This is a genomic window from Arcobacter sp. YIC-80 (assembly GCF_044841725.1).
GTDB lineage: Bacteria > Campylobacterota > Campylobacteria > Campylobacterales > Arcobacteraceae > Arcobacter_B.
Genome location: NZ_JBJBSI010000003.1, coordinates 115344 through 173014, shown reverse-complemented (window position 1 = coordinate 173014; position 57671 = coordinate 115344). Strand labels below are relative to the sequence as shown.

Below are 57671 nucleotides of genomic sequence, written 5' to 3'. Positions count from 1 at the left end.
ATGATTTTAGATTACAAAGATGTAAATGATTTAAATAGATACAAAATAATGTCAGGAACTGTTGTTCCAAGACCTATTGCTTGGATAGTTACAGAAGATGAAAATGGTATTTTAAATTGTGCTCCATTTTCTTATTTTATTCCTATTTCTTCAAATCCAGCCTTAGTTTTAGTTGCTATTGGTCAAAAAGATGATGGAACACCAAAAGATTCCCTTGCCAATATTAATGAAACTAAAAAAGCTACGATATGTTTTGCTAAAAAAGAGCATGCAGAACTTGTACAAAAGTGTGCAACTCCACTTGATAAAGGACAGAGTGAAATAGAAGAGTTTGAAATTGAAGTTCAAAATATAAAGGAAAATTTCCCTCCTATGATTGCTTCTTGTGAAAGTGCTTTATTTTGTGAATATTATGATACTTATAAAATTCCAAGTAAAACTACTCCTGTTATCTTAGAAGTAAAATATCAGTTTATAGAAGATGATAAAATAAATGAACGAAATCATGTAAATATTGATAATCTTGCTAGATGTGGAGTTAAATTTAAAGCTTTAGTTGATTTATAAAAACAAAAAAGAGTTTCCTCTTTTTTGTAAATTTCCTCTTTTGTGTTATATTCTTCATTACAAAAAATAATTAAAATTTTTTCTAAATAATAAATAACTCACTAATAATATGTAGATTACAATACGGTTACACTCTAACTTTTGTTCAATATCTATTGATACTTTTTATACTATAGTATTTTAAATTTATCTTGGAGTACTAATGAATAATTTAAAATTAAAAAATAAAATTTTATTAATTTTGCTTTTTCCTATACTAAGTATTGTAATTTTATCAGTAAGTATTTTACAAAAAGAGTTTAGCTTAAAAGATTCTATGTATAAATCAAAACTATATGTAAACTTTAGTATAAAAGCTAGTTCTTTATTGAATGAGCTTCAAAAAGAAAGATATTATTCTTCAATTTATATTTCTACTTATGGAAATAGTTTTAAGAATAAACTAGAAGAACAAAAACACAATACTCAAGAGAAAATAGAAGACTTTTATAAATTCTTAGATAGTTTTGATTCTTCTTTATATGGTAAAAAAGTACATGAAAACCTTGTGAAGCTACGAAAAGAGTTTAAAAAATTATCAAAAATTAGAGCAGAAATTAAAAACAATCAAATTGATGAATTTAAAGCAAATAGATACTATTCCTCTTTAAGTACTTATCTTTTATCTTTTTTTGATGAATTAGTTTCATTTTCTACTCAAGCTGAGCTTTCAAAGTATTCACAAGCTTTGCTTTCCTTATTAAATATAAAAGAAAAAGCCTATAAAGAGTCTTTAGTTTTAAGAGAGATATTTGAAGTAGCTAGAATTACAACTAAAAAAGGCTTTGAATTTGGCTCATTAGTATCTTCCCAAGACACATATTTAGATAATTTCAAAAAGGTTTCATCTTTAAAAGAATTAGAGATGTTAAAACAATTTTTAGATTCTAAAGAAAATAAAGAAGTAGAAAAGTTTAGGCAATTAATATCTATAAAAAATAGTAAAGATAGTCTATTAACTCAAATAAAAGAGCTTGCTGGTTATGGTGGTTTAATCCATAGTTTTAAAAACTATGTTTTAGAAGGAAATGAAAAAAGTTATCAAAAATTTCAGCAACAACACGTATCAATAATAAGAAAATTAAAAGCATATAAAAGAATAAAAGGTGTAACAAAAGAAGAAAAAAAGTTAATCAAAAAAATTCAAAGAGTTTTTGATACATATTTATTAATGGCATCACAAATACAAGAATTAAGAGACAATGGAAATAGTATTGAGGAAATTAATGAATATATTCAAGTAGATGATACTAAAGCTTTCAAATCTTTATCTAGCTTATCAAAAAATATCTATGGTGCAAATTTAAAACAATGGGAGCTTGTATCTTTAAACAGAATTGAAAAATTAAGAGTATTAGAGTTATATGTTACAAATAAACTTCTAAATACAATAGAGAATAAAATCTCAAATGTAAATGAAAACTTTTTAATGATTACCATTTTAATTTTAACAGTATTAATTTTTGTATTTTTATCAGTTTTTATTATGACAAAAAAAATTGTCACATCTTTAGATACCTTTAAACAAGGTTTAGAATCTTTCTTTTTATATGTTATAAGAAAAAAAGATAATTTAAGTTCTATTGAGGTTAAAGGCTCAGATGAGTTTGCACTAATGACAAAAGAGATGAATAAGCAGATTGTAAAAATAAAAGAGATTATAGAACAAGATAGAAAAGTAGTAAGTGAACTCTCCGATATAGCACAAAAAACATCAAATGGATTTTTACAATATCAAATTAAAGAACATGGTGCAACTGCTGAGGTTGAGTCTTTAAGACTTAGTATTAATGATATGATTTTAAATACAAGCTCAAAAGTTGCGAATATAAATAAAATTTTAGATGGCTATGCAAAAGGTGCTTATGATACAAGATTAAAAGAAAATGAAAAAGATGGTTTATATGGTGATTTTGGGACATTATTTGCTGGTTCAGTTTTACTGGGACAATCTATTTCACAATTAATCGCAATGATTACAAATGCAGGAAGAGAGTTAGAGTTAAATACAATTACTTTAAGTAAGTCTTCTCAAAATCTTTCAACTAGTGCAAATGAACAAGCTACATCTTTAGAAGAAACAGCAGCTTCAATTGAGCAAATAACAAGTAATATGAAAGCTAGTAGTAAAGATGTAGAAAAAATGCTTGATATCTCAGATGAATTAAATCACACAGCTAAAACGGGAAATGATTTAGCTAGTAAAACATCAAATTCTATGGATGAAATAAATGATAAGGTTACAGCTATAAGTGAAGCAATTAGTGTGATTGATAAAATTGCATTTCAAACAAATATATTATCTTTAAATGCAGCAGTAGAAGCTGCAACAGCAGGAGAAGCTGGAAAAGGTTTTGCAGTAGTTGCACAAGAAGTAAGAAACTTAGCAAGTAGAAGTGCACAAGCAGCAAATGAGATTAAATCTTTGGTTCAAGAAGCTACACTAAAATCCAATGAAGGTAAAGATATAGCAAATAATATGATAAAAGGTTATGATGAATTATCTTTAAGAATTATTGATACAAAAAATATTATTGATAATGTAAGTGCAGCTATAAAAGAGCAGGAAATAGGAATGATACAAGTAAATGATGCTGTATCAAATCTGGATAAAATGACTCAAGAAAATGCAGCAACTTCGGCTAATATTGGTGAGTTATCAAATCAAGTAGCACAACTATCATCAAGACTTTTAGGGATTACTAAAAAAACAAAGATCAATAAAAAATATTATGATATGGTTGATGATATAGATTTGATTCAGCAAATATCAAAATATAAAAATAATAATATTAATCTAAAAAAAGAGTACTACAAACAACTAAATACATATAGTCATATAAATATTGTTAAAAATGAAGAGACTGAACTAGGCCGATGGATTATTGATAGTGAAAGAAAAAAATCACCTTATACTTTATCCTTAGAATGGAAAAACTTGAAAAATAAGAAAGAAACTTTCCATATTTTAATGCAAGAGTTTATGACTTTAAATGCCTCTTGTGCAAGTAATGATGAATTAAAACAAAAAGCAAAAGAAATTGAAGATATAACTGGCGAGTTATTTGGGTGTTTAAATAGTATTGCAGTTGTAAATACTAAAGTTTTAAGAAAATAAGTATAAAAGGAAATACCTTTTATACTTTATTGAACTATTTGATGAAGTTTAGAACACTTACTTAAAAAAGTATCCATACCACACATATCATTATACATATCATCAAATGAGTGGAAGTGTGCATCATATACATAAACAAAAATTTCATCACCTTTTTGTAAGAAGTTTTTCTTTCCAAAATCAGCATAAGCAGTAGCCCCTGCTGCTATTAATATACCTTTTGCCTCATTAGCATTTGTCATGAATTGTGTTAACTCTTCAAGTGGTCCACAATCTTCTTGAGTGTTTAGTTTATCAATCATCCAATCTTTTAATTGTTTAAAGAAATAGCTATATGATTTTACTGCACTTGTAGTTCCATAATCATGTACAATACCATCTCTTTTTATAAATGAAGCAATATGGTATCTATTTAGTATTCCATCTTCTGTGAAGTTATCTATTTTAATAATATCTTGCGAAATACCTTTTGTATTCTCTCCCCAGTTCTTTTTTGTACTTAGTTTATTTCCATCTTGGATTCTAATAGAACAATCATTAAAAGCAGAAAAATATTTAGGAACAATATCTTTTACTTTCCCATTTTCATAAATAAAGTCACAAATAAGTGCAACTTCCGCTTCTACTTGTAGGTTATCATTTTCTCTTCCATGGGTATAAATAACTTCATCACAAATAGGATATGTTCCCAAAAATGAATCATGGCCTTTAATATAAAAAGGAAACATTCCTTTTGGTGCATCTTTTTCTTCTGTTTTAATAACTGAAAATTCATCAGCTTCCCCAGCTTCTCCTAAGTGGTTGGCAAAATTTCCAGCAACAGCAAATCCTAAATAATCTTTTAAATCGTCTAATAACATATTGAGTTTTCCTATAAAATATATCAATCTTTTTGTTGAATAAGAATATAGCATAAATCTATCTTCTTAAAGTCAAAGTTATAACTTAGTTTTTTTGTATAAGGATTATTTTAGGAGGGAGTATTATTTCAAATAAGGTTAAAAAAAGAAGTATTAATTACAAAGGCAAAAGCCTTTGTAATTAAATAGTTCTCCATTTTGCAGGACCTGTAGTGTGAATAGATACACCCTCAGTGTCGACCGCAACAGTAACTGGCATGTCTTTTACTTCAAATTCGTAAATTGCTTCCATACCAAGTTCTTCAAATGCTACAATTTTAGCATCTTTAATTGATTGAGAAATTAAGTAAGCTGCACCACCAGTTGCGATTAAATAAGTAGATTTGTACTCTTTAATTAAGTCAATAGTTGGTTGTTTTCTTTCAGCTTTACCAATCATACCCATGATACCAATTTCCATCATGTCTTTAGTAAATTTATCCATTCTTGTAGATGTAGTTGGTCCTGCTGGTCCTACTTTTTCATCTCTTACAGGATCCACAGGACCTACGTAGTAGATAAATCTATCTTTTAATTCAACACCATTTGGAAGTGGTTTACCAGCATTTTTGTACTCAACGATTTTTTTGTGAGCAGCATCTCTTGCTGTTAAAATTTTTCCAGATAATAATAAAGTATCACCTGATTTAAATTGAGATAAGTTCTCTTTTGTTAAATCTTCAATGTTAACTTTTTTTACTGTATCCATTGGAATTTCTAAATCAGGCCAGATATCTAAATCAGGCTTTTCAAATTTAGCAGCACCATTACCATCCAATTCAAAGTGAATATGTCTAGTAGCAGCACAGTTTGGAATCATAGCAACTGGTAAAGAAGCAGCGTGACATGGATAGTCTAAGATTTTAACATCTAAAACAGTAGTAACCCCACCTAAACCTTGTGCTCCAATACCAACTTTGTTAATATCTTCATAAAGTTTAAGTCTTAACTCTTCAAGAGCATTTTGAGGACCTCTTGCTTTTAATTCATGAATATCAACGTGATCCATTAAAGATTCTTTTGCTAATAACATAGATTTCTCTGGGTTACCACCAATTCCAATTCCTAAGATACCAGGAGGACACCATCCTGCACCCATTTGTCTTACATTATCCATAACCCAATCATAAATTGAATCAGATGGATTTAATACTGCAAATTTAGATTTATTTTCACTTCCTCCACCTTTAGCAGCTACTGTAATATCAATCTTATCAGAGTTATCAACACTCATGTGAATAACCGCTGGAGTATTGTTTTTAGTGTTTTTTCTCTCTCCCGCTGGGTCAGATACAACTGAGAATCTTAAAGTATTATCTGGGTCAGTATAACCTTTAGCTACACCATCATTTAAAATATCTTCTAATTCTCTTGAAATATCAAGTTTAGCATTTAAACCAACTTTTACAAAAATGTTGATTGATCCAGTATCTTGACATAAAGGTCTGTGACCCATTGCACACATTTTTGAGTTAATTAAAATTTGCCCAATAGCATTTTTTGCTGATTCTGATTGTTCCTTCTCATACGCCTCAACCATTCCTTCTACGAAATCAGTTGGGTGGTAGTATGAGATGTATTGACAGGCTCCTGCAACACTATCAATAATATCTTGTTCTGTAATAACGCTCATTTGTTCCCTTTTCTTTAGAAATTGTAATTATTATACCTATGTAATTATGAAAAAAATCTTTTTTTATTAGAACTTAACATTTTTATTTTAAAAAAGTGTTAACTCTTAACAGCTATGTAAATAATAGGTATTTTAACTAGAAATTATTAAGGAAAAAAAGGCTTTGTTATATAAGAAAAAAAATTAAGTAATTTATAAGAAGTTAATCTAAGGCAAGGCCTTAGATTAATAGTTTTAAGCGAAGAATCTTGTGTTAACTTCATCCATTAGTTTAGCACCAGAGAAGTGAGCTCTTTGTACTAATTCCCAGAAGTATCTGTAAGTTGCTCTATCGTGTAACTCACCATCATACTGGATTGGTCCCCATTCAGCATCTTGTGCAGCTAAAAGAATATTTTGTGCAGCTTCAAGTTCAGTGAAGTCTGGTTTCATAGCATCAACGATTGCTTGTACTTGTGTTGGGTAAATTGACCACATTCTCATGAATCCAAACTCGTTTCTAGCTCTCTCAGCATCTTTGTAAGTTTGGTATGGATTTTTAAGGTCAAGTGTTACATTATGACAAGGAATAACATGATTTTGAATAGCAGCTTGTGCAACTTTTGCTTTTGCAGCTCCAATTAATCTATGATCAAATTGACCTGGACTTCTCATATTAATAGCTGGAATTGCACCTTGATATCCTGATACAAAGTCCATTAAACCAAAGTCTAATACTTGTAGCCATGGTAATGTAGCGATTTTTTCTACATCTTGTAATGCACCATGAGTTTCAATTAAAATATGAATTGGAATCTCTCTTTTGATACCAGCTTTTGCAGCTACTTCTTGGATGTACTCAATTTGAGTTTTTACATCTTCATAAGAAGTTGATTTTGGTAATGTAATATATGCTAATTTTTCACCAGCACCAGGAACTAAAATATCAACATCTTGTCTCCAATCTGGATGAGAAAAATCGTGAATTCTTGTACCAGCCATTGCATAAGGATTTGCATCAGAGTTAACAACTCTAACGATCATCTGCGCATGTTCAACTTCTTTACCAGTTTCTGCTCCATCTTCACAATCACAAGTGATATCAAAAACAGGTCCTAGTTTTTTTTGCATTTCAAAACCTTTTAGGATTAGCTTTTCGCTTCCTGCAAAGTGCTCACAAGTTGGAATAATTGGTAATGATTTACCAGATTCAAATAGTGCTTCGTTTGGGTGTGTCATAATAATTTCCTTCCTTTTATTAAGTTAAATTTATTTTTTTGTTTTTTTCTTTGGGATTACAACTGTGTAATCTAAATCAAGTACAACATTTTTTAAGTACTTACCATCTTCACCTTTTGGTGACTCAATCTCATCAGGTTTTTGATTTTTAAGGGCAATTGTTCTTAATCTCAATAATCCAATATCGTCTCTTTTGTGATCAATAGTATCTATTACTTCTGTGTAAGCATAAATAGTATCTCCTGCATAAGTAGGGTTTGCATGAGCACCACTATTAATAGCATACATCCATTGAGCGTTTTGTAAACCATTAAATGAAATAGCTCTAGCCATTGATATTACAATTCCCCCATAAATTAATCTCTCACCCATAGCAGTTGTTTTCATCATGTGATCATTGAAGTGAACTTTTGCATTGTTTTGGTATAACTTAGTTGCTAAAGTATGGTCACTATTATCAATAGTAATACCTTCTGGGTGATTTAATCTTTCACCTTTTTCGTAATCTTCAAAAAAGTATTTACCACCCGTTGCATCAGTATTTACACATTTAATTTCTGGGATATTAATCTCTTCACATATAGGAGTTGATTGGGCAAAAGTTGGTATTTCTTTAATACCCGTTAAAGTTTCCTTATCTTTTTTATGAACCATAACCCATCTTTTGAAGTTTAATACTTCTTCATCTCTTTGATTAACTCCAATAGAGTGAACATAAACAACTCCACTTTTTCCATTTGAGTTTTCTTTTAAACCAATAACTGTTGAAGTCATACTTACAGTATCACCAACATAAACTGGATTAGGAAATGAAATCTCAGCATAACCTAAATTAGCAATTGCATTTAATGAAATATCTTGCACTGACTTACCAAAAGTCAAGTGGAAGTTTAATGTATCATCAATAGGTCTTTTTTCATATCCCATTTCATTTGCTACTACATCAGATGAATGTAAAGCAAATCTAGAACCAGTAAAAGCGATGTATAAAGATACATCACCTTGGCTTACTGTTCTTGGAAGTGGGTGTACTATTTTTTGACCAATTGAGAAATCTTCAAAAAAGTTTCCAATATTAATTTTAGACACTATAAGCTCCTTATTTACCAAATAGGTTTTGACCTAATGATTTATATGTTTCATATAAGGCAATCATTTTTCTAGCCCATTTAATTCTTGAACCATCAACAAGTTTATTGTTATGCATAATTACTTCTTTACCTTGTTTTTTAGCTTCTTCGTATTCATTAATCATTGCTTCATAATCTTCAACTTCTTTTTGTTTAGGAGTAAAGATATCATTAATATACTCAACTTGAATTGGGTGAATAAGTGATTTACCATCAAATCCTAAGTTAAAGGCATCTTTTGTTGAATCTTCACAAGCAAATTCATCATGAACATCAAAATGTGGTCCATCAATTACGATTTTTCCGTAAGCTTTTGCTGCTAAGGCTACTTGTGATAAGTAGTTAAACATAGCTTTTGAACCTTTTTTAATATCAATTTGAAGTCTATTAGCTAATTTATTTGAACCTGCAACTACAACAGCAACTCTTGGACTTACTGCACAAATTTCTTGAATATTTAAAACAGATAATGGCGTTTCAATCATAATCATTAAAGTTAAACTTGGATTAATTTCATCAATTAATCTAACTGCTTCTAATACATCTTCTTTTGATTCAATTTTTGAGAATAGTAAAGCGTCTAGTTCAATTTCTTTTGCAAGTTCTAAATCTTTTGCTAACTCTTCACTTCCAAGATTATTGATTCTAAGAACTCTTTCTGATTCACCAAATTTACAACCTTGTTCTTTATAAACTTGTCTTACAGTCTCTCTACCTGCTTCTCTTTGTTCTGGTAAAATTGCTTCTAAATCAAAGATTACTGAATCTGCTAAGATTGTTTTTGCTTTTTCAACATTGTGTTTATTATATGAAGGTACAAATAACATAGATCTTCTAGCTTTGTATTCAACAATCTCTTCACCTGATTCTTTTGCATGGTATAAATCATGTAAATTTTTAACTAATTGTTTTCTTAAAACTTTTCCATTTTTTGTTCTTGGATAATCACTCATTCCAAAAATCATTTTAGGAGCTTTGTATTTAGCTAAGTTATCTTGAGAGAATTTTAAAATCTCTTGCTCTTTTTCTTCACTTAATTCTTCATGTCCAATTACAGCAATAGCAACAATTACTTTATCTTTTCCAATTTCTAAACCAAAGGCAACACAATCAGCTACATCATTATGAGTTTTTACAACTCTTTCTATTTCATGTGGTGAAACTCTAAATCCAAATGTATTGATAATATCATCTTTTCTACCAATAAACCAGATGTATCCATCTTTATCTTTTTTAGCATAATCACCTGTAAAGAAGTATCCATTATGTCTAGCTTTTCTTGTTTCTTCTTCTAATTGCCAATACTCTAAGAATAATCCTGGATCATCTTCACCAATACAAATCATACCTTCTTCTTCTAATCCAACCTCTTCTAAGGTATCAGGATTTAAAAGTTTTACTGTATGTCCTGGTTGTACAAAACCTGCACTTCCTGGTCTAATAGGGTTATTTTTTGAGTGCGAAATATAGTAAGAACATTCACTCATACCAATTGCTTCATAAATGTCTTGTTTAAATCTATCTCTCCATAAACCAATCATTTCATCAGATAAATGCTCCCCCGCACTCATACAATATCTTAGTGATGGACAATCCTCTGCTGTAAATTCAGTTTTCTGAATAATTTGTCTATAAATTGTAGGTACTCCAATAAAGATAGTACATTTATGTTTTTTAATTAAATCAACCCATGTAGAAGCGTCATTTGCACCTTCATAAGCAATAACTGTATGACCATTATATAAAGGATCCATTAAAGCTGAACCTAGTACATAAGTCCAGTTAAATTTACCAGAATGCATGATTCTGTCATTTTCTTTAAAATCAAACCAATATTCAGTTGCAGGAGTTCTACCTACAAGTGATCTATGAGAGTGTAAAACACCTTTTGGATAACCTGTAGTACCTGATGTATATACTAAGTATGCAGGCTCTCCAGATTTTGATTTATAGTGATTAGGAGTTGTATCTGTTTGCTCTAAAATTTCATTTAAAGCATAAACATTCATTCCTTTTGGCACCTTTAATTCAGTAACACTATCAATACCTGCAACAATAATTGTTTTTAGGTTATCTAAGTTTTCAAGGTATGGTGTTAAATTCTCAAACATAGTTGCACTCATTACAATTGCTCTTGCTTGAGAATCTTCTGCTAAATATTTAACTTCTGAACCTGATAAAAGTGTTGAGGTAGGAACTGCAATAATTCCTGCTTTAATAGCACCAAAAAATGAAATAGGGTAAGCAAGTGAGTTTTTTAAACAAACTAATACTCTATCTCTAGCTTCAAAACCTAAACCTTGTAAGAAGTTACACACTTGGTCAGATTTTTGTGCTAAATCTTTATATGAAATTTCATCAGTACCTAATTTATCATCTTCAATAATCATAGCTGTGCTGTTTTCTTTTGCTGTTCCTACGTGAGCAGATGTACAAGCAACACCGATATTTAAGAATTCAGGTATTTCAATCTTAATATTTGAACTCATATTATAACTCCTTATTAAATTTGACCATAAGGCCAGTTTTCTTTAAATGTATGAATTGGCATTTTATTTAATACTGTTAATGCAAATAATTCATCCTCTTTTGGTAATGCTCTTAAGGCATAAGCTCTTAATAGGTTTTGTAATGACTTACCAAACATTGGTGGATCTAACATTTCACCTTCATATCTAATTGCTCCACTTAGTAGCGCATCTGCATCAATAGCTGCTTTTAAGATAGATACATCTTTTGCTATTTCTTTTGGAGATGGTGTAAATGCTACTTTACATACATTGATATGATTAGGAGTAATTACTTGTTTTCCTGTAAGACCCATAGCATACTCTTTTTTCGCGTGAGCATAAACTTGTCTTGATGCTTCATCCCCATGTAAGTCTAACCATCTTCTAATATCTTTTTTCTCTAAACAGTTATCAGGTAAAGAGTGTGGTGTTAACATTACTTCAACCCCTCCAATTACACCTGTACCTTTTACTCTTGCTTCCATAGTTAACATATTGAAGAAAGTTTCTAACTCATTAATCCATCCTGTTGGAGTGATTTTATAAGCCATTGCTTTTGAGAAGTCATGAATACCAAATACAACGTGTTTTACAGTTGAATGCTCCATTAATCTATCAGCAATTTGAAGAGATTTTGGGTGTTCAATAATTGGTTGAATAGTTAAGTTACTTCCAATAGATACTAACCAAGAAGATAAATCTCTAATCTCAGCTGAACCATAAACCTCTCCAGCTTTTGCTAAAACAATTACATCAACATATTTGTGAATTTGTTTTAACATTTTTAAATCTTCTTCATACTCATCTGTTCTAAATGGGTTGATTCTAACTGCTATTTGAAAGTTTCTTTCAGGGAACTTTGGAAGTTCTTGAATTAATAACTCTCTTGACATAGCTTTTTGTCTACAGCCATCTTCTAAGTCAAAAAGTACAGTATGTGCTTTTGTTTTATAAGCATGTTTTTGTAATCTAAGTTTTGCTTGTTCCATACTCTCGTATGTTCCATCTAATGGATTAAACTTAATTGGTGGGTAGTAAATTTGTATACCTGGCCAATATCCACCAAGTACTGGTGTTAAGTCATCATTTGCCGTTAATTTAGATAAATCTATTGCAGAAGTCATCTTACTTTACCTTTCTTTATTGTTTTGTGCTTTTATATTTGCTTCTTGTTTTTAAGCTCACTGATTATAGTTTATTAAAAACGAACGAGAAAGTTATACAGCATTTAAAATGAATTGTTTTCATATTATTTAAAATAGCAATTTTATTTAAGATTAAATTTATTTTTATAATAAAAGTAGGTATTTATGGTGCTTTCAAAGGGTAAAAATGTATAAAAAGTGTAAAAAAAGGCTAGGTTTTAACACTAAATTAAAGTGTGAAAAAAAATGAAATTTTACAAATTTTGAAATTTATTGTAAAAAAATCAGTTTTTTTCAAAATTGCATATAATAGTTTATATGTCATTTAAATAGTGAATTTCTCCAAAATATTCTTTCAAAAATGGAAGTGAAACTTCTTTGAAACTATCTTTATCTTCATATAAATTTATAAAAAAATCAAAATCAATATTTCTAGTTTCTAAGGCTTGGATAGAAAGTAAAGTATCATTTATACATCCTAGTTTTGATGGAGTAATTAAAAAAGCTTTAGCTTTAAACTCTTTTATTAAATCAATAATAAATATATCTTTTTCTATTGGAACCATAAGACCTCCAGCTCCTTCAATAATCAAAACATCACACATTTTTTGTAGCTGTTTTTGTTTTTGTTTTAAAAACTCTATATCTATAATAGTATTTTCTTTTGCCACATAAGGTGCTGCTGGAAGTTTAAACTGATAAGGAACTATATCATTTATAGTTACATCAAATTTAGGATTTAACTCTTTGACTAGTTTTAACATTTTACTTCCATCAAGTGGAGTATCAATTACTCCTGTTTCACATGGTTTAAAGTATCCTACTTTTAATCCTAAACTTGAAAAATATCTTAAAAATTTTTCACTTGCATAAGTTTTTCCTACATCTGTATTTGTAGCACTCACAAATATTGTTTTGTTTTTATAATAATCTTTTTCTTTTATCATATAATTTTCTTTTTGGTATAATTTATGTATTTTAAAAATTAAATTATATTTTATCACATAAAAGGTTTGAAGTGAGTAACGAAATAGAAATAGAATTAGATGATGAATTAGAACTAGAAGAACCAAAAAAGTTTAATGTTTTACTTTTAAATGATGATTATTCAACGATGGACTTTGTTATAGATGTATTAGTAAAAGTTTTCAGAAAGTCTGTTGATGAGGCTTCATCTATTATGATGAATATTCATAATAAAGGTAAAGAAGTTTGTGGTGTTTATACCCATGAAATAGCTGCAACAAAAGTTGCACAAGTAAAAACAATGGCAAGAGAGCAAGGCTTTCCTTTAAAAGCTATTATGGAAGAAGAGTAAAAAATGATAAGTAATGAATTAAGAAATATTTTTGCACAAGCAGTGAGCTATGCAAAAAGTAGTAAACATGAATATTTAACAAGTGAACATATTTTTTTAATGTTGCTACATGCTGAAACCATAGAAAATTTATTTATTGATTTAGGCGTTGATTCAAATAAAATCTTTGATGATACAAAAAAGTATATAGATGAGAACACACCTGTTTTACCAGAAGGGATTGAAGATGAGCCAATTGAGACTGTATCTTTAACTTCAACTATTGAGTATATGGTAGCACATACTCAAACAAGTGGTAAACAAAAAGCAAATGTAGAAGATATGTTTGTGGCACTTTTAAGAGATGAAAAATCTTATGCTTCTTATTTATTAAAAAAATTAGGAATTCAAAAAGTAGATATTCTTGAAGAAATTTCCCATAAAGATTTAGATGAAGAGGGTGAAGAATCTTCATCAAATGATGAAAGTCAAGAAAATAAAGTATTAGATAAAAACTCTACTGAATTAGTAGCTCTTGCAAAAAAAGGTGAAATTGATCCTGTAATTGGAAGGGAAAAAGAAATTTCAAGAGTAATTGAAATACTTTCAAGAAGAAAAAAGAATAATCCTATTTTAGTAGGTGAACCTGGTGTTGGTAAAACAGCAATAGCTGAGGGTTTAGCTTTAGAAATAGCAAATGAGAAAGTACCAGAATTTTTAAATAATGCAAAAGTATTTTCTCTTGATATGGGATCTATGATTGCTGGGACTAAATATAGAGGGGATTTTGAAAAGAAATTAAAATCACTTTTAAAAGAAGTAGTAAAAGTTCCTAATGCAATTTTATTTATTGATGAAATTCATACTATTGTTGGGGCAGGTTCTGTTGGTGGAAGTGCTATGGATGCCTCAAATATCTTAAAACCAATGTTAGCTAATGGTAAGTTAAGATGTATAGGAGCTACTACCTTTGCAGAGTTTAGAAATGACTTTTCTAAAGATAAAGCTTTAAGTAGAAGGTTTGCTAAAGTTGATGTTGAAGAGCCTTCAATAGAAGATTCAGTTACTATTTTAGAAGGACTTAAATCTAAATATGAAGAGTTCCATGGTATTAAGTATTCAAAAGATGCAATACACAGTGCAGTTGAACTTAGTAAGAAATATATAACTGATAGGTTTTTACCTGATTGTGCTATTGATGTTATTGATGAGGTTGGGGCTTCAAAAAAAATAGGGCTTGCTACTAATAAGACTAAAACTAAAAACAATATAAATGTTTCATCAAAAGATATAGAATTAACTATTTCTAAGATGGCACATATTCCAGCAAAAAGTGCAACAAAATCTGATCTTACTCTACTTAGAACGCTAGAGAAGAATATGCAAAAAAGAGTATTTGGTCAAGATGATGCTATTTCAGCTATTGTTCAATCTATTAAAAGAAATAAAGCAGGACTTGGACTTGATAAAAAACCAATTGGATCTTTTCTTTTTACTGGGCCTACTGGTGTTGGTAAAACAGAAGTTGCTAAAGAGTTATCAAACCAATTAGGTGTTCATTTTGAAAGATTTGATATGAGTGAATATATGGAAGCTCATACAATTTCAAGACTTATTGGAGCTCCTGCTGGGTATGTTGGGTTTGAACAAGGTGGACTTTTAACAGAAGCTATTAGAAAACATCCTCATACAGTATTATTACTTGATGAGATTGAAAAAGCACATCCTGATTTAATGTCTATTTTACTTCAAGTTATGGACAATGCTGAACTTACTGATAATAGTGGAAATAAAGCAGATTTTCAAAATGTAATTTTAATTATGACATCAAATTTAGGTGCTACAGAAGCAAATGTAATGGGATTTGCTAAAGATGATGGCTTAAATGAGAATAAAGCTATCAACAAATTCTTTGCTCCTGAGTTTAGAAATAGACTTGATAATATCGTATCTTTTGCAGCACTTAGTTCAGATGTAGTTGCTAAAGTTGCAGGTAAGTTTATAGAAGACTTGGAAGAAGCATTGGTTGATAAAAATATTAAGATTTCTATCACTGCTAAAGCTAAAAAAGAGTTAGCACTATTAGGTTATGATAAAGCTATGGGAGCTAGACCTCTTAATAGAGTAATTTCTGAAAAAATTAAAAATGTTCTTACAGATGAAATTTTATTTGGAAAGCTTAAAAAAGGCGGTCAAGTTAAGATTGATTATAAAGAAGATTTTACTTTCGAATATAAGCCACTTTAAAAAGTGGCTTTTTTTAAACTCTATATTTATTTTAAACTAGATTTAAGAATTGTTTAAAATAAAAAATGAGATAATTAGAATACACTTTGTATAACTTGTGATTTTAATGATTTTATGAAAGGAGTTTACTTTGAGATTAAATACTAATATTTCAGCTTTTATAGCTTACGAAAATTACAATACTAATAGTAGACTTTATCAAAAATCATTAGAACGAATAACAACCGGACTTAGAATAAATAGTGCAAGTGATGATCCCTCAGGTTTAGCAATAGCTGACAAATTAAGAACTCAAGCAAATTCAGTAAAACAAAGTATAGAAAATGCAAATTCTGCAATAGCTCTAACTCAAATAGCTGATAAAGCGATGGCTGAACAATCCAATATAATAGATATTATAAAAAGTAAATTAATACAAGCACGAACAGCAACAACTTCTGATGAGGGAAGAGAAGCTATACGAAAAGATATACTAAAGTATATAGAGCAACTTGATAATATCGCTACACAAACAAACTATAATGGTATTTCGCTTTTACAACAAGGAAGAGGAGATGATACTTTATCTAATGATTTATCTTTTCAAATAGGTGAAACTTCAAGTGATACTATAACTATGAAAGGTGTTAGGTCAAATAGTGCAGGACTAAATCTAAGTGCTTTAAAAAGTTTAGGAGAAGGTGCTTTAACAGCAGATATAGCAGCAACAAATATGAGTGTTGTAGATGATGCTTTGACAACTCTAAATACTTATCGTGCAGAGTATGGTTCAACTCAAAATCAATTAGAATCTTCTATAAGATATATGATGACTATGGAAACAAATTTAAGAGCTAGTGAATCTACAATAAGAGATGTGGATTATGCAAAAGAAGTTATGAATCTAAATAGACTTAAAATTGCAATGGAAGCTGGAATGTATGCAATTGCACAAGCAAATAGAATACAAGAAATTATGATTAAATACCTTTTTAGATAAATAAAGTTATTTATCTTTTATCACAATTAATATACAATAACTTTCTAAAATCTCAAAAAATTGTCACTAATTTAGTGAAATTGAAGTAAAATAAAAATTATTAATCAAGGGGTTAAATATGAAAAAAGTTTTATTAAGTTCAGCTGTTGCTTTATTATTATTTACTGGATGTACTGAAGATAAAAAAGAAGAAACAACTGCGAGTGTTGAAGTAAAGCAAGAAGTACAAGCTAAAGTTGAACCAAAAGCTGAAGAAGTTAAAAAAGCTGAGCCAACAACAAAAGAAGTTGTAGAGAAAGCTGCTGATGAAGTAAAAGCTACTGTTACAAAAGCAGCAGAAGATATCTCTAAATCAGTATCAAATGTTGCTTCTAAAGTAGCAGACGAAACTCCAAAAGTTGTAGAAGATACAGTTGCTAAAACAAAAGAAGTTGTAAATGACACTATGGAAAAAACAAAAGAAGTAGTTAAAGATGTAAGTAAAGAAGCTGCTGCTATGGTTGATTCTATGACAGAGAAAAAAGAAGAAACAAAATCATCTGTAAATGGTCAAGCTTTATTTGCTTCATGTGCTACATGTCATGGTCAAAATGGTGAAAAAGCTGCACTTGGTAAATCTCAAATTATAAAAGGTTGGGATAAGCAAAAAGTTCTTGATGCTTTAAATGGATATAAAAATGGAACTTATGGTGGAGCTATGAAAGGTGTAATGACTGGACAAGTTGCTACTAAAACTGATGCAGAAATTGACGCATTAGCTACTTATATTTCAAATTTATAAAATAAATAAAGTAGGGTTTCCTACTTTATTTTACTTCTCTAACTTATTTGTTATAATCTTCAAAAATGAAGGTTACTTTTGAATTTAAATATATTTCCTTTAGATAAATACTCTTTTAACTTTCCTAATCCTTTATATGCTAATGATGAAGGTCTTATTGCCTATGGTGGGGATTTAAATCCAAATAGAATAATAACTGCATATACAAAAGGAATTTTTCCTTGGTATAATCAAAATGATCCAATACTTTGGTGGTCTCCAAATCCTCGAATGGTATTAAAATTAGAAGATTTTAAAATTTCAAAAAGTCTTGGAAAAATCATAAATAAACAAATATATGAAATACGATTTGATACAAATTTTGAGGGAACTATTTTAGAGTGTGCAAATGCAAGGAAAGATAAAGAAGGTACTTGGATATTGGATGAAGTGATTGAAGCTTATGTAAAGTTACATAAAATGGGTTTTGCTCACTCTTTTGAAGCATATCTAGATAATAAGTTAGTAGGTGGTGGTTATGGTATTAATATAGGTGATATTTTTTGTGGAGAGTCAATGTTTTCAAAAGAAAATAACGCTTCAAAAGTGGCTTTATATTATCTAGTTAAAAGGTTAAAAACTAAAGGCTTTAAACTTATAGATTGTCAAGTACCAAGTACACATCTTCAATCTCTTGGGGCTATAAATATTTCAAGAAAAGAGTTTTTGAACTATATAGAAAACTCTATATCTAATCCTTTAGATTTTTAAATCATAAGTTCAAGTTGATTATCAAAAAATTCTCTACTTGTTGAAAGAATTTTTTTTGCTAAAGATTTTGGTTGTATTACTAAAAGGTATGGTTGCCACTTTTTAAGCTCAAATAAAATCTCATTTTCACTTGTGATATTTAAAGAAAGCTCAATGGAGCTATCATTATATTTTTTAGTGATAAGCTGAGAAGAGTTTAAAGGTCTTCTTTCAAAGTATTTTGAAACCTCTTTTTTAGCTAAAAGTTTTACTTCAAAGAAATCTTTATTGGGTTCAAACCAGACATTTATAGCCAGTCGTAGTTTTTCTATAGCTTTTGGGTTTTCTTTAAATATCTTATTTGTAGTGTTTAGAGAGTCAATATCTTTTATATAAAAAGTTTTTAGTTTATTTGATAAAATATCATTTCCATAAAGATACCAGTACCCATCAAAAGTAGTTATTTTATAAGGTTCAATGAATCTATATTTATCTTTATATTGGAACTCAACTTGGGTTTTATTTTTGATACTTTCTTGTATATTTTTTATAATATTTGTTTTATTACTTATATCTTCTATTTCAATTTTAGAAAAAATAGGAGTTTCATGTCTATTTTGTATCTTTGAAAATAATTTATTTGTGCTAGTGCTAAAAGTACTTCCCATAGATAAAGATAATTCTTTTAATATATCTAAAACCAAGTCTTCTTCAAAGCTAAGAGTTTTATCAATACTATGACCTTCTTTGACTTTCCATTTATGTCCACTTTTTTCAATAGGTAGCTTTGAGGCTAAACGTTCATTGAAATCACGTTGTATTGTTTTTGTGGATACATTGTATTCAATTGCTAAGTCTTTTACACTTAAAATTTCCCCTTCTCTTAGGCGTTGCCAAATGGAAGTTAGTCTAAAAAGTATCTTATCATAATCATGTTTTTTCATAAGTTTTTCCTAGTATAAAAACGGACATTATATTGTCTAGTAAGTATAGTAAACTTTTTATAAATATTCAAAAAGGATAAGAAATGGAACTTTTTATTTTTGTGGGGATTTTATATATGATGTATGATACATTTTTTGAAGAGGATGAGAAGTTTGTATGAAACTGTTATTTTAATATGTATTTAATTTTTTTAAAATAATAAAGTGATAAAATGATAATGCAACAAATGGAGTTAAAATGAAATACTTTGAATTAATATGCACAGCATTTATAAAAGAAGACATAGAGTTTATAAATAGTTTTGATGTAATCTCAAAATTTATAAACTTTTCTATGTTAAAAAATGAAAAACTAAAACAATTACATGAACAAAAAGGCTTTAAGGCTTATAGTTTTGGTGGGTTTTATCCCCTTGAAAAAGATAAACTATATAAGAAAGGAAAAATTTATAAGTTTATCCTTCGTTCACTTGATGAAGAATTTATAGACTTATTGTCTAGTCTTCTTCGTGAAAATATAAATAATCACTTCTTACAAATATTTGAAACAAATAAAAAAGTCGTAAAACAGTTTTTTATAACAGAATTGTATAGTGTAACACCTGTAATAGTATCACTTCCAAGACAAAAAGGTAAGAAACAGATGTTTTGGAGTATCAAAGATGATATTTTTGTCTTGCAAAAGCAACTTCAAGATAACTTACTAAAAAAATATAAGTTATTTTATGATGAAGATTTAGAAGCCACTTCGAACTTTATACAACTTTTTGAAATAAAAAACCAAAAACCTCAATCAATTTACTTTACTAAAAAAATAAATGATAACAAAGAACAAAAAGTAAGACTTTTTGGAAATAAGTTTAAAATAATAGTAAATGAAGATGAAATAAGTCAAAAACTTGCATTTGTAGCACTTGCTTGTGGCTTAGGTGAGCGCCAAAGTTATGGTGGAGGGTTTGTTCTTGGGAAGGGGATTGTATGATTTATGACTTATTAGATGTATTTAAAAAAGAGTATGAAAAGAACAAAGATAAATTAATACTTGATAATTATGTTTTAAAAGATGGATTATATGTAAAAATAAATAAAGATAATACTTTGGATTTTTATGAAGCAAAAACTATCAAGAAAGAAAAAGTTTTTACTGATTTAAATGGAATTGTGAATAGTGAAATGGAAGATTGGTTTAAAATTAGAGATTATTGTAGTAATGTAATTGAAACATCTAAATCTTATGATGCTCCTATAAAATCTATACACAACAATAATTATTTAAGTTTATTTATGAAGTCTGAAAGTCTACTCAAAGTTGATAAAAAACACTTAAGGAATAAATTATTTTTAACAGTATTAAATTTTGAAAAATTTTCTAATAAAAAAGATAAAGAAATATTAAATCAATATAAAAATGAGATAAAAAAGTTATCAAGACAAAAAGATATTGTAAGAAAGTATAATGTTTTAGATTTTAAATTAAATGAGATTATAGAAAAAGTGAAAGAATTAGAAATTAAGAATTATGTAAAGATTTTTTTTGATGAAGATATGGAGGTATATAAAAAAGAGAGTGAAATATATTTAGCATTAAAAGTTTTTAATAAAAATGATTTTAATCAAAAAATAGAAGATGAAATATTTGGACTTTCAAATGCAAATATGGGCTTAAACTCTAAAAAACCATACCTTGAAAATAAAACAAAAAAATTAAATATTCCTTTTTTGATAAAAAATAGTGATGCTTTAATGCTTAAAAAGTTTTTTGATTGGTTAAAAATACAAAACTATAGGGATGAAAAGAACATTCAAAAAGATAGATTTTTAGATGAGGAACATTTTTTCATGCAAAAACAATCAAAAAATGATGAAGCTGAAATTATTGATTTTGATTATATACCTTTAAAAAGTGATGATATAAAGAAATATTTTAAACCAATTTATGTAAAAAATTATCTTAAAGTAGAAAAAGATAAGGAACTTATATCAGATTATGAAATAAAAGAACTTTTTGTTTTAGAAAAAATAGTTGATGAACTCTTTTATAAAAAGCAATTAATTAGTAACTATTATAAAGATAGTAAAGATATAAAGGTATCTGAGTATTTATCAAAAAATTTGCAAAATATAGTTTTAACAACTAGATATGAAATGAATAACTTTTTTAGAAAATATTATAAAGATGAAAAGAGTCTTTATAAGCATATAGAAAAATATGGAAGGGATTTTATCTTTGAGTATTTAAAAGAAACAGATGAGAAAAAGATTTACTTTGCAAAACAAAAGGCAAAAGAAGCTTTAAATTTGAAATTATCATTAAAAAAATATTATAAAGGAATTGAGATGGATATAGAAAGGGAATTAGAAAATATAAGAACACTTTTAACACAAGATTCTTATCCTGCATTGAGTAAAAATGAGTTTTTATTTTTAAGTGCTCAATGGGCGTATTATTTACTTTCATTAAGTAAGGCAGATATTAAAAATAAAACTTTTTCTTTTGCAGAAAGGTATTTTAAGGCAAAAGATATAAAAAAAATACAAGATGTTTTGACTGTAGATTTAGAAAAATATAAACATGCAATTGGTCTAAATAATACAAAAGCAAAAAAAGCAATAGCTTTAATAAAATCTTATGAATCAAATGAAAAATTATTATCAGATGATAAAGATAGGTTTTTAGTAGGTTTTACAGTTGAAAATGTTTTTTATGATAAGAAAAAAGAAGAGGAGAAGTAAAATGAAAAGAGTATATGGAATAATAGGTGTAAAAGCAAAAATGGCAAATTGGAATGCAGATTTTACAGGTAGACCAAAAAGCATTAGTAATGGGGATATTTTTGGAAGTGATAAAGCTTTGAAATATCCAATGAAAAAAATGTGGTTAAATGAAAACAAAAAAGTAATGTACATAAAATCTTGGAAAGATGATGTTACTCCTAATAAATTAGGTGAAAGATATGAGTTATTATTTGAAAAAATTGATAAGAAAAAAACACTTACAAAAGATGTAATGAAAAATCTTTTTGATTGTGTTGATGTGAAAAACTTTGGAGCTACTTTTGCAGAAGAGGGACAAAATATTTCAATTACAGGTGCAGTGCAATTTGGACAGGGCTTTAATAAATTTGATGATACAAATGTAGAAGTACAAGATATTCTTTCACCTTTTGCTGATTCTACAAAAGAAGGTGCAAAACAATCTACTTTAGGTACAAAAACAACTGTAGATGAAGCACACTATTTTTATGGTTTTTCTATTAATCCAAAAGCTTATGCTGAATATAAAAGTATAGTTGAAAATAGTGAATATAAAAATGAAGATTACGAAGAGTTTAAAAAAGTAGCTTTACATAGTGCTACTGCGTATAGTACAAACTCAAAATTTGGTTGTGAAAATGAATTTGCATTATTTGTTGAATGTAAAGATGAAGATTGTTATTTACCTGATTTAAGCGATTATATTGAATTTAATAGTGATGAAAGAAGTATAAATTTAACTAATATAGAAGATATGATAAAAGATAAATATGAAAATGTAGAAGTTTATTATAATCCTTATAAGCTAAAAGTAAGTACATCTTTAAACTCATATAACATTTTCACACAAGAAAAGCTATAAAATGAAAGCTATAAGTTTTGAAATAGGTGGCAAAAGTGCCATGTTTAAAAAACCTGATGTAAATTCGTATGCCTATTTTACTTATAATAATATTCACAAACCAGCACTTTTAGGAATCCTTGGAGCAATTATTGGGCTAAAGGGTTATACTAATTTACATGATAAGAAAGCTGAACTTGCTTTAAAAATAAAAGAGTTAAAGGGAAAAGAAAAAAAACAATTACAAGATGAAAAGAGTATTTTGGATAAATCATATCCAGAGTACTATGAAAAACTAAAACATCTTAAAATATCTATAATACCTTTGGCAAAAAATGGATACTTTTCTAAAAAAATTCAAACTTTTAATAATAGTGTAGGTTATGCAAGTTTCGAACAAGGTGGAAATTTAGTAGTAAGAGAGCAATGGCTTGAAAATCCAAGATGGAAAATAATAATACTTGAAGATGAAAGCTATGAATATAAAAAAATAAAAGAGTACTTATTAAATAAAAAAGCGATTTACATTCCTTATTTAGGTAAAAATAATCATCCTGCAAATATTGAAAAAGTTGAAGAGATAGATTTAAGTGAAGAACTTTATACAGAAGAAGGACTTTATATTGATTCCTTATTTATAAAAGAGGGTAAAATTGATGGATTTGAAAGAGAAAATGAACTACCTTTTATTTTTCAAGAAGTATCTCCTATAAGTTTACAAAAAGATTTTCATTTTTATGAATATGAGACATTATGTTTTACAAATCATGAATTAGAAAACAGACCTAATAACAGTTTTTCTTATAAAAATAAAAATTATGTATTTATTTAGGAAAAAAAATGATAGATTTAAAAGAGTTTGGAGTAGATGAAACTTTCTTGGCTCATACTCCAAATGAAAGCCTTCTTTCTCACAGTAAACAAACATATAAATATTTTCAAGAGATTGTAAAAGTAAAAGGTTTAGAAGAGATTATAGATGGATTAATTTATAATATTGATAATGAACATTTTGAATTTATAAAACAGATGTTTGAGAGTGCTATTTTTTTACATGATGTGGGAAAAATAAATGGTTACTTTCAAGCTAATAAAATGAGTAATCCTCATAAAAAATTTGATAAATATCGAGGCTCTACAAGTTCATCAGAACATTCATCTTTTTCAAAAATAGAGTATCTAAAATACTATACTAAAAAATTAGAGAAAATAAAAAATAGAAAAGTGAAAAGTAAGTTAGAATTTATTTTATATTGTTTTTCTTATCACATAGCTAAACACCATGGGAAATTAAGTGCTTTTGAAGATTATGATGAAAAATGTATATCTTTTTTTACTCATATTAAAAAATATGATATAGAAGAATTTGAATTTTATATATTAAATAAACTTCTTTTTTCACTTTTAGTTTCGAGTGATTATTATGCAACAACTGAATATATGGCAGATTTACCAACTAAAAATTTTGGACTTATAAAAGATAGACAAAAGATTATAAATAGATTTGAGGACTATAAAATAATCAAAAATATAAGAAATAATGAAAATTTAGAGGGCATAAATATACTTCGTTCTAAAATGTTTTTAGAAGCAGAAGAAAATATAATAAAAAATTTTGATAAAAATATTTTTTATCTTGAAGCACCTACAGGTAGTGGTAAAACCCTTACTTCCATCAATCTTGCAATGAAGTTATTAAAAAAAGAAGAGATAAATAAAATATTTTATATATTTCCTTTTAATACTTTAGTTGAGCAAACAAAAAAGCAAATAGATGATATTTTTAAAGATGATTTAGACACATGTGTTATTAACTCAATAACACCAATAAAAGAAAAAACAGATGAAGAACAAGAAAATGAAGAAAGTAAGTATCAAAAGTCATATATGAATAGACTTTTTTTTCATAATGAACTCATTCTTACTACTCATGTATCTTTTTTTGATATATTATTTGGTACTTCTAAAGAAGAAAACTTTCCTTTATGGCAACTTGCAAATAGTGTGATAATACTTGATGAAATACAAAGTTATGATAATAAACTTTGGTCATATATGATTCAGTTTTTTTCTATATATGCAAAAGTTTTAAATATAAAAATCATAATTATGTCGGCTACTTTACCAAAGTTAGATGATTTACTAACTTCAAAAGAAAATATTTTTGTTGAATTGATTAAAAATAAAGATGAATATTTTAAAAGTAAATATTTTAAATCAAGAGTTGAGCTTGATTTTTCTTTATTGGAAGAATATAAAGAGATAAAAGAATATAAAGTTTTAATAAATAAACTTGATGAAGAGAAAAACAAATACTCAAAAATAGTCTTTGAGTTTATAAAAAAAGATAGTGCAAGAGAGTTTTTTGAAGAGATAAAAAGGAATAAGAGAAAATTTAAAGATTTTGAAATTTATGAGTTAAGTGGAGATGATAATAAAGCTACAAGAGAAAAAATAATAGCAAAGATAAAAAAAGAAAAAAATGTAAAACTTATATTAGTAGCAACTCAAGTTATAGAAGCTGGAGTGGATATTGATATGGATTTAGGTTTTAAAGATATTTCTATAATAGATAGTGAAGAACAGTTTTTAGGAAGAATAAATAGGTCATGTTTAAAATTAGATAATAAATATAAACCTAAAGTCTATTTTTTTAATAAAGATGATGAAAGTAAGATTTACAAAAAAGATAATAGATTAGAAGATAATTTAAAAAAAGAGGAATTTAGAGAAATTCTTTTAGAAAAAGATTTTAAAAAATTTTATGAAAAAGTATTTCAAAGAATAAAAAAAGATGATTCAAAAATAGAAGATGGAATACTTGGGAACTTTGAAAAGTTTAGTAAAAAAGTCCAAAAATTAAATTATAAAGAAATAAAAGAACAAATGAAACTTATTAATACTCAAAGTTTTAGACTCTATTTTCCTTTTAAACTTAACATATCAAATTGTGAAATTGATGAGTTTAAAAATAAAGAAAGTATATCTAAGTATTTAGATGATGATGGAAAATTAGATGGTCAGCTTATTTGGGAAGATTTTGAAAAGTTAAATGATATTGAAGGGTATGCAAAAAAAGAAATAGAAAAAAGAAAAATTGATTCTTTAATGCAATTTTTTACATTTAATATTACAAAATATTCAGATACTCAAACACCACCTTGTTATAGTTATACTTGTGGAGCTTATTATTTTATATCAAATTATGAAGAATTTATTGAAGATGGTAAGTTTAATAGAAAAGCATATCAGAAAAAAAATAAGGATATATTTTGGTAAACGGTACACTAATAAACTACTACTTTCACTGTAAAAGACAGTGTTATTTACATGCAAACCGTATAAACCTAGAAGATAATAGTGAAGATGTTCGAATAGGGAAAATCTTACATGAAATAAATGAAGAAAAATCTAAAAAATCTGAAATAAGTATAGAAAATATAAAAATCGACAAGCTTACAAGAGATTATTTGGTTGAGGTAAAAAAATCTGACAGTGATGTGGAGTCTGTAAAATGGCAAGTTTTACTTTATCTTTATAAACTAAAGCAAAAAGGTGTGATAAAAAAAGGCAAGATTGAGTTTATTGAGAAAAACAAACAAGATAAAAAAATACATTATATTGAACTTGATGAGCTAAGTGAAAAAAAGCTTTTAAAGATTTTGAATGAAATTGAAACTTTCATAAATCAAGATACTCCACCACAATCAAAGTTTGAGTCAAAGTGTAGAAAATGTGCTTATTATGAGTACTGTTTTATATAAAAAAGCAAAGGGTGCAAATGGCAAAAAATCATACAAGATATATATTTTCAATGGGTGAATTAAAAAGAAAGGATAATTCTATTGCTTTTATAAATAAAAAAGGCAATTTTTATATTCCTATTCAAGATACAAGAGAGCTTTATTGTATGAATGAAGTGAGTTTCAATACAAAGTTTTTAGATTTTATTTCAAAAGCTGGGATAACTTTACATCTTTTTAATTATCATGGAAATTATAGCGGAAGTTTTTATCCAAAAGAGCAGCTTGTAAGTGGAGACTTGACTATAAAACAGTCTTTATGTTTTATTGAAAAGAGATTGATTATTGCAAAACAAATAGTAAAATCCATAGCTTTAAATATTCATGAGGTTTTGTATCACTATTTTAGACATGGAAAAAAAGAGTTGAAGAATTATCTTGATTGGTTAAAAAGTGATGTTGAAAAATTTTTAGAAAAAGAGCTTACAATTGAACAAATACTTTTTATAGAAGGTCAAGTTTGGTCGCGGTTTTATGATAGTTTTAAATATTTTTTACCTGAAGATTTTATAATGAATAAAAGAGTAAAAAGACCACCTGATAATCCTATCAATGCGCTTGTAAGTTTTGGGAATACACTACTTTATACAAAAACTATTTCAAGTTTATATGAAACTCATCTAAACCAAACAATCAGCTTTTTGCACTCTCCAAGAGAAGGAAGATTTAGTTTAAGTCTTGATATAAGTGAAGCTTTTAAGCCTATAATAGTTTTTAAAACTATATTTGATTTAGTTGGTAAAAAGAGGCTTCAAGTAAGTAAGCATTTTGATAAAAGTCTAAATTATGCTTTATTAAATAATGAAGGAAAAAAGATTTTTATTGATGCTTTTGAAACAAGAATAAATGAAACTTTTATGCACAAAAGATTAAAAAGAAAAACAAGTTATAAAAACTGTATAAAGTTAGATGGGTATAAACTTATTAAGTATATTGTGGAAGATAAAGAGTTTAAACCTTTTAGTTTAAAAGAGAAAATATAAGGAAGTACTTATGGCAAGTAAGAAACAAAATTTTAATTATAATTATGTTTTTTTATTTTATGATATTGCAGATGAATTTAGTGAAGCGGGAAAATATAGAGTTGCTAAGGTTTTTAAAATCTGTAAACAATACTTAAAACATCATCAGAAGTCTATTTTTAGGGGTAGTATTACTCTATCACATCAAATAATGCTCGAAAATAAACTAAAAAAAGTAATAGATAAAGACTTAGATTTTATTTCCATAATCAAAGTACAAAACTCAGGAAGTTTTGCAGAAATTACTCTTGGTTCAAACAAAAAAGAATCTGAATCAATTTTTATATAATTTTCCAATCTACTTAAAAACAATATCATCTAAAAATAGCTATAATATCGAACTTTTAAAGAGTTCTTTTACAATTTATTGTTTTTATAATAATTGTTTGGAAAAACTTTTTAAAAAGACCTTTTTATGGGAAAGATGATTTTATGATGAACGATTTTATCTTCCTTGAACCAAAACATATAATGTATTGAAATTTTTAAGGCTTTAGTGTAGCTCTTAAGTTTGCTATTCTTGAACCAAAACATATAATGTATTGAAATAGATAACCTCTTGTTGTTAGTTGAATAAGTAGTAAACTTGAACCAAAACATATAATGTATTGAAATAGAAATGGACAACAATTTTACAGAAATTGAAAACAGCTTGAACCAAAACATATAATGTATTGAAATATTTATGGAAAAACTTTTAAAAGATTATTTGTCTGCTTGAACCAAAACATATAATGTATTGAAATATTTATGGCTAGATGGGAAGAAAAGTTCTTCTTGCTTGAACCAAAACATATAATGTATTGAAATATTGGAATAAAGAATTTATATTCTTTTCCTGGCTTTCTTGAACCAAAACATATAATGTATTGAAATAATCTCAACAAGGTACATTAACAAAAAATGATACTTGAACCAAAACATATAATGTATTGAAATCTTAGTGGCTTAGTATTAGATGAATTTGCAACTATGCTTGAACCAAAACATATAATGTATTGAAATTTTCCATTATAATTATAACAAGAACCATAAACAAACCTTGAACCAAAACATATAATGTATTGAAATGATGGTTGGGACGCTATTAAAGCAGGAACGACAAAACTTGAACCAAAACATATAATGTATTGAAATAGTAACTATCTTTGAAACAGTAGAAAAAGATAAGGCTTGAACCAAAACATATAATGTATTGAAATTCAATTCCAACACCTTTAAAAACTGCTAAAGCTTTCTTGAACCAAAACATATAATGTATTGAAATTTGAAGAAATTATCTCTTTCATATTTTTGAATTTCTTGAACCAAAACATATAATGTATTGAAATATTAGTACCCATTTTCTATTGGAAGAAATATTAGCTTGAACCAAAACATATAATGTATTGAAATATTGTAAATCCAAAAGATAGATGGCTAGAAAGCGCTACACTTGAACCAAAACATATAATGTATTGAAATTTCAAAAAAATTATTAAAAATCTATGGTTATACAACTTGAACCAAAACATATAATGTATTGAAATAAGTGGAACAGATGGAACTAACGGAAAAACAGCTTTCTTGAACCAAAACATATAATGTATTGAAATTCTGTTAAAGAAATTAAAGATGATGCTGTTAAAAGTCTTGAACCAAAACATATAATGTATTGAAATATAGTTACTTTGTTCCCACTAATTGAAGCAATTGGCTTGAACCAAAACATATAATGTATTGAAATAACTCTTCTTCAAATGAATCTGCATTTTTATATATAGCTTGAACCAAAACATATAATGTATTGAAATCTAAAGTTTCACAATAGTTCAGGAGTTGCAGTTAAACTTGAACCAAAACATATAATGTATTGAAATAAGTCTTGAGGTAATCTGCCTTTTTGAATTAAGATACTTGAACCAAAACATATAATGTATTGAAATTTAAAAATCATTGTCCTAACTGGCTGTGATTCGTCCTTGAACCAAAACATATAATGTATTGAAATCAAATTACTGGATTATTGGAGGCGTTTCAAGATAGCTTGAACCAAAACATATAATGTATTGAAATCTAGATACCTCTAAGCCGTTACCCGTGAATAATACTCTTGAACCAAAACATATAATGTATTGAAATATAGAACCACTTGCCGTTGCTTGACCTTCTGTAATCTTGAACCAAAACATATAATGTATTGAAATATGGAATCAAAGCTATCTTTAGTTACTAAGACAACACACTTGAACCAAAACATATAATGTATTGAAATATCTATGGACTTAGATGAAGCAGTAAAGAATGATCTTGAACCAAAACATATAATGTATTGAAATTCTGATAACCCTGCGTCTTATGCAACAGCACAAAACTTGAACCAAAACATATAATGTATTGAAATGGGTATCTAACAAACTCCCCAAAGCATTCAGGTATCTTGAACCAAAACATATAATGTATTGAAATGTGTATGACCCTGCAACTGGTAATGTTGTAGAAGGTCTTGAACCAAAACATATAATGTATTGAAATCCATAAGGCTGACAAATTCTCTGCTGAGATATGCTACTTGAACCAAAACATATAATGTATTGAAATAGTTTAAATATGTTTGTACAATGGTCTGCAAAAACCTTGAACCAAAACATATAATGTATTGAAATTTAGCATCTAAAGCACTCTCTATTTGATTATATATTCCTTGAACCAAAACATATAATGTATTGAAATCTATCTTTTCTATAAACTGTTGCAGTTGCTACTAAGCTTGAACCAAAACATATAATGTATTGAAATACTTCTTGCTTTGTTGCATCTATAACATTGTAACCCTTGAACCAAAACATATAATGTATTGAAATTGCAAGATATGAAAGCTTAATTAGAAATGCAGATCCTTGAACCAAAACATATAATGTATTGAAATCACTTAATATAATAGAACAACGAAATAACGGTATTTAAACTTGAACCAAAACATATAATGTATTGAAATAGGTTATTGGATTAATAAGAAAGAATATGCTCAATTCTTGAACCAAAACATATAATGTATTGAAATCAGAGAAAAAGAAGTACAATTATTGTATTTTAATCTTGAACCAAAACATATAATGTATTGAAATTATCTCCTTTTTTAAGTATTTAGAAGGTTTGCAGGTCCTTGAACCAAAACATATAATGTATTGAAATAGATTAAAAAGACCTCTTGATCCTTTAAAGGCTCAACTTGAACCAAAACATATAATGTATTGAAATAATTTTAAATACTAGAAATACTTATATTCAATTACTTGAACCAAAACATATAATGTATTGAAATATATTTACACTACACCTTCATTGGTTGCAATTAATACTTGAACCAAAACATATAATGTATTGAAATCGGAGCAGAAACAGTTTATACACAAGGAAGCTGTTACTTGAACCAAAACATATAATGTATTGAAATTCTTTGCTAAAAATTTCTAGGCTTTTGTTATCCCATCTTGAACCAAAACATATAATGTATTGAAATGGGTTGTAGACAATAAGATCTGCTCTAAGCGTTTGCTTGAACCAAAACATATAATGTATTGAAATAATGACATTCACTGCACCAAAAGTTTCAATCACCAACTTGAACCAAAACATATAATGTATTGAAATCCTCTAATAACATTTTATGAGAAAACAATAGCAGCTTGAACCAAAACATATAATGTATTGAAATACATCAACAGCTAATAGCTTTTTGTAAGTATCAGCTTGAACCAAAACATATAATGTATTGAAATAATAGAAAGTGACATCATAGAAGTTAAAAACAATGCTTGAACCAAAACATATAATGTATTGAAATAATAGAAAGTGACATCATAGAAGTTAAAAACAATGCTTGAACCAAAACATATAATGTATTGAAATGGAATTGCAAAACCAAAAGTTAAGAAAGAGTATGCTTGAACCAAAACATATAATGTATTGAAATATATTTTAAAGAGGTGTAGCCAACTAAAAAGAAGCTTGAACCAAAACATATAATGTATTGAAATTTAGAAGATAGAGTTAATTTAATGGAAGAAGAAGTTCTTGAACCAAAACATATAATGTATTGAAATTTTTTTTCTTGCTCTATACGTGCCATAGCTACTTTACTTGAACCAAAACATATAATGTATTGAAATTAGTTTAATACCCACTCATTAAAAGTCATATAGTTTCTTGAACCAAAACATATAATGTATTGAAATCTAAAAGAGTTTATCTTATTAACGAACTGTTGATTACTTGAACCAAAACATATAATGTATTGAAATAGTTTGAATGTTGTTGATTTTACTTCTATAGAAAACTTGAACCAAAACATATAATGTATTGAAATGGAAGTAATGCAACTCAATTATATGAGGGCTACAACTTGAACCAAAACATATAATGTATTGAAATTAAATTACTACATCAATATCACTCTTTGCAGGAAGCCTTGAACCAAAACATATAATGTATTGAAATCTATTTGCAGACTCATTATCAATCACGGGTCTTGCCTTGAACCAAAACATATAATGTATTGAAATCAGATGATGTACAAAACACAACAACTGAAAAACAAACTTGAACCAAAACATATAATGTATTGAAATTTTCCCGTTCCCATTTGCTCATCATGTTGCTCATTCTTGAACCAAAACATATAATGTATTGAAATTGATGATTCTGATAATGATGGTAATCCTGATATTCTTGAACCAAAACATATAATGTATTGAAATTTTCTTACATCTTCTACTTGGCAGTCTGCACTCCCTTGAACCAAAACATATAATGTATTGAAATTATTAAAGAAAAGTGATTATGATAAATTAATAAAACTTGAACCAAAACATATAATGTATTGAAATAGTGATGAACTGTTAGATGATAAAGTTCATGGATTCTTGAACCAAAACATATAATGTATTGAAATTTACATTTTTAGTGTCGCCTTGTTTGCACGACGGCTTGAACCAAAACATATAATGTATTGAAATTTGCTTTCTTCTATTGCTTTTTCTACTATCTTTCCTTGAACCAAAACATATAATGTATTGAAATATTTTTAATACTATTAGACCACATGACACTATTTTACTTGAACCAAAACATATAATGTATTGAAATTTAATCTAAATGAAACAGCAAACAACGCTTAAGGTTCTTGAACCAAAACATATAATGTATTGAAATTGAGGATTGTGACAATGACAAAATTGCTGATATTCTTGAACCAAAACATATAATGTATTGAAATTCAATGCCTAATAATATAATTCCTTCATCGCTAACTTGAACCAAAACATATAATGTATTGAAATCCGTTTTGTTCTTGTCTTGTTTGCACTTCTGCCCCCTTGAACCAAAACATATAATGTATTGAAATTTTTATTGAATAGCTCTTTTATGTATAAATGTTAAAAACTTGAACCAAAACATATAATGTATTGAAATTCTTCATCAAAGTATCTAACTGTTTCAAATTCAACTTGAACCAAAACATATAATGTATTGAAATGGCTTTAGGGAATTAAACAGAATCATAGTAGAGCCTTGAACCAAAACATATAATGTATTGAAATTTTAAAGGTGTATATTTTTGAACACCTCTTGACTTGCTTGAACCAAAACATATAATGTATTGAAATACTAAGAATATCCCTGTTGAGGGTGATGCACCAGACTTGAACCAAAACATATAATGTATTGAAATCTTTTAGATGTGGATATAAAACTGCAGATGATTTTCCTTGAACCAAAACATATAATGTATTGAAATAACTTTGACTCATTCAAAAAAGACCTTGACAAAGCTTGAACCAAAACATATAATGTATTGAAATATTAGTGAAAACAAAGTAACTATTGATACAAGCACGCTTGAACCAAAACATATAATGTATTGAAATCTAACATTTACTTTAATAAAAACCTTATTTGCATAGCTTGAACCAAAACATATAATGTATTGAAATATGAAAGTTATATCTTCTTTTGTTATACCGTATTTCTTGAACCAAAACATATAATGTATTGAAATAAAACACTAGAAAACAAAAAGCAAGATGAAATTTACACTTGAACCAAAACATATAATGTATTGAAATTGAGCTACATATTCTAAGTTAATATTTAAATTCCCCTTGAACCAAAACATATAATGTATTGAAATTCAAAACGACCTGCAAAATCACAGATAAAAAATTTTTTAAACCAAAACATCAGATATTTTTAATTCTCTTTATTGTTTTACATATACAAAGAAATATCAACTTCATCTATTTGTTCAACTTTTAAGAATTTCTGTGCATACTCTTTGTATACCCCTGATGTTAAAAAAAGTTTAAAAATATCTTCATCTATATGTTTGTCTTTTACCATAAAGCTTAGAATTTTGATTGATTCTGATAGTGTTTTAGCTTTTTTATATGGTCTATCACAAGCTGTAAGTGCTTCAAATATATCTGCAACTGCCATAATTCGAGCGGGTATTGACATTTGTTCTTTAGTAAGTTTTCTTGGATAACCTGTACCTATTAGTGTTTCATGGTGTGCTCCTGCATATTCAGGTACTCTTTTTAAGTTTTTAGGGAAGGGTAATTGCTCTAGCATTATAATTGACATAATCATGTGTTCATTTATTTTAAATCTCTCTTCTTTTGTAAGAGTTCCTTTTTTTATACATAGATTGTAGATTTCTCCATGGTTATATAAATCTTTTGGAACATCCATTTTAAATTTATATTTTTCGTATGTTTTTTTATCAAAATGGGGTCGTTTGATTATATGCTCTTTTTTATCACTTAAAAGATTCACTTCTTTTGGTTTAAATTCTTCTTTTTTATCTAGTCTTTGTTTTTCTTCTTCTGATAGTCCAATAGTATCATCAAAATATTTTGTCCATTTTCTTGTGCCTATTTCTTGTATTTCTTCTATATCTTTTTGAGCCATAAATTCTGTACCAATATTTGCTTGAGCTATTTTCTCAAACTCTTCTTGAAGTTTTTTATATTCATTTTGAAGTCTTTTTTCTTCTTCATCTTTTGATGATCCATTTAAAATATTTTTATACATTTCAATAGTTTTATCTCTATATATAACTTCAAATCTTGTTCTTACTTCATGTATTCTATTGTATATTGTTTCAAGTTTTGTAGATTTATCTATTACATATTCAGGAGTTGTTACTTTTCCACAATCATGCAACCATGCAGCGATACTTAATTCTCTTTTTTCATCTTTTGTTTCTAGTTTAAAGTCTTTAAATATTGATTCATTACTATTTGAAGCTGCTTGTGCTAAGAGTTTAGTTAATACAGGTACTCTCTTACAATGCCCTCCTGTATAATCAGATTTTGCATCAATTGCACTAGCAATAAGTTTGATAAAAGAATCCATAAGTTCTACTTGTTTATCTTGATAATTTTTTATAGATTTAGACATATTAACTAAAGATAAAGATAGCTCATGAAACTCTTTTATATTAGTATTGATTACTCCTACATTTTTAAAATCTCTTTTTGAAATCTTTGCATTTTCTTTTACTAAATTATGTACAGGTACGGATAAAATTCTTGTAGAATAATAAATTAATGGTATAGTAAAAGTTAAAATTGCTAAAGTTATAAAAAATGATGAGTATATTTTTTCTAAATAAGGTTGCATTATATTGTCTGTAGGAGTTAAAATTGCTAAATAATCTTTTGATTTATATATTGAATTTACTTGTGTTAGATAAACAAAATAGTCTTTATTTTCTATTTTCATCATAAAATCATGTTTTATAAGCTTTTTTTTGCTTTTTTCTATTATCTGCTTATAAGGCAAAAAGCTTACTTCATTTTCTTCCATTTTATAGTTTACACAAGATGAAACTTCACCATTTTGTTTATATAAAAAAATTTTATCAAAACTAGATTCTGTTTGTTTTTCTAAATATTTATTCATACTATCAAGTGATACATCAATACCAAATACTAAATTAGAATTTTTAATAACTTTAGCATAGGTAATACCTTTTTCCTCAAGATTTGTATACATATAAGGTTTAGTTTTTATGATACCACTGCTATTTATAGCCTCTTTAAACCAAGGCCTAACCGCTGGATTATAAATTGCATTTGTTTTTCTTATTTCAACTTGTTTTAGTTTGCTATTTAAAAACTCTTCATATTGAACTCTTACTTTATTTTCTTCATATATTTTTACAACTAGCCATTTTACATCATCTTTAACTTTATATTTTTTTCTAAGACTATCATGAATATCAAGATTTATAACTTCATAAAAATTTCCATTTTTATTTCCAACATATAAAGCATATATATGAGAATTATTATTTAAAGTAGTTGTAAGTAGTGGTAAAAGAGGATGTCTTATATTTTTTTTTGGAGTTATTTTTACTTCGTTATAAATTTCAAAAATAGATATAATATCATTATTTCTTTTATCTAAAGATTCAACTTTCTGATCAATTTTTTCAGACATTTCTTTAAATCTATCTTTTGTAGCATTAAATGCAAGATCTTTAGAAAAGTAGTATTGAAGACTAAGAGTCGTTATAACTACTGATGTTATTAAAAATATTAATAACAATGAAATTGTTGGCCTTATTTTTATAAAATAATTATTTTTTTTATTCATGATTGTTTCTCTTTATATTATATTAAATTATTTTATCATATTTTTTACTCTATTTATAATAAATATATTCTTTTTTAGAATTTAAAAACTTATTTATATTATTAGTTTCTGTTTTATACAAATTTATTGTAAAAATATTTTATTTATTGAAATTCTAATATCTGATGTGTATTAAGAGGTTAAGTGATTTTATATTAAGATGTCATTTTAATTAAATACAAACTAGGATTTATAAATGATAAAAAAAATTGATATAGAAAGCCAAGAGTATCAAGTAGAACTTGAACTTACAAAGCAATTTACAGATAAAGTAGTAGAAAGGTTTGATTTTAGATATAACCCAAATGATGAAGTTAATGAATCAATTCAAATGGGACTTACTAGAAATAAAATGATCTATGGTAAAAGGTACTGTCCCTGTTTTATGGTTATTGGTGAAACAAAAGAAGAACAAAAAGCAGCCAATAACCGATTATGTCCATGTAAACCTGCTTTAGAAGAAGAAATACCTTCAAAAGGTAATTGTCACTGTGGGATTTTCTGTACCCCTGAATTTGCACAAGAAGCTGCAAAACAAGAAGAACTTCATGATGCTATTGCTACTCACTCAAGAGGTCTTACAAAAGAAGAGTGTGAAAAACTTTTAGAAAAACAAGAAGTAAATGCAGTTGAATTAGAATCCTTACTTGAAGCAAGAGAGTTAGGCTTTGTAAAGTTTAATCTTATAGATACAAGAGAATGGATGGAGTGGGTAAGTCAAAGAATCAAAGGAACAGATTATTTAGTACCTACTACAGCATTTTATCAAGCCTTAGAGCAAGTAGATGATCAAAAAGATACTCCTGTTATTGTTTACTGTTTAAGTGGAAGTAGATCTGCTTATTGTCAAAGAATTATGCTTGATTTAGGATTTAAATCAGTAGCAAATTTAGATTATGGAATCTCAACTTATCAAGGTGCGTGTTTAAGTGGTGAAGAAGAGTAATACTCTAAAATAAATTATAAACTTAAGCTAAGAAGATTATTTCTTCTTAGCTTTTGCATTTGGTAAATCTGTAATAGTACCTTCAAAAATTTCAGCTGCCATTCCCACTGATTCATGTAAAGTAGGGTGAGCATGAATTGTAAGTGCGATATCTTCTGCATCACAATCCATTTCAAGTGCTAGTGAAATTTCACCAAGTAATTCACCTGCATTATCTCCAACAATTGCTCCACCAATTAACTGATCTGTATCTTTATCAAAAATAAGTTTCGTAAGTCCAGAACTAGCAACATCAGCTGCTAAGGCTCTTCCTGAAGCTGACCAAGGAAAAGATGAAACTTCATAGTTTATTCCAGCTTCTTTAGCTTCAATCTCACTCATTCCAGCTGTTGCGATTTCTGGGAAAGTATATGCAATACCAGGAATTTGTTTTGGTTCAAAAAAGACTTTATGTCCAGCAATAACTTCAGCAGCAACATGTCCTTCATGTACTGCTTTATGAGCAAGCATAGGGCCACCAATAATATCACCAATAGCATATATATGAGGCACCTTAGTTTTTAGTTGATTATCAACTTTGATAAATCCTTTTTCATCCACTTCAACCCCAGTATTTTCAAGACCGATTTTTAGTCCATTTGGAGTTCTTCCCATAGCAACTAAAACTGCATCATATATTTGAGGTTCAGGTGCATTTTCACCTTTAAATTCCACATATATACCTTCTTTTTTAGGAATAATTGATTGAGTTTGAGTTTTAAACATAAAGTTAAAGTTTTTTTCATTTGCTTTTGTATAAACTTTGACAATATCTTTATCTGTACCTGTCATAACCTGAGGTCCTCTTATAACCACATCAATTTGTGAACCTAGCCTTTGATAAACTGTTGCCATTTCAAGTCCAATAATTCCACCACCCATTACTAGAAGTCTTTTAGGAACTTCTTTCACTTCTAAGGCATTTGTAGAATCCCAAATTCTTGGATCTTCATGGGGAATAAATGACATTTTAGAGCTTTGTGAACCTGCTGCAATAATACAAGAATCAAAAGAAACTTTTGTTTGTTTACCTTCAACATCCGTATGTTCAACAAAGATATTTTTGTCATCAATAAACTTAGCATTTCCTTGGACAACTTTTACTTTTCTCATCTTAGCCATAGAAGTTAGTCCATCAGTAAGTTTTTTTACTATACCACTTTTGTAGGCTGCAACACTTGGTAAATCAATCTCTGGTTTCCCAAACTTAATACCTGCATGTTCAATATGTTTTGCTTCATCTATAACTTTTGCTACATGTAATAAAGCTTTTGAAGGAATACAACCAACATTTAGACAAACTCCACCTAAAGTAGGGTGCCTTTCTATTAAGACTGTAGTTAATCCTAAATCAGCACATCTAAATGCCGCTGAATATCCACCAGGACCTGCTCCAAGTACTACGACATCTGCTTTTATTTCACTTGCATCAGAAGATATAGCTATTTCACTTTTCTCTTTTTCTATAGTTTTACTCTCTTCTTGTGTTTCTTTTGGAGTAGTTTTTTCTTCAGTAGAAGAAGATTCTTCTTCTACTTCAACTTTAGCTATTAAGTCACCAGAGTTTACTTTATCTCCAACTTTTACTAAAATTTCTTTTACGATTCCACTATGTGTAGTAGGAACATCCATAGAGGCTTTTTCAGTTTCTAAAGTAATAAGTCCATCTTCTTCTTCAATACTATCACCTACTTCAACCATGATGTCGATTAAATCAACATCAGTATCTCCGCCTAAATCTGGAATTAAAATATCTACAATTTTACTCATTTTATATCCTTATAGACTTAACAATCTAATATCTTTTAGAAGATTAGAAAGTGTTGTAGTAAATCTTGCACCATCTGCACCATCAATTACTTTGTGATCATAAGACAGAGATAATGGTAACATTAATCTAGGTTTAAACTCTTCTCCATCCCAAACAGGTTTTATTTCAGATTTTGATAATCCTAAAATTGCTACTTCAGGAGCATTGATAATAGGAGTGAATTTAGTTCCACCAATTCCACCTAAAGAAGAGATTGTAAAACAAGCCCCTTGCATATCAGCAGCTTTAAGTTTTCCATCTCTAGCTTTAGCTGAAAGTTCTTTTAGTTCAATTGCTAAATCTTTAAAGCCTTTTTTATTGGCATCTTTTATAACTGGAACTACTAAACCATTTGGTGTGTCTACTGCAACACCAATATTAAAGTATTTTTTCATAATTAAGCTTTGCCCATCAAGACTCAATGATGAGTTAAATTTAGGATGGATTTCTAGTGCTTTAGTTACAGCTTTAATTACAAATACAAGTGGAGATAACTTAAATCCATCTGCAATTGCATTTTGAGTTTTTCTAAACTCTTCCATCTCTGTAATATCAGCTTCATCAAACTGAGTTACATGGGGCATTGAAACCCAGTTTCTATGTAGTGTAGGTCCTGAAATTTTTTGAATTCTATTTAACTCTACTGTCTCGATTTCCCCAAATTGTGAGAAGTCTATGTCTTTTTGCTCTGGGAAGTTAAAGCCAAGTCCAGACCCTGTAGAAGTTGCTGCTAGGGCTGGTTTTGATAATTGCTCTTTTACATAAGCTTTTATATCATCTTTTAGAATTCTTCCTTTTCTACCACTTCCCTTAACATAACTTAAATCAACTCCAAACTCTCTGGCTACTTTTCTAACAGATGGAGAAGCATAAACTATTTTTGATTTTTCAGTTAGTACTGCTTTAGGCTCTGGTGCTGATTTTGCTGCTACTTCTTGAACAGTAAGTGGTTTTTTAGGCTCTTCAACTTTTACTTCTTCTTTTTTCGTAGAAGTTGGAACTTTAGATTCCATTACAACAGTTTTTGTCATTTTACAAATTAAATCCCCAGTGTTAACTTTCATTCCTGGTTCTACAAAAATTTCTAATATTTCACCACCATGAGGAGCTGGTACTTCCATAGAAGCTTTTTCAGTTTCCAGTGTAACAAGTCCATACTCCGTTGCAACTGTTTCACCAACTTCAACCATAACTTCAATTAAATCAACATCTTTATCATCACCTAAATCAGGAATATAAACATTTTCAATTACAGTACAAATTGTTTGCTCATTTACAAACTGACAAGAGATTTCAGCTCCTGCTGCACTAACTGCTTTTAGTTCATTTTCTGCTTCTTCTATACCAATTTTAGAATCAGTTTTATTTTCAGAAGCTTCTTCTTGAATGTTTTCTTGTTTCTGTTCTTTTTCATCAGAAATTTCAGATTTTTCTTCATCATTAGTAGAAGAAGACTCTTCTTCTACTTCAACTTTTGCTATCAAATCGCCAGAGTTTACTTTGTCTCCAACTTTAACTAAAATCTCTTTTACAAGACCTCCATGAGTAGTAGGTACATCCATAGAGGCTTTTTCAGTTTCAAGTGTGATTAGTCCATCTTCTTCTTCAACCCTATCTCCAACTTCAACCATAATGTCGATTAAATCAACATCAGTGTCACCACCTAAATCTGGAATAAATATATCAATTAATTTTCCCATAATTTACTCCTTACGCTTTTAATGGGTTGATTTTATTTGCATCAATATTGAATTTTTTCATAGCTTCTGATACCACTGATTTTTCAATTTTTCCTGCATTTGCAAGTTGAGCTAATGTAGTAAATACAATAAAGTCAGAATCAACTTCAAAGAATTTTCTTAAGTTCCCTCTAGAATCAGATCTACCAAAGCCATCTGTTCCAAGTGCTTTAAAGTGACCTTTTACAAATGGAGCAATTTGCTCTGAGTATGATTTCATATAATCAGTAGAAGAGATAATAATATTTTCATCATCACTTCCTAGTACTTCATCAACATAAGCTATTTTATTTTCACCTTCAATATCAAGTAGATTATTTCTTTCAACATTTTGAGCTTCTCTTGTTAGTTCATTATATGAAGTAACTGAGTAAATTTCAGATGAAATTCCATACTCATTTGCTAGTACATCAGCAGCACTTAATACTTGTTGGAAAATTGACCCTGAACCTAATAGTTTAACTTTGAAGTTTTCTTTTGCTTCAACTGTTTTTAACTTGTAAATACCTTTGATAATACCATCTTCAACACCTTCTATTATTGCTGGTTGTTTGTAGTTTTCATTTAGTGTTGTAATATAGTAGTAAATATCTTCTTGTTTTTCCCCATACATTCTTTGCATACCATCTTGAACAATAACAGCAAGCTCATAACCAAAAGTAGGGTCATAAGAAATACAATTTGGAATAGTATTAGCAATAATATGAGAATGTCCATCTTCATGCTGTAAACCTTCACCATTAAGAGTAGTTCTACCTGATGTTCCACCAATTAAGAAACCTCTTGCCATTTGATCCCCTGCTGCCCAGCAAATGTCACCTGTTCTTTGGAAACCAAACATTGAATAGAAAATATAAAATGGAATCATTGGACAATCATTAACTGAGTATGAAGTTGCAGCTGCAATCCAAGAACCCATAGCTCCTAGCTCATTAATACCTTCTTGAAGTACTTGTCCTTTTTTATCTTCTTTATAATATGCAACTTGGTCTCTATCTTGAGGTATATATTTTTGACCTTCATTTGAGTAAATACCAATTTGTCTAAACATACCTTCCATACCAAATGTTCTAGCTTCATCAGGTACAATAGGAACAATTCTTTTACCAATTTTTTTATCTTTAACTAAGACATTTAAAATTCTAACAAATGCCATAGTTGTAGAAATTTCTCTATCTCCACTACCTTTTAGTACTGCATCATAAGCGCTTAGTTCAGGCAGTTCAAGCTTTTGTGAAAATTTACTTTTTCTTTGTGGAAGATAACCATGTAACTCTTCTCTTCTTTCTTTCATATATTTCATTTCAGCAGAATCTTCTGGGAACTTATAGTAAGGGAAGTGTTCTAACTCTTCATCTGTTACAGGAATTCTAAATCTATCTCTAAACTGTCTTAAAGAATCAATATCAACTTTTTTAACTTGGTGAGCAATATTTTTACCCTCAGCTGCTTCACCTAATCCATAACCTTTTACAGTTTTAGCTAAGATTACAGTTGGTCTATCTTTAGTTATTTGAGCTGCTTTATACGCTGCATAAACTTTTAGTGGATCATGACCACCTCTATTTAAAGCAAAAATCTCATCATCTGACATATTCTCAACTAATTTTGCAGTTTCAGGATATTTGTTAAAGAAGTTTTCTCTTGTGTAAGCTCCACCTTTTTGTTTGAAGTTTTGGTATTCACCATCAACTGTCTCTTCCATAAGTTGAAGAAGTTTTCCTGATGTGTCTTTTCTTAATAACTCATCCCATTGTTTTCCCCAGATAACTTTTACAACTCTCCAGCCATTACCTCTAAAGTTACCTTCAAGCTCTTGAATAATCTTGCCATTTCCTCTAACAGGTCCATCTAGTCTTTGTAAGTTACAATTAATAACAAATACTAAGTTATCCAAACCTTCACGTCCTGCAAGTCCTATTGCACCTAATGATTCTGGTTCATCACATTCCCCATCACCCATATAACAATATACTTTTTGTTCACTACAATCTTTTATACCTCTATCAGTTAAATACTTTAAAAATCTAGCTTGATAAATTGCTTGTATTGGTCCAAGACCCATAGATACTGTTGGAAACTGCCAGTATTCAGGCATAAGTTTTGGGTGTGGATAAGATGAAAGTCCTTCACTTAAGGCTTCTTGTCTAAAATTATCCATTTGTTCTTCACTTAGTCTTCCTTCAACAAAACTTCTTGCATAAATACCTGGAGCAATATGTCCTTGATAAAAGATTAAATCTCCACCATCTTTTTCATTTGGAGCTCTGAAAAAGTGATTAAACCCTACATCATAAAGTGTTGCAGAAGATTGAAATGAAGCTATATGACCTCCTAACTCCAATTTTTTTCTTGAAGCTCTTTGTACCATCATCGCAGCATTCCATCTAATAGCAGATCTGATTTTTCTTTCTATATCTCTATCACCTGGCATTTTTGGCTCATTTGCCACATCTATACTGTTTATATATGCAGTAGTAGCTTTAAATGGTAAATATGTACCATTTCTTCTAGCCTTGTCAATAAGTTGCTCTAATAAAAAGTGTGCTCTTCTTGGACCTTCTTCTTCTAATACTGCTTCCAATGCTTCAATCCATTCTTGAGTTTCAAGGGGATCGATATCTTTTAAAACCGTGTTTAAGTTTTCAACTGACATTTCTTTTTTCCTTATAGATTTTTTATAAAAAATTTAAGTTAAAACAAGTATTTCTTATCAACATATTGTAATAATATGCAGGAATAATGTAATAACAGTACTTTATATGATGTTGTGATAATATGGTACATATTTTTAGTTAATGTAGACTTAAAATAAGATTTATTTTTGAACTTAAGTTAAGATAGTGAGAATATAAAATATAATAGAAAAATATTAAAAGAAGGTTTTATATTGATTGATAAAAAGTCAAGATTTAGAATAATAGTAAATACTCAAAATTCAGCAAAAGTAAATATGTGTAGAGATGAAGCTTTAATGAAAAATTTCAATGAAAGCTCTTTTCCTATTTTAAGAATTTACCATTGGAATAAATCAATAACTATTGGTATCTCTCAAAACCTTAAAGAGTATTCATATCTAAATGATTTTAGTAAAGATATAGCAAAAAGAGTTACAGGTGGAGGCGTGCTTTTTCATGGACATGATTTATCATACTCATTGGTTTTACCAAGTAGCTATTTTAAAGATTATAAAATAAAAGAATCATATGAAAAGATTTGTTACTTTTTAATTAATTTTTATAAAAAACTTGGACTTAATGCTAATTATGCTAAAGATATAGAAGACATTAATTTGAGTAAAAATGAATTTTGTCAAGTTGGATTTGAAGCATATGATATTTTAATAAATAAAGATAAAATAGGTGGAAATGCACAAAGAAGAACAAAACGACTTGTGTTTCAGCATGGCTCAATCCCTTTATATTCTATAAAAGATAAAAAAGTTCTTGATAATAAAATAGGACTTACTTTAGAAGATTTAGGAATAGTTTTGAAATATGATGAAGCTACAAAGCTTTTAATTGAGGCATTTAAAGAGACTTTTAATGTAGATTTAATAAATTCACACTTAGATGATAATGAAAAAGAAGAAGAAAAAAAACTGTTAAAGGAAAAATATGACTTCATTTACTAGTAGTGCTCCAAAACAAAAAGAAGTAAAGTTTAGAAAACCTGAGTGGCTTAGAAAAAAGATTAATCCAAGTGCTCAAAAAGAGATGGAATCCCTTTTAAAAGAAGTAGGTGGTTTACATACTATCTGTCAAGAGGCAAAGTGTCCAAATATTAGTGAGTGTTTTTCTAAAAAAAATGCAACTTTTTTAATCTTAGGAAATATTTGTACAAGAAGATGTACTTATTGTAATGTAAAAACAGGACTTCCCTCAGAGGTTAACCTAGAAGAGATAGAGCAGGTTACAAAATCAGTAATTCAATTGGGTTTAAGATTTGTAGTAATTACAAGTCCAGCAAGAGATGACTTGCCAGATGGTGGAGCTAATCAATTTTATAGAGTAACACGTGATATTTTAGAAAAATCACCTGGAACACAAGTAGAAGTCTTAATTCCAGATTTTAAAGCAAATGAAGAGTCTCTTCAAAAGGTAATAGACTCAGGAGCTGTTATAATAGGGCATAATATTGAAACTGTACCTAGTATGTACAAAATTAGAAGAAATGCTTCTTATGAAAGATCACTTCATGTTTTAAAAAGATTAAAAGAATTAGGTCAAGATAAGATAAAAACAAAAACAGCACTTATGGTAGGACTAGGAGAGACAGAAGAAGAAATGATTCAAGTATTTAAAGACTTAATAGATGTAGGTTGTGAGTTTTTAAGTATAGGTCAATATTTAGCTCCAAGTGGTGATTATGCAAAGGTAAAAGAGTTTGTAAAACCTGATCAGTTTGAAAGATATAAACAACTAGCTTTAGATATGGGATTTAAATTTGTTCACTCAAGTCCTTATGCTAGAAGCTCTTATTTAGCTCATGAGTATTTAGGTCATGAAAGTGCAAATAAAGAAATAGGAGTTTAAGGTTCAGATGATAAAAAGATTTAATACCTTATGGTACATTCTCTTTGTATTCATCTGAATATTTTTTTATTAAGTGCATTATAGATATAAAAAATGTTACAGTCGCAGGCCCTATAATCATTCCCCAGAAACCAAAAGTTGACAGTCCAGCTACAATTGAGAAGAAAATTAAAATTTCATTTATTTTTGTAGGACTTCTAACTATTTTCTGATTTATATATTTTATGATGATAGGTTTAGCAAAAGTATCAGCAAATATTGATATCATCAAAATAGAATAAGCAGCAATTACAATTGCATTTGTAATACTTCCAGTTACAGCTTCATAAATAGCTATAGGTACCCACATAATAGCTCCACCAATTACAGGTATTAAAGAAGCAAAACCATATAGTACACCAAATAATAAACCATCATATCTATAAAATGTTAAGAAAAATCCAAATAAAAAACCTTCAAATACAGCTGTAATTAAAATAGAATATAAAACTACAGTCATTACATTTGAAGATTCTGAAAAAAGAATAACTGAATCATCTTTTTTTATAGGTAATAAACCTTTTACATAAGTAGCTAAATTTGTTGCATAAAGTGTAAAAAAGAAGAAAAATATAAGTATCATAACCATATCCATCATAAATGAAGCAGAGTTTCTACCTAGGTATGCTCCTGTTGATATGATGTTTTGTACAAGTTGTGCTACATCAATTTTTTCTAATATTTGGTTTAATAGTTCCTTTAAGAATTGAAAATCATCAGAAATACCTTCAACCCAAAGTTTTAGCTTTTCAAAAGTGTTGATCAAAAGTTTTTGATCAATTCCTTTAAAAGCATTTGCAAAAGAAAAAATACAATACATTACAGGAACAAAAAATATTCCTGCTAAACTTAAAGTCATAAAGCTTGTAGCAGCTATTCTACTTTTTAATCTATTCTCCAAATAAAAAGTCAAAGAGTTTGTTGCTACTGCTAAAAGTAGTGAAACAAACATAGCTTTTAAAAATGGAGAAAATAGTTCTACCATAAAAAAGATTGTAACAATAGCAATAGCGATTAAAAAGTAGACTGGTCTCAAAATAGCTTTCCTTGATCCTCATGAAGTTTTTCACTTCCTGGATAAGATAATCTAAACATTTCATAAGTTTTTACAGAAGCCACTCTTCCCCTTGCTGTTCTTTCAATATATCCATTTGCTAATAAATAAGGTTCAATTGCATCTTCAATAGTACCTTCATCTTCACTAAGTGCAGCAGCAATTGTAGATAATCCCATAGGTTTACCTTTATTTGATACAAGAAGTTCAAGAAGATTTATATCCATTTCGTCAAATCCTGTTTCATTTACACCAAGTTCATCTAAGGCATATTGAGCTCTTTTTATATGAATAGAGTTTTCATTTTCAACTTCTGAGAAGTCTCTAACTCTTCTAAGTAATCTTAGTGCTACCCTTGGTGTGCCTCTACTTCTTCTTGATATTTCAAGAGCTGCATCATTTTCACATATTTTTTCAAGTTTAACAGAAGCTTTTTGTATAATTTTAGCAAGTTCATCATGGGTATAAAACTGCATTCTAAAGTGCATACCAAATCTCTCTCTTAACGGATTTGATAGCATTCCTGCTCTAGTTGTTGCACCTATTAAAGTAAATCTAGGAAGATCAATTTTTACAGTTTGAGCAGCTGGGCCTGAACCAATAATAATATCAAGTCTATAATCTTCCATTGCAGGATATAAAATCTCTTCAACTGCTGGACTTAGTCTATGAATTTCATCAATAAATAAAATATCACCTTCTTCAAGGTTTGTAAGAATTGCAGCTAAATCACCTGATTTTTCTATCATTGGACCTGCTGTAATTTTAATATTTGAATTCATTTCATTTGAAATAAGGTAAGAAATAGTAGTTTTACCAAGTCCAGGAGGGCCATAAAAAAGTATATGGTCTAAGGCTTCACCTCTTTTTTTTGAAGCCTCAATAAAAACTTTTAAGTTTTTTTTGATTTTTTCTTGACCAATATAATCATCCCAAGAAGAGGGTCTTAAGCTAACTTCTGCGTTATCTTCTTCAAAAGAGACTTGTTCAACTTCTACAACTCTTTCCATTCTTAGTACTCTTCCTCTTTTGCAGGAAATGATGAATCTTGCACATCATTTCTATATTGATTTACAGCTTCTTTTACAGCACTTGCTCCATTCATATAATGTCTTACAAATTTTGGTTTAAACTCTTCAAAGAATCCAAGCATGTCAGACCAAACTAAAACTTGTCCATCTGTAACATTTCCAGCTCCTATACCGATAGTTGGAATGCTAATGGCTTCACTTATTTTCTTAGCTGCATCACTCATAACCCCTTCTATTACAATAGCAAATGCACCTGCTTTTTCAACTGCAATTGCATCTTTGATAAGTTGTTCTGTATCTTCTTGTGATTTACCTCTTACTTTATATCCACCTTCACTTCTTACATATTGAGGCATTAGTCCTATATGGCCCATCACAGCGATTGAATTAGATGTTAAATGCTTAATTATATGAGCTCTATCTTCTCCACCTTCTATTTTAACTGCTGCTGCTTTTGTTTGTTGATAAACTTTTACAGCATTTGTTAAGGCTTCATCTTTATTATTATATGTACCAAAAGGCATATCTAAAATTACAAAAGCCTTTTTGGCACCTGCACATACAGCATTTGTATGATAAATCATCTGTTCAAGTGTTGCTGATAATGTATCTGGTTTTCCTGCAAAACTCATATTTAAACTATCACCTACTAAAATCATATCAGCTATTTCTTCAAATAATTTAGCAAAAAGTGCATCATAAGCTGTAATCATTGTAAGTTTTTTATTATTCTTAGATTTTTTAATTTTTGTAATGTTCATTTTTTCAAAGTCATTTTTGATTATACTCATTTTAAATTTCCCTAATAATGTATTTAAATTTTAAATAATTGTATCTAATTTATCCCAACATTCTTGTAAAGAAGGTGTCTTTTTAGCTAAAATAAATACAGATAACATTAATTTAAATGTGACTAATAAAGGTTATTATACAAATGCTAAAAAAAATTATTTTATTTTTTACAATTTTTATCTTGAATTTAGTTGCAGATGTTAGTATTTCTGGTCTTTCTGAAAAACAAACTCAATGGCTTAAAAATCATCCCATTATTACTGCTCAAAATGAAGAAGATTATGTACCTATAAATTTTAACAAAAATAATATTTCACAAGGTTATTCTATAGACTTTATGAATTTAATAGCTAAAAAATTAGGAATAAAGATTATTTATAAAACAGGCTATACTTGGAATGAATACCTAGAGATGATTAAAAATAAAGAAATTGATATCATTTTAAATATAGTAAGAACACAAAAACGTAGTGAAAATATGTTTTTTACAAAACCTTATTTATTGTCATATCCTTTTATTTATTCAAATAAAAAAAATCCTATAAATTCATTAGATGAATTAAAAGGCAAAACTTTAGCAGTTCCAAAAGGATATTATTTTGAAGAATTATTTAGAAAAGAATATCCAGATATAAATTTATTAACAGTTGAACATAACTTAGATACTTTAAATAGTGTTTCAAGTGGCAAAGCTGATGCAACTATAGGTATGTCATTTACTTTTGAACATTTAATTAGAGAATATTTTATTACTAATGTTTCCATGACTAGTGAAATTAAACTAAAAGATACTTCAAAAAATTTTGAGAGAATTGGAGTTCGAAATGATTGGGAGATTTTTAAAGAAATATTAGATATCGCAATATCTCAAATAACTTATGATGAAAATAAAAAATTAAAAGAGAAATGGAATTTAAACTCCTTAATTCAAGAAAAAGATATATCTTATATCTTTACAAAAGATGAACTAGCTTGGCTTAAAAATAAAAAAGTTATTAAAGTTTATAATGAGAAAGATTGGGGCCCATATAATTACAATGAAAATGCTAAACCAAAAGGCTATTCTATTGATTATATAAAAGCTATTGCTAAAAAATTAGATTTAGAAATAGAGTTTATTAGTGATATTTCATGGAGTGAAGCTTTTAAAAGATTAAAAGAAAATAAAATAGATTTAATTTTAAATATTGCTAAAACCAAAAAAAGAGAAGAGTTATTTACCTTTAGTGAGAACAATTTTTTAAAAATAAGTAATGGTTTTGTTTTAAGAAAAGACTCAGCAAATATAAACTCTTTTAATGAAATTAAATCTATGAAATTAGCTATAGTAAAAGACTATTTTATTGATGAATTTCTTGAAAAAAAATATCCACAAATAGAAGTAATGTATCTAAAAAATTCTACAGAGGTAGTTCGTGCAGTTTCTGATGGATTTGCAGATATAGGACATGGTACTTTAGGCGCATTAAAGCATGTAATGTTAGAAAATTATATTACAAACTTAAAATATGTTAAAGAAAATGAGTCTAATAATGATTTATATATGGCTACAAATAAGAAAAATAAACAACTTATTTTTTTAATTAATAAACTTCAAAACTCTTCTTTTTCAGAAGATTTAGATGAAATTAAAAAAAAGTGGTTTGTATCAACTCAAGAACATAATAGTTCTTTTAAATTAACTCTAAAAGAAAAACAATGGCTAGACAAAAATGAAATAGTATTAGGTGTAGATAAAGATTATGCTCCTATGAATTTTTTAGATGAAAATAGAGTTTTAAAAGGACTTTCTATAGATTTTATAAAAGCATTAGAAAAAGAAATAGGAAAAGAGATAAAATTTTATATTGATACTTGGCCTAATATTCTTAATAAAGCAATGAATCATGAATTAGATGGAGTAATTAATATAAATGAGAATGAACTAAGAAAAGAAAAATTTTTGTTTAGTAAAACTTATATAAATATTCCTATGGGAGTTATTACAAAAAGTGATTTTAAAAAATATGAAAAACTTGATTCTTTTAAAAATAAGATATTAATTGTAAAAAGAAAAACAGCAGAAGTAGATTATCTATCAAAAAAATATCCTGGAATAAAGTTGATGATAGTTAATAATTATAAAGATGCATTAATTTTATTAGGTGATGATAAAGCTGATGGAATTTTTGCACCGTTACCTGTAATTTTACATCATATAAAAAAACATTTAATTTTAGATTTAAAAGTAAACATAGTTCATTTTAGTGATACTATAGGTTATCAAAAAATTGCAGTTAAAAATACTCAACCTTTACTTTTATCTATTTTTAATAAGGGTATTAATCAAATTGATTTGATTAAAAGAGATGAGATTATAGATAAATGGTTAAAAGTTGAGTATAAACAAAATGAAAGTTACACTTTTCTTTGGAAATATTTAGCTGTTGCTATTTTAATTATTTTAAGTTTAGCAATATTAATTATTTTTATGAGATTAAAGATAAAAAAAGAAGTAGAACGAAGACTAACTATTGAAAAGCAAAAAGAAGAATTTAATTCTATTTTAAATGGTTCTACTACTATTTTAGTTCTTCATTCTGCTTCTGAGATGTTTAGAGTTAATAAAGCATTTTTAAACTTTTTTGAAGTTTATGAAGACTTAGAAGCTTTCAAAAAAGATTATGTTTCAATTTTTAATCTATTTAAAAAAGTTGATAATCCAAATTATATATCTTCATTAAATACAGATTTACAAGGATGGGTTCAAGAGCTTTATCAAAAAAGTAAAAAGAATTTAAAAGTTATTTTGACAAAAGATGGAAAAGATGAACATTTTTTAATTCATGTTAGTTTAGTTAAATTAAATGGTAATGATTACTATTTAATAGAAATGATTAATATTACTCAAGAAATAAATCAAAGTAAAGAAATTGAAGATAAAAATAGAATTATTACAGAACAATCAAAAATGGTAGCACTAGGTGAAATGATAGGTAATATTGCTCATCAGTGGAGACAACCTTTAACTATTATTTCTTCTATTTCAAGTTCTTATAAATTAAAAAAAGACTTAAAAATAGAAATAAAGGAAGAAGATTTTATTCGTGATATGTCAAAAATTACTGATACTTCTAAGTATTTATCTCAAACAATAGATGATTTTAGAAACTTTATAAAAGGGGATAAAGTTAAAGAAGAGTTTAATTTAAGTAGTACTATAAATAAATCTTTAAATATAGTGGGTACTGCTATGGCTAATAATTATATTAATATACAAACAAAAATGAAGGGTAATCTAAAAATTGAAAGCTATGAAAATGAATTAATACAGTGTTTATCAAATATTTTAAATAATTCAAAAGATGCTTTAAAAGAACTTGATGAAGAAAACAGAGTTATTAGAGTATTTTTAGATGAAGAAGATAATGTTGTATCTATTATTATTCATGACAATGCAGGTGGTGTACCTAAACATTTATTAAAAAAAGTATTTGAACCATATTTTACAACAAAACATGAATCTCAAGGTACAGGACTTGGGCTTTATATGTGTTATAAGATAATAAATGAAAGTTTAAATGGAGATATAAAAATACTAAATGAAGAAATAAAATCAAATAACAAGGTTTATATGGGAGCAAAAATAATTATTCAGCTTCCCAAGAGACTCTCTAAAAATTAATAATATTAAGTTAAATATGAAAAAAAGATGATTTTTGATAAAATATATCTTTATAAATATTTAATAGGATTATTTTAAATGAGTGAAAACACACAGAAGAAATTAGTTGGTTATATAACTTCATCAGTTCCTGATAATAGTTTTAGTGTTGATTTAGCTTTTAGTATGAAAGAAGCAGGAGTTGATATTTTGGAGTTAGGTATTCCTTTCTCTGATCCAGTTGCCGATGGACCTGTAATAGAAAAGGCAAATCAAATAGCTTTAGCAAATAATTTTAAAATAGATGATTTATTTGAAGTATCTTCAAAAATAGCTAAAGACATTGATACTTTATGGATGGGTTATATGAATCCTTTCTTTAGTTATGGTGTTGAAAACTTTTTAAAAAAAGCAGATGAATTTGGAGTAAATGGTACTATTATTCCAGATGTGCCTTTTGAAATGGCTCAAACATTAAGTTCTTTATATTCTAAATATAATAAGTCAAATATTTCATTTGTTGCTCCAACTCATAGTGATGAAAGAATTAAAAAAGTTGTTGAAAATTCACAAAAGTTTATTTATATGGTTGCTTATGCAGGTATTACAGGTAGTGGGCAAAGTGAGGATTTAACAAAAGTTATCCAAAGTGTAAGAAAATATACAAATACACCTTTATATATAGGTTTTGGAGTTGATGAAAAAACTTGTCAAGAAAAAGCAAAAGGTGTAGATGGTGTTATTGTAGGTAGTGCATTTGTTAAACATCTAATTGATGATACTCTTTCAAATAATGAAAAAATAAAAAGAATCTCTTCAATTGCTAAAGAGATTAAAGAAAAAATAAACCAATAAAATGCATATTTTAAACAAAGATATCGAGTTTGTAGAAGAACAAAGAGAATGTTCTTACTTTGATAATGAAATATCTGATATAAGATATAGATATATGTTTGATTGTTCAAGTTCTCAATATCAAGAAATGCTTGAGCGAGGATGGAGAAGATTTGGAAAAATGCATTTTGTTCCTGAGTGTAAAACTTGTACAAAATGTATATCTATGAGAATTGATGTAAAAAATTATAAATTTTCTAAATCAGAAAAAAGAGTAATTGCTAAAAATAAAGATACAAAACTTTATATAAGACCTCCTTCTATGACTTTAGAACATTTGAATTTATATAATAAATATCATGCTTTTATGAATCAAAAAAAAGATTGGCCTTTTAACGAAATAGAACCAGGTGAATACTCAAAGTCCTATGTTGAAGGAAAATCTGAATATGCAAAAGAGTTTTTATATATGAAAGATGATAAGTTAATAGGTGTTGCATTAGTTGATATTTTACCAAAATCTATATCATCTATTTATTGTTATTATGATCATGACTATTCAGATTTATCAATAGGAAAATTTTCTATTTTGGCACAAATTAAGATAGCAAAAGAGATGAATATTCCTTATATTTATTTAGGATATTGGATAAAAGATCATTTTTCAATGGGTTATAAAGAAGCTTATCAGCCTTTTGAAATTCTAAAAAATAGACCAACTTTAAAAGAAGAAACTATATGGGAAAAATATGAATTATAATATTGTTGTAATCATTTCAGTAGTTATTTGTGCTATAATTTCTTTATTGTTAAGTTATTATGGAGTATTACTACTTTTAGATGAAAATAGCTCACTATTTAAAATTGCACAACTAATCGTAGCTATAGTATCTATGACAACTTTTTATGCTCCTATAAAACATTTATTACTTAAATATATGGACATAGATATAATTGAAAGTGAGAGTAAAGATGATTAGATTTTTAATTCCAATTTTATTTTTTGTTACAATTACTATGGCTCAAACTCAAGAAAATGAAAATTTCATAGAAGAGGATGGTGGGTCATCAGTTGATTGTCTTATTTTAAAAGATGAAAACTCTATTATTTGTAAGTTTGAAACAGTAAGAAGTGTAAAAGATCAAACTATTATAGCTCAATGGATTGATCCAAATGGAGAAGTTTCAAGAAGTAGGGAGATGATAGTTCCAGCAGGGCATGGATCTATTTATGACTATAGATATATAAAAGGTAGAATTCTTGGAGTATGGACTTTTAAAATTATATTAGAAAACCAAGAATATACAACACAATTTGAATTGAAGTAATTAACTTCTTTTCAAATTATTGTTTAAACTAATTACTAAATTCATAGATTTTTTATTAAAACTATTAGTTATGCTTTCATTATTTTCATCAAAAACTAAAGCTCTTTGTGTATTATTTAACTCTTTTAAATATTCTTGAATTTCTAAAATAAGCTTTTTATCATCTAGTAGTAACACTGTTTTGTTACAAACTTCTTTTAGTCTTTTTTCATCTTGAGATGTAGAGTTTTTTATGTCAAATGATAGTATTTCATTTGATATTTTACTAAATAAGTTTAATTTTGTTTCTCTCATCCATTTATTGTGATCATTTTTTTTATTTATCTTTGAAGTAATTATACTATCAACTACCTTTGTAGATACAGCACTAAATAGTGCAGTTTTTGCAACTTGTCCTAAAATATTAATACCTATATTTAACATTTTTAATCCTTTGTATTTAAAATTTTAAAATTTAAATACTTAATTCTTGTTTAAAACGATAATTATTATCATTAATGTTTTATTAAGATACTGTTTTGTATCATAATAAAAATGATACTAATTATCAAGGTATGAAATGAAAAATATAAATGAAACAAATTTATATAAAAAAAATATAAAATTACAGAATAATATATCAAAAGTTTATGCCCTTGCATTAGCTATTAGTATTATTGTTATTGTTTTTAAAGGGTTTATGTAGTGAGAAGATATGAAATTAGTTTTGAGTCATTTTTGGCCAATTTTAAGAAGTCTGTTTCTAAATCAGGATATAAGAATTCAATTCAAAAAGATTATATTCTAAAGATACTTTATTTTAGTGATGAACATTTAAGTGCAGAACAAATAGTAAATATTGCTAAAAGTTTATATAAAATAGACATGGGAATAGCAACAGTATATAGAACAGTAAAGTTTTTTGAATCAATGAATATTGTAAAATCTTTAGATATTGGTGATGGTACAAAAAGATATGAATTAAATATTTCAATTCATCATGATCACATGATTTGTACTAATTGTAATAAAATTATTGAGTTTACAGATGAACTGATAGAAGAACAACAAGAATTAGTGGCTAAAAAAAATAATTTCAAACTAAAAGATCACATTATGACTATTTATGGAATTTGTGAAGATTGTCAATAATTATTAATTATTGATAATCATTATCACTATAGTTTAAACAAAAACTTACTATAATTCTTTTTATTTAAATAAAGAGGATTATGATGACTATAAACAAAAAGATATTTTTACTATTTACTTGCTTATTTATGCTTTTATTAACCTTGATTTTTTTTATTTTAAAAGATAGAGAGTCTAATGCTTTAACATTTGAGAATAACCTTGTTCAAAATAGGGTGATTAGTTTACATAAAATGTTAAATATAAAAAATCTTCTTCTTAACAATATATCTTATGAATATTCTAAAAGTGAAAAGATTATTGATATTTTAACTAAAAAAGAAACGTATTATGATTTTCATGAAATTGCTTCTAACCTTGATATTTCTTATTTTATAGTTTTAGATAAAAATAAAAATATAAAATATAGTGAAGTCTTTGATACTAGTTCTAAAGAGTATATGGATATAACAAGCAGTATTAAATATTTTTTTGATGATGCAAATCTTGATAAATATGTAAATATGAAAGATAAAATAAAGTTTACAACTTTTGAATATGAAAAATTAATTTTTTCAATTGAGAAAGTAGAAGGATTAGGCTATATATTTGTAGCTAAAGCTTTAAACTCAAGTTTTTTAAGTGAATTATCAAGTGCATTAGATGTTTATGTTTCCTTGCTTCCTAGTTATACTTTAAATGATAATTATAAAACAGTAAATGATTTTGATTATGATATTAATAGAGAAGAGCTAGAAAGTCTTTATATAAATGTAAAAGTTAATGATTATTTTGATGATAGTTTTTATTTATTTTTAAAAATGAAAAGAGAGATTTTTAATGAAATAAAGCAGAGTAATAGATTACTTTTAGAACTTTTTTTTGTTTCCTTTCTACTTTTTATTTTTATAATTTTTGTTTTTATAAATAAGATTTTTACAAGTAGAATTGAAAAAATCTCAAAAACAGTAAAAGCAGTTTCTCAAAAAAAAGATTTAGTACAAAATATTGAATTAATTTATGATGATGAAATTACATATCTTACAAAAAAAATGAATGAAATGTTTAAAACTATTCATAATTCACAAACTGAAACTATAAAAAAAGAAAGAGATTTTTTACAATCAGTATTAGATTCTCAACAACATATTATTTTTATTACAGATGGTAGTGAAATTCATAGTGCTAATAAAAAGTTTTTAGAGCTTTTTCAAAATAGTAATAGTTTTATGAATAATATTGCCATTTTAGATAATAAAACAAAATTGAATCTTTTAAAAATAGCTCAAAAACACTCTTCTATAGATAAGCCAGCTAAGTTTACAGTAAATAATAGTGAAGAAAAATATTTTGTTTTTGATATATCAAGAGTGGAACTTAGAAAATATATTGTTTGTATGAATGATGTATCTAATTATAATAAAAAAATAAAAGAGCTTGAAAATAAGGCTTCAATTGATGAGTTAACATCTTGTTATAATAAAAGTAGTATTACAAATTATTGTAAGTATTGGCTTGATATAAAAGAGTTTGGCTTAATAATTGTTGATATAGATAAATTTAAAAATGTAAATGATACTTATGGGCATTTTATAGGAGATTGCATTTTAAAAGATGTTGCTAGTCTTTTAAAAGCACATTTACAAAGTGATGATTTAATAGGTAGATTTGGAGGAGAAGAGTTTATAATTGCTGTAAATACTTCTGTTGAAAACCTATCAAAAATAGCAAATAGATTAAGAAGTATGATTGAGCAAAAGAATTTTAATTATGAAAAATTAAATTTAAGAATTACTGCAAGTTTTGGTTGTACATATTGTACTAAAGGTAAAAGTTTTGAAGAATATTTTAAAATTGCAGATGAGGCTTTATATCTTGCTAAAAATAGTGGAAGAAATAAGGTTATGAAAAAGTAAATAGTAGAAGGCTTTAGCCTACTACTATTCTTGTAATATTATATGCAATAAAAGATAGAACCCAAGCTGTTGTTGTTGTAAATACAAATAAATAAGCTAAGTATTTCCATCCACCTGCTTCTTTTGCAAAAACCATTGAAGCAGCTAAACAAGGTAAGTAAATCATTACGAATACAATAAATGAAATAGCCGAAGCAAAAGGAATGTTAGCTTTGATTTTTTCTATTAATCCTTTTGAGTTTTCATCATGATCTTCTCCTAGTCCATATAGAATACCTAAAGTTGAAACTACAATCTCTTTTGCAGCTAAACCTGTTTCTAGTGCAACTGACATTCTCCAATCAAAACCAAGTGGAGCAAATAAAGGTTCACTAGCTTTTCCTATAATACCTAAATAAGAGTTCTCTAACTTGTACATAGCTAATTCATTTAATAATTCACTTTTTTTATCTTCTGACTCAACTAGTTCAATTTTATTATTGTATTGTTCCTCAATTAAAGGATATTGAGGATAAT

General features: G+C 27.5%; 43 protein-coding genes and 1 CRISPR repeat array (1 of these 44 only partly in view). Of the genes, 26 read left to right on the top strand and 17 right to left on the bottom strand.

The annotated features are described in order from the left end of the window. Together ACH5BK_RS06385 and ACH5BK_RS06380 are read left to right on the top strand one after the other, a co-directional pair. Entirely contained in the window at positions 1 to 567 is a 567-nt protein-coding gene (locus ACH5BK_RS06385) for a flavin reductase family protein (RefSeq protein ID WP_404305595.1), read from the top strand. A 202-nt stretch (positions 568 to 769) separates the two neighbouring features. Further along, a complete protein-coding gene (locus tag ACH5BK_RS06380; RefSeq protein ID WP_404305593.1) occupies positions 770 to 3724 on the top strand; it encodes a methyl-accepting chemotaxis protein in 2955 nt (984 codons plus the stop codon). Positions 3725 to 3750: 26 nt separating this feature from the next. Here the strand turns inward: ACH5BK_RS06380 and ACH5BK_RS06375 are convergent, their stop codons facing one another. The 7 genes from ACH5BK_RS06375 to bioD form a co-directional block, all read right to left on the bottom strand. After that, positions 3751 to 4584 carry a DUF5718 family protein gene (locus ACH5BK_RS06375; protein WP_404305591.1) on the bottom strand — a complete coding sequence of 278 codons (834 nt, stop codon included), beginning with the start codon at positions 4582 to 4584 and terminating at the stop codon, positions 3751 to 3753. A 181-nt stretch (positions 4585 to 4765) separates the two neighbouring features. Beyond that, positions 4766 to 6256 (bottom strand): fumarate hydratase, encoded by a 1491-nt coding sequence (locus tag ACH5BK_RS06370; protein ID WP_404305589.1) that lies wholly within the window; start codon positions 6254 to 6256, stop codon positions 4766 to 4768. A gap of 234 nt (positions 6257 to 6490) precedes the next feature. Beyond that, positions 6491 to 7474 (bottom strand): HpcH/HpaI aldolase/citrate lyase family protein, encoded by a 984-nt coding sequence (locus ACH5BK_RS06365; protein WP_404305587.1) that lies wholly within the window; start codon positions 7472 to 7474, stop codon positions 6491 to 6493. A 30-nt stretch (positions 7475 to 7504) separates the two neighbouring features. Then, positions 7505 to 8563, bottom strand: coding sequence for a MaoC family dehydratase (locus tag ACH5BK_RS06360; RefSeq protein WP_404305585.1), 1059 nt, complete (start codon positions 8561 to 8563; stop codon positions 7505 to 7507). Between the two features lie 10 nt (positions 8564 to 8573). Beyond that, on the bottom strand, positions 8574 to 11093 hold the full coding sequence (locus ACH5BK_RS06355) for an aldolase/citrate lyase family protein (protein WP_404305583.1): 2520 nt from the start codon (positions 11091 to 11093) through the stop codon (positions 8574 to 8576). A gap of 14 nt (positions 11094 to 11107) precedes the next feature. Continuing rightward, positions 11108 to 12238, bottom strand: a complete 1131-nt coding sequence (locus ACH5BK_RS06350; protein ID WP_404305581.1) for an HpcH/HpaI aldolase/citrate lyase family protein — start codon at positions 12236 to 12238, stop codon at positions 11108 to 11110. Positions 12239 to 12573: 335 nt separating this feature from the next. Then, positions 12574 to 13206, bottom strand: coding sequence for a dethiobiotin synthase (gene bioD / locus ACH5BK_RS06345; RefSeq protein ID WP_404305579.1), 633 nt, complete (start codon positions 13204 to 13206; stop codon positions 12574 to 12576). A 71-nt stretch (positions 13207 to 13277) separates the two neighbouring features. Here bioD and ACH5BK_RS06340 point away from each other — a divergent pair, with 71 nt between their 5' ends. The 5 genes from ACH5BK_RS06340 to aat all read left to right on the top strand — a co-directional run bounded on the left by ACH5BK_RS06340 (position 13278) and on the right by aat (position 18313). Next, positions 13278 to 13577, top strand: coding sequence for an ATP-dependent Clp protease adaptor ClpS (locus tag ACH5BK_RS06340; RefSeq protein WP_404305577.1), 300 nt, complete (start codon positions 13278 to 13280; stop codon positions 13575 to 13577). Between the two features lie 3 nt (positions 13578 to 13580). Continuing rightward, the gene (gene clpA / locus ACH5BK_RS06335) at positions 13581 to 15803 is read left to right on the top strand and encodes an ATP-dependent Clp protease ATP-binding subunit ClpA (RefSeq protein WP_404305575.1); all 2223 of its coding nucleotides are present in this window, start codon (positions 13581 to 13583) and stop codon (positions 15801 to 15803) included. A gap of 130 nt (positions 15804 to 15933) precedes the next feature. After that, positions 15934 to 16782, top strand: coding sequence for a flagellin (locus ACH5BK_RS06330; protein ID WP_404305573.1), 849 nt, complete (start codon positions 15934 to 15936; stop codon positions 16780 to 16782). 118 nt (positions 16783 to 16900) lie between these two features. Next, positions 16901 to 17563: a c-type cytochrome gene (locus ACH5BK_RS06325; protein ID WP_404305571.1), complete on the top strand. Its 663-nt coding sequence runs from the start codon at positions 16901 to 16903 to the stop codon at positions 17561 to 17563. 78 nt (positions 17564 to 17641) lie between these two features. Beyond that, the gene (gene aat / locus ACH5BK_RS06320; protein ID WP_404305569.1) at positions 17642 to 18313 is read left to right on the top strand and encodes a leucyl/phenylalanyl-tRNA--protein transferase; all 672 of its coding nucleotides are present in this window, start codon (positions 17642 to 17644) and stop codon (positions 18311 to 18313) included. On the opposite strand, the gene ACH5BK_RS06315 is transcribed toward aat, so the two are convergent. Next, entirely contained in the window at positions 18310 to 19236 is a 927-nt protein-coding gene (locus ACH5BK_RS06315) for a helix-turn-helix transcriptional regulator (protein ID WP_404305567.1), read from the bottom strand. The genes aat and ACH5BK_RS06315 overlap by 4 nt on opposite strands. Before the next feature lie 238 nt (positions 19237 to 19474). On the opposite strand from ACH5BK_RS06315, the gene cas6 reads away from it, so the two are divergent. From cas6 to cas2, 8 genes are read left to right on the top strand one after another with little or no spacing between them, the layout of a single operon-like run. Beyond that, entirely contained in the window at positions 19475 to 20218 is a 744-nt protein-coding gene (cas6, locus tag ACH5BK_RS06310) for a CRISPR-associated endoribonuclease Cas6 (RefSeq protein ID WP_404305565.1), read from the top strand. Then, a complete protein-coding gene (locus tag ACH5BK_RS06305) occupies positions 20215 to 21969 on the top strand; it encodes a hypothetical protein (protein WP_404305563.1) in 1755 nt (584 codons plus the stop codon). The genes cas6 and ACH5BK_RS06305 overlap by 4 nt, the downstream gene beginning before the upstream one ends. 1 nt (position 21970) lies before the next feature. Next, a complete protein-coding gene (locus tag ACH5BK_RS06300; RefSeq protein ID WP_404305561.1) occupies positions 21971 to 22852 on the top strand; it encodes a type I CRISPR-associated protein Cas7 in 882 nt (293 codons plus the stop codon). A 1-nt stretch (position 22853) separates the two neighbouring features. After that, a complete protein-coding gene (gene cas5b, locus ACH5BK_RS06295; RefSeq protein ID WP_404305559.1) occupies positions 22854 to 23663 on the top strand; it encodes a type I-B CRISPR-associated protein Cas5b in 810 nt (269 codons plus the stop codon). A gap of 8 nt (positions 23664 to 23671) precedes the next feature. Continuing rightward, on the top strand, positions 23672 to 26110 hold the full coding sequence (gene cas3 / locus ACH5BK_RS06290) for a CRISPR-associated helicase Cas3' (protein WP_404305557.1): 2439 nt from the start codon (positions 23672 to 23674) through the stop codon (positions 26108 to 26110). Beyond that, a complete protein-coding gene (gene cas4, locus ACH5BK_RS06285) occupies positions 26104 to 26595 on the top strand; it encodes a CRISPR-associated protein Cas4 (protein ID WP_404305555.1) in 492 nt (163 codons plus the stop codon). The genes cas3 and cas4 overlap by 7 nt, the downstream gene beginning before the upstream one ends. A gap of 17 nt (positions 26596 to 26612) precedes the next feature. Then, positions 26613 to 27617, top strand: a complete 1005-nt coding sequence (gene cas1b, locus ACH5BK_RS06280; RefSeq protein WP_404305553.1) for a type I-B CRISPR-associated endonuclease Cas1b — start codon at positions 26613 to 26615, stop codon at positions 27615 to 27617. A 10-nt stretch (positions 27618 to 27627) separates the two neighbouring features. Next, entirely contained in the window at positions 27628 to 27945 is a 318-nt protein-coding gene (cas2, locus tag ACH5BK_RS06275; RefSeq protein WP_404305551.1) for a CRISPR-associated endonuclease Cas2, read from the top strand. A 164-nt stretch (positions 27946 to 28109) separates the two neighbouring features. Further along, positions 28110 to 33893: direct repeats of the CRISPR family, unit length 30 nt; unit sequence CTTGAACCAAAACATATAATGTATTGAAAT. A 12-nt stretch (positions 33894 to 33905) separates the two neighbouring features. Here cas2 and ACH5BK_RS06270 read toward each other — a convergent pair. Beyond that, on the bottom strand, positions 33906 to 36299 hold the full coding sequence (locus tag ACH5BK_RS06270; RefSeq protein ID WP_404305549.1) for an HD domain-containing phosphohydrolase: 2394 nt from the start codon (positions 36297 to 36299) through the stop codon (positions 33906 to 33908). Between the two features lie 235 nt (positions 36300 to 36534). Here ACH5BK_RS06270 and ACH5BK_RS06265 point away from each other — a divergent pair, with 235 nt between their 5' ends. Continuing rightward, entirely contained in the window at positions 36535 to 37284 is a 750-nt protein-coding gene (locus tag ACH5BK_RS06265; RefSeq protein ID WP_404305547.1) for a ferredoxin-thioredoxin reductase catalytic domain-containing protein, read from the top strand. Positions 37285 to 37320: 36 nt separating this feature from the next. Here the strand turns inward: ACH5BK_RS06265 and lpdA are convergent, their stop codons facing one another. From lpdA to aceE, 3 genes are read right to left on the bottom strand one after another with little or no spacing between them, the layout of a single operon-like run. Then, a complete protein-coding gene (gene lpdA, locus ACH5BK_RS06260; protein ID WP_404305545.1) occupies positions 37321 to 39093 on the bottom strand; it encodes a dihydrolipoyl dehydrogenase in 1773 nt (590 codons plus the stop codon). Positions 39094 to 39102: 9 nt separating this feature from the next. After that, positions 39103 to 40833, bottom strand: a complete 1731-nt coding sequence (gene aceF / locus ACH5BK_RS06255; RefSeq protein ID WP_404305543.1) for a dihydrolipoyllysine-residue acetyltransferase — start codon at positions 40831 to 40833, stop codon at positions 39103 to 39105. A 10-nt stretch (positions 40834 to 40843) separates the two neighbouring features. After that, positions 40844 to 43528, bottom strand: a complete 2685-nt coding sequence (aceE, locus tag ACH5BK_RS06250) for a pyruvate dehydrogenase (acetyl-transferring), homodimeric type (RefSeq protein ID WP_404305541.1) — start codon at positions 43526 to 43528, stop codon at positions 40844 to 40846. Between the two features lie 234 nt (positions 43529 to 43762). Here aceE and ACH5BK_RS06245 point away from each other — a divergent pair, with 234 nt between their 5' ends. Together ACH5BK_RS06245 and lipA are read left to right on the top strand one after the other, a co-directional pair. Next, a complete protein-coding gene (locus ACH5BK_RS06245) occupies positions 43763 to 44506 on the top strand; it encodes a biotin/lipoate A/B protein ligase family protein (RefSeq protein WP_404305539.1) in 744 nt (247 codons plus the stop codon). Then, positions 44490 to 45407, top strand: a complete 918-nt coding sequence (lipA, locus tag ACH5BK_RS06240) for a lipoyl synthase (RefSeq protein WP_404305537.1) — start codon at positions 44490 to 44492, stop codon at positions 45405 to 45407. The genes ACH5BK_RS06245 and lipA overlap by 17 nt, the downstream gene beginning before the upstream one ends. Before the next feature lie 28 nt (positions 45408 to 45435). Here the strand turns inward: lipA and ACH5BK_RS06235 are convergent, their stop codons facing one another. From ACH5BK_RS06235 to panB, 3 genes are read right to left on the bottom strand one after another with little or no spacing between them, the layout of a single operon-like run. Beyond that, positions 45436 to 46482, bottom strand: a complete 1047-nt coding sequence (locus tag ACH5BK_RS06235) for an AI-2E family transporter (RefSeq protein ID WP_404305535.1) — start codon at positions 46480 to 46482, stop codon at positions 45436 to 45438. Further along, the gene (ruvB, locus tag ACH5BK_RS06230) at positions 46479 to 47510 is read right to left on the bottom strand and encodes a Holliday junction branch migration DNA helicase RuvB (protein ID WP_404305533.1); all 1032 of its coding nucleotides are present in this window, start codon (positions 47508 to 47510) and stop codon (positions 46479 to 46481) included. Before ruvB ends, ACH5BK_RS06235 begins: the two co-directional genes overlap by 4 nt. A gap of 2 nt (positions 47511 to 47512) precedes the next feature. Next, positions 47513 to 48322, bottom strand: a complete 810-nt coding sequence (gene panB, locus ACH5BK_RS06225) for a 3-methyl-2-oxobutanoate hydroxymethyltransferase (protein WP_404305531.1) — start codon at positions 48320 to 48322, stop codon at positions 47513 to 47515. 143 nt (positions 48323 to 48465) lie between these two features. Between panB and ACH5BK_RS06220 the strand changes: the two genes are divergently transcribed. The 5 genes from ACH5BK_RS06220 (at position 48466) to ACH5BK_RS06200 (ending at position 54129) form a co-directional block, all read left to right on the top strand. Continuing rightward, on the top strand, positions 48466 to 51987 hold the full coding sequence (locus ACH5BK_RS06220) for a transporter substrate-binding domain-containing protein (protein WP_404305529.1): 3522 nt from the start codon (positions 48466 to 48468) through the stop codon (positions 51985 to 51987). A 78-nt stretch (positions 51988 to 52065) separates the two neighbouring features. Continuing rightward, positions 52066 to 52821, top strand: coding sequence for a tryptophan synthase subunit alpha (gene trpA / locus ACH5BK_RS06215; RefSeq protein WP_404305527.1), 756 nt, complete (start codon positions 52066 to 52068; stop codon positions 52819 to 52821). 1 nt (position 52822) lies between these two features. Further along, positions 52823 to 53560, top strand: coding sequence for an arginyltransferase (locus tag ACH5BK_RS06210; protein ID WP_404305524.1), 738 nt, complete (start codon positions 52823 to 52825; stop codon positions 53558 to 53560). After that, positions 53550 to 53780 carry a hypothetical protein gene (locus tag ACH5BK_RS06205; protein ID WP_404305523.1) on the top strand — a complete coding sequence of 77 codons (231 nt, stop codon included), beginning with the start codon at positions 53550 to 53552 and terminating at the stop codon, positions 53778 to 53780. The genes ACH5BK_RS06210 and ACH5BK_RS06205 overlap by 11 nt, the downstream gene beginning before the upstream one ends. Continuing rightward, positions 53773 to 54129, top strand: a complete 357-nt coding sequence (locus ACH5BK_RS06200; protein WP_404305521.1) for a hypothetical protein — start codon at positions 53773 to 53775, stop codon at positions 54127 to 54129. The genes ACH5BK_RS06205 and ACH5BK_RS06200 overlap by 8 nt, the downstream gene beginning before the upstream one ends. Here ACH5BK_RS06200 and ACH5BK_RS06195 read toward each other — a convergent pair whose 3' ends face one another. Next, complete coding sequence (locus ACH5BK_RS06195; RefSeq protein WP_404305519.1) at positions 54130 to 54552, bottom strand: hypothetical protein; 423 nt, start codon at positions 54550 to 54552, stop codon at positions 54130 to 54132. Between the two features lie 136 nt (positions 54553 to 54688). Here ACH5BK_RS06195 and ACH5BK_RS06190 point away from each other — a divergent pair, with 136 nt between their 5' ends. The 3 genes from ACH5BK_RS06190 to ACH5BK_RS06180 all read left to right on the top strand — a co-directional run bounded on the left by ACH5BK_RS06190 (position 54689) and on the right by ACH5BK_RS06180 (position 57155). After that, entirely contained in the window at positions 54689 to 54814 is a 126-nt protein-coding gene (locus ACH5BK_RS06190) for a hypothetical protein (RefSeq protein WP_404305517.1), read from the top strand. Next, entirely contained in the window at positions 54814 to 55260 is a 447-nt protein-coding gene (locus ACH5BK_RS06185) for a Fur family transcriptional regulator (protein WP_404305515.1), read from the top strand. The genes ACH5BK_RS06190 and ACH5BK_RS06185 overlap by 1 nt, the downstream gene beginning before the upstream one ends. 83 nt (positions 55261 to 55343) lie before the next feature. Then, positions 55344 to 57155 (top strand): diguanylate cyclase, encoded by a 1812-nt coding sequence (locus ACH5BK_RS06180; protein ID WP_404305513.1) that lies wholly within the window; start codon positions 55344 to 55346, stop codon positions 57153 to 57155. Between the two features lie 13 nt (positions 57156 to 57168). On the opposite strand, the gene feoB is transcribed toward ACH5BK_RS06180, so the two are convergent. Continuing rightward, a protein-coding gene (gene feoB, locus ACH5BK_RS06175) for a ferrous iron transport protein B (protein WP_404305511.1) crosses the window boundary here: on the bottom strand, positions 57169 to 57671 show its end. It continues 1624 nt past the right edge of the window; the window shows 503 of its 2127 coding nt (coding positions 1625-2127); the start codon falls outside the window, past its right edge; its stop codon occupies positions 57169 to 57171.

Excerpts from the sequence above, each read along its gene's own strand:
- ACH5BK_RS06385 (WP_404305595.1), top strand. The coding sequence starts at position 1 with ATGATTTTAGATTACAAAGATGTAAATGATTTAAATAGATACAAAATA.
- ACH5BK_RS06380 (WP_404305593.1), top strand. The coding sequence starts at position 770 with ATGAATAATTTAAAATTAAAAAATAAAATTTTATTAATTTTGCTTTTT.
- ACH5BK_RS06375 (WP_404305591.1), bottom strand. The coding sequence starts at position 4,584 with ATGTTATTAGACGATTTAAAAGATTATTTAGGATTTGCTGTTGCTGGA.
- ACH5BK_RS06370 (WP_404305589.1), bottom strand. The coding sequence starts at position 6,256 with ATGAGCGTTATTACAGAACAAGATATTATTGATAGTGTTGCAGGAGCC.
- ACH5BK_RS06365 (WP_404305587.1), bottom strand. The coding sequence starts at position 7,474 with ATGACACACCCAAACGAAGCACTATTTGAATCTGGTAAATCATTACCA.
- ACH5BK_RS06355 (WP_404305583.1), bottom strand. The coding sequence starts at position 11,093 with ATGAGTTCAAATATTAAGATTGAAATACCTGAATTCTTAAATATCGGT.
- ACH5BK_RS06350 (WP_404305581.1), bottom strand. The coding sequence starts at position 12,238 with ATGACTTCTGCAATAGATTTATCTAAATTAACGGCAAATGATGACTTA.
- bioD (WP_404305579.1), bottom strand. The coding sequence starts at position 13,206 with ATGATAAAAGAAAAAGATTATTATAAAAACAAAACAATATTTGTGAGT.
- clpA (WP_404305575.1), top strand. The coding sequence starts at position 13,581 with ATGATAAGTAATGAATTAAGAAATATTTTTGCACAAGCAGTGAGCTAT.
- ACH5BK_RS06325 (WP_404305571.1), top strand. The coding sequence starts at position 16,901 with ATGAAAAAAGTTTTATTAAGTTCAGCTGTTGCTTTATTATTATTTACT.
- ACH5BK_RS06315 (WP_404305567.1), bottom strand. The coding sequence starts at position 19,236 with ATGAAAAAACATGATTATGATAAGATACTTTTTAGACTAACTTCCATT.
- cas6 (WP_404305565.1), top strand. The coding sequence starts at position 19,475 with ATGAAATACTTTGAATTAATATGCACAGCATTTATAAAAGAAGACATA.
- ACH5BK_RS06305 (WP_404305563.1), top strand. The coding sequence starts at position 20,215 with ATGATTTATGACTTATTAGATGTATTTAAAAAAGAGTATGAAAAGAAC.
- ACH5BK_RS06300 (WP_404305561.1), top strand. The coding sequence starts at position 21,971 with ATGAAAAGAGTATATGGAATAATAGGTGTAAAAGCAAAAATGGCAAAT.
- cas5b (WP_404305559.1), top strand. The coding sequence starts at position 22,854 with ATGAAAGCTATAAGTTTTGAAATAGGTGGCAAAAGTGCCATGTTTAAA.
- cas3 (WP_404305557.1), top strand. The coding sequence starts at position 23,672 with ATGATAGATTTAAAAGAGTTTGGAGTAGATGAAACTTTCTTGGCTCAT.
- cas1b (WP_404305553.1), top strand. The coding sequence starts at position 26,613 with ATGGCAAAAAATCATACAAGATATATATTTTCAATGGGTGAATTAAAA.
- cas2 (WP_404305551.1), top strand. The coding sequence starts at position 27,628 with ATGGCAAGTAAGAAACAAAATTTTAATTATAATTATGTTTTTTTATTT.
- ACH5BK_RS06270 (WP_404305549.1), bottom strand. The coding sequence starts at position 36,299 with ATGAATAAAAAAAATAATTATTTTATAAAAATAAGGCCAACAATTTCA.
- ACH5BK_RS06265 (WP_404305547.1), top strand. The coding sequence starts at position 36,535 with ATGATAAAAAAAATTGATATAGAAAGCCAAGAGTATCAAGTAGAACTT.
- lpdA (WP_404305545.1), bottom strand. The coding sequence starts at position 39,093 with ATGAGTAAAATTGTAGATATTTTAATTCCAGATTTAGGCGGAGATACT.
- aceF (WP_404305543.1), bottom strand. The coding sequence starts at position 40,833 with ATGGGAAAATTAATTGATATATTTATTCCAGATTTAGGTGGTGACACT.
- aceE (WP_404305541.1), bottom strand. The coding sequence starts at position 43,528 with ATGTCAGTTGAAAACTTAAACACGGTTTTAAAAGATATCGATCCCCTT.
- lipA (WP_404305537.1), top strand. The coding sequence starts at position 44,490 with ATGACTTCATTTACTAGTAGTGCTCCAAAACAAAAAGAAGTAAAGTTT.
- ruvB (WP_404305533.1), bottom strand. The coding sequence starts at position 47,510 with ATGGAAAGAGTTGTAGAAGTTGAACAAGTCTCTTTTGAAGAAGATAAC.
- panB (WP_404305531.1), bottom strand. The coding sequence starts at position 48,322 with ATGAGTATAATCAAAAATGACTTTGAAAAAATGAACATTACAAAAATT.
- ACH5BK_RS06220 (WP_404305529.1), top strand. The coding sequence starts at position 48,466 with ATGCTAAAAAAAATTATTTTATTTTTTACAATTTTTATCTTGAATTTA.
- trpA (WP_404305527.1), top strand. The coding sequence starts at position 52,066 with ATGAGTGAAAACACACAGAAGAAATTAGTTGGTTATATAACTTCATCA.
- ACH5BK_RS06210 (WP_404305524.1), top strand. The coding sequence starts at position 52,823 with ATGCATATTTTAAACAAAGATATCGAGTTTGTAGAAGAACAAAGAGAA.
- ACH5BK_RS06205 (WP_404305523.1), top strand. The coding sequence starts at position 53,550 with ATGAATTATAATATTGTTGTAATCATTTCAGTAGTTATTTGTGCTATA.
- ACH5BK_RS06200 (WP_404305521.1), top strand. The coding sequence starts at position 53,773 with ATGATTAGATTTTTAATTCCAATTTTATTTTTTGTTACAATTACTATG.
- ACH5BK_RS06195 (WP_404305519.1), bottom strand. The coding sequence starts at position 54,552 with ATGTTAAATATAGGTATTAATATTTTAGGACAAGTTGCAAAAACTGCA.
- ACH5BK_RS06190 (WP_404305517.1), top strand. The coding sequence starts at position 54,689 with ATGAAAAATATAAATGAAACAAATTTATATAAAAAAAATATAAAATTA.
- ACH5BK_RS06180 (WP_404305513.1), top strand. The coding sequence starts at position 55,344 with ATGACTATAAACAAAAAGATATTTTTACTATTTACTTGCTTATTTATG.